Below are 44410 nucleotides of genomic sequence, written 5' to 3'. Positions count from 1 at the left end.
ACCGTTTCTGGCGCTCACCCGACGCACGGGCCCTGCCGGGATCGGGCCTCGGACTGTCCATCGTGGCCCGCACGGTCCAGCAGGCCGGCGGCGAGGTGTCGCTGCGCCCGGCGCAGGACGGCGGCACGATCGCGACCGTACGGCTGCCCGGCGCCCCGGCCGCTCCGCCCGAACTTCCCTGATCCGCGGGTCGGGTCAGTGCCCGACCCGCAGATCCGTGCCCGCCACCTGGACCCGGATCCCGTCGCGCTCGACGCGCACGTCCCGCAGGTTCACCGCCCCGTCGGCCGGGTGCGGCAGCTGGAAGCCCAGCGAGAGCTGGTCGGCGAGAACGGGCCGGGTCAGACGGGTGAGGCCCTGGAGCAGGGCCGGGTCGAAGCCGAGACGCTTCAGGAGCTCCGGGTGGGCCGCCGCCAGGTCGAGGAGGTTCAGCCGCATCGCCTGATGGACGAAGGCGGGCGCCCCGGTCAGGGAGGCGAGCTTCGTGTCGTCGCGCAGCGCCTCGCGCACCGCCGAGTCGGGCACCCCGAGCCGGTGGACGATCGCCGGGACGGCGAGCAGCGCCCGCGCCTTCGCGGCCTCCTCGCCCAGCCTGGCGGCCGTGTCCCGGGTGAGGTGGAGGCCTTCCGAGGCCCGCGCGCCGGGGCGGTAGGTCGCCAGGTCGCCGATGTCCAGGCGCATGCCGCCGATGTGGGTGGAGATACCGCGCGCGCCGTCCCGCTGGATGCGCGCGTCGGCACGCAGCTGCAGGTCGTGCCCGGCGACGGGCAGCGTGCCGCGTGCCCGCACCTGGTCGCCGCCGTGCCCGGTGAACGTGACCTGCGAGGCGCCCAGTTCACGGTTCAGGTCGTCGAAGGACAGCAGTACCTCGCCGTGCATCTCGGGGATGCGGGCGCCGCGCACGGAGGTGGGGCCGTCGCCGTCGAGCCGTACGTTCGTCGCCGTCGCCGACACCTTGGCCAGCGAGACCCGGTCGGCGGCCACGTCGGGCACGGTCACCTTCACGGAGTCCAGCCGCTGGTCGGCGAGCTGGGTGAGGAAGGGGAAGCCGCCGATCTCGACCTCGGGCGCGGCGGTCAGGTGCAGCTGGTCCTTGAGCTTGTCGGCCGCCCGGTGCTCGGCGTACAGCACCGCCCAGCGGTCGCCGAGGGCGAGGAACGCCGCGAGGCACAGGAGGGTGGCCGAGGCCTTCACCGCGAACGGGAGGCCGGCGAAACGCCTGCGGCGGCGCCGGCTGCCGCGCCGGTGGTTGGGCGGGGACCAGCCGTCGTCCGGTTCTTCCGGGGGCTCGTCCACGGGCTGATCCTCGTGGAGGAACTCCTCCAGCGGCCCGGTGCCGTCGAGGGCACCCAGTTCGTCGTAGGGGTTCGGACGGGGATGCGTGGCTATGCGGTGGGGGGTACGCATCGTCTCATCCGACCATGCGTACCGCCCCTGACCGCAACTGCTACCGCCCGTATGCGATCAACTTCACGATCCGCGACTACTTGACGATCGTGATCCGGTCCGCGGCCGGCACCGGGTACGGCGCCGTGGCGGAGGAGCCGGCCGTCAGGTAGGTCCCCAGCGCCGCGAGGTCGTCGCCGCCGACCCGGACGTTCCCGCCCTTGCCGAGTTCCGCGAAGCCGTCGCCGCCGCCCGCGAGGAAGGAGTTCATCGCGACGCGGTAGGTGGCGGCCGGGTCGATCGCCGCGCCGTTGAGCTCGACCGAGTCGGCGACGACGCGGGCCGCGCCGGTCTTCGTCAGGTCGAGGGTGTAGGTGAGGCCCTTGGAGATCTGGAGGATCTTCGGGGATGCCTCGTTGGCGCCGCTGACCTGCTGCTGGAGCGCGGTGACCACCTGGGCACCGGTCAGGTCGACCAGGTTCACCGTGTTGGCGAACGGCTGGACCGTGTACGCCTCGCCGTAGGTCACGACGCCGTCGCCCTCGCCGCCACTCGCCGCGTAGGTCAGCCCGGCGCGGATGCCGCCCGGGTTCATCACCGCGAGGTCGGCCTCGGGGTCGACGGACTTGGCGTACGCGAGCTGCGCGTCGGCGATCAGGTCACCGAGCGGGGACTCGGTGCCGGCGTTGCCGATGTCACCGGCGATGTAGCCGATGGGCCGCGAGGCGATCGGCGCGGAGAGCGCGTTCCACTTGGCGATCAGCGACGTCATGTCGGCCGCCTTGGCGACGTCACGCGTGACCACGTGGTTCGCGGACTTGACCGCCGTGCGCGCGATGTCGCCGGTCCGCCGGTCGTACGTCAGCGTGGTGTCCGTGTAGAGCCGGCCGAAGGACGAGGCCGAGGTGACCATGCGGGGCTTGCCCGACGGGTCGGGGATCGTGCACGCGTAGGCCTGGTGGGTGTGACCGGTGACCAGGGCGTCGACGGCCGGCGTCACGTTCTTGGCGATGTCGACGATCGGCCCGGAGATGCCGTCGCCGGCGCCGGGGCTGTCGCAGTCGTAGTTGTACGACTGCGAGGCGGGTGCCCCGCCCTCGTGGATCAGCGCGACGATGGACTTCACGCCCTGTCGCTGGAGTTCCTTGGCGTACTTGTTGATCGTCTCGACCTCGTCGCCGAACTTCAGGCCCTTGACGCCCTCGGCGGAGACGATGTTGGGCGTGCCCTCCAGCGTGACGCCGATGAAGCCGACCTTGACGCCGTTCTTCTTCCAGACCCAGTAGGGCTTGAGGATCGGCTTCTTGGTCTTCTCGTCGGTGACGTTCGCCGCGAGGTAGGGGAAGTCGGCGCCCTGGAACTTCGCCTTCTTGTCGTAGCAGCCGTCCGTCGGGTGGCAGCCGCCCTTCTGCAGGCGGGCCAGCTCCTTGGCGCCCTCGTCGAACTCGTGGTTGCCGACGCTCGTCACGTCCAGGTCGAGGTCGTTCAGCGCGTCGATCGTCGGCTCGTCGTGGAAGAGCCCGGAGATCAGCGGAGAGGCGCCGACCATGTCACCGGCGGCGGCCGTGATCGAGTACTTGTTGCCCTTGCGGGCGTCGCGCAGGTGCGTGGCCAGGTACTCGACGCCACCCGCGTCGATGGTCTTCGTCGTGCCGTCGGGCTGCAGCTCCGTGACGCGGCCCGAGGAGCCGGTCGGCGGCTCCAGGTTGCCGTGCAGGTCGTTGAAGGAGAGCAGCTGGACGTCCTGGTAGCGGCCGCTGCCGTGGTGGTGCGACGGCGTCGCGTCGTCCTGGTGCGCGCTCGCGGGCATCGCCGCGGCCAGCGCGCCCACGGTGGCGAGACCGGCGGCGGCCGCGAGGAGGCGATGAGTTCGTCTGTGCCGGAAGGTGGGCGGCATGGTTCCCCCCTGGAGAACGGTGAGAGGCGAAAGCGGTGTGTCGTGACCTGAGATGACGCGACGTGCGAGGGCCGAGCGGGTGGTGCGGGCCGTGCAGGTGGTGCGACCGCCGTGGAGCGGATGGTGCCGGTCGAGCGCGTGGTGCCGGTCGAGCGGGTGGTGCGAGCGCGGGCCGGGCGGACTGTGCGTTCGCTGTGACGGCCGTGGCTTTTGCACGCACTTTAGAATCAACGCGCGTAGCGCAACAGGGGGTTCGGGGTTACGGACTGGTTGCCATCGGCTCACCGGCTGCTGACACCCCGCTCCCCGCGGCCCCGTCCCGGCAGCTGACACCCCGCTCCCCGCGGCCCCGTCCCGGTAGCTGACGCCCCGCTCCACCGCGCCCCACTCGGGGGGCTGCCACCCCGGCTTCCGAGGCCACATCCCGTCGGCTGACACCCTGCCCCGCGAGGCTCCGCCCCACCCTCGCCGTGGCCGTCGTGCTCGCCGTGCCGGACCTCCGCCCCGCCACGCTCCACATCGACTCCGCCCAACCGCTTGTCCCCCAATCACCGCGCCGTACCCTCGTATCCATGACCAGCGACAACACGTCACCCCTCGCCAGCTCGCGCTCCATCGCGACCTTCTCCGAGCTCTCCCCGGACCAGGCCGAGGGCGTGCTCCGGCTGCTCTCGGAGTCCGCCCTGGAGGACGGGCAGCAGGCGGTGTCCGAGCAGGGGCGGCTGCAGCTGAAGGGCGGGGCCCGCGAGGGCGTCCGGCATCTGCTGCTGACCCTCGGCGACGAACTGGTCGGCTACGGCCAGCTGGAGGACACCGACCCGGTCGAGGCCCCGGCCGCCGAGCTGGTCGTCCACCCGGCACACCGGGGACACGGCCACGGGCGGGCGCTCGGCACGGCCATGCTCAACGAGTCCGGCAAGCGGCTGCGGGTGTGGGCGCACGGCGGCCATTCCGCCGCCCGGCATCTCGCCCAGGTCCTCGGTCTCACCCTCTTCCGTGAACTGCGCCAGATGCGGCGCCCGTTGGAGGGACTCGACCTGGCCGACAAGCTGCCGGACGGCGTGCGCGTCCGTGCCTTCGTGCCGGGGCAGGACGACACCGCCTGGCTCGCCGTGAACGCCGCCGCCTTCGCCCACCACCCCGAGCAGGGCTCCCTCACCCAGCGCGACCTGGACGACCGGATCGGCGAGACGTGGTTCGACCCGGCCGGCTTCTTCCTCGCCTTCCGCGGCGACGACCTCGTCGGCTTCCACTGGACGAAGGTGCACGCCGAGGAGGGCCTCGGTGAGGTGTACGTCCTCGGCGTGCGCCCGGGCTCCCAGGGCGGCGGCCTCGGCAAGGCGCTGACCACGATCGGGCTGCGCCATCTCGCCGCCCAGGGCCTGCCCACCGCGATGCTCTACGTGGACGCCGACAACAAGCCGGCGGTCGCCGTCTACGAGCGTCTCGGCTTCGTCACCCACGAGACCGACCTGATGTACCGGACGGAGTCCTGACCCGGTTGGGGACGGAGTCCTGACCCGGTCCGGGAAGGAGTAACGGTCCGCCCGTGCGCGGGCCGCGACTCCGGCGGCGCTGCGGCTGACGTCAGCGGCGGCCGGGGACGGTCGCTCTTCGTCGCCGCAGCGGCTCGGCCAGGCTGCACGCCCCCGCCAGCACCGCCACGACCAGGACGCCCGCCCATCTCCGGTGCGCGTCGTCCCAGTGGGGGTCGTCCGGCGCGACGAAGAGGGCCCAGCGCTCGGGGAGCAGCAGGGCCGCCGCGAAGACGGTGCCCACGAGTGAGGCGGACACCGCGAGGCCCGGTTCGGTGGCCTCCGAGTGCCGTACGGCCACGGTCGCGGCGGCCAGCGCGAGGGCGGCGAGGGCCGCCGCCTCCAGAGTGACGGCACCCACCGGCGGCCGGCCCTCGCCGGGTACGAGGAGAAGGGCCGTCGCCCACCACGCCGCCGTCAGCGGTGCGACGAGCGCCAGGCGCACCCCGGTCCGCACCGGTCGCCGCGTCGGCACCGCGGCGGTGGTGTGCCGGGCGGGGTCGTCCAGCAGGAACGCCAGTCCCAGACCGAAGGCGAGCGCGGCGGCCCGCAGCATGGTGAGGCAGAGCCACGGGTCGACCTGGCCGGAGAGCATCCGCGGAGTGCCGGCCAGCAGCAGGCCGAGGCCCGCGCCCGTGGCCAGGGCCGCGCGGGGCAGGGTGCGCCACACCGGCCGGACGAGGACGGCGGCGACCTCCCGGGTCCTGGGGCGCCCGGCACTTCCCGAGCGTCGTCCGGCGGCTTCCCCGAACCGCTCAGCGGCATCCGCGGGGCCCCGGGGGCCTTCCACGGACCGGCCCGCCACGTCTACATGTCGCACGATCCGCTCCCCGAGTCCGCCGCCGTCCCCTTGCCGCCGACCGGTACGCCGAGCAGTTCGGCCACCCGTGTCGTGGAGGTCTTCGGGGAGGTCAGCTCCGTCCAGTGGGCCTTGACCTTGGCGGCCACGCTGTAGTGCGGCTCGGCCAGCAACTCCCGCAGCACCGTGGTCTGCTGGGCGGTCATGGAAAGGCCTCCGGTGGGCGAGAGCACGCGGGCGGAGCCCGAAGTGCTGTCGTCGAGGCGCACGTCGCGGAGGGACTTCATCGGGTCCCGCTGTGTGCTCGTCGCCAGCCACATGATGGTCACCACGCGGGCGTCGCAGCGCTCGCCGGCGCTCTCCTCACTCCCCGCGACCAGCACGGAGGCGACGCCGACCGCGAACTCGGGAACGCGGTTCCCGCCCCAGCGCGTGCCGACGGTCACGGTGCCCGGCGTGCTGGACGGATTGATCGCGGCGTCGCCCTGCAGGCCGTACCGGGCGTCGATGCGCTGGCGCACGGTCACCCGCTCCCCGCCTGCCGATCCGCCCGCGCGGGACTGGATTCGGTCCACTACGCCGGCCCAGTCGGCGGTGCGGCCGGCCCACTCGGGGAACGCGCAGTATGTCGCCCGCCCGCGCTCGATGCAGACCTGCACCTTCTGCGGGGTGACGGACGCCTTCGCGCGGGCCGCGGCCAGCGAGGCGGAGTCGCCCGGGGACTGTCCGGCCACTCCGACACCGGTCGCGGCGGCGGCGACCACGGCGACGGCCGCGAGCAGGCGCGTCCGGCCACCGCTCAGCAGGACGGCGAGACAGAGCAGCAGGACGGCGAGGCCGATGAGGTAGAGGGCGTGCCAGGCGGCCGGGCGGCCCACCAGGTCGGACGGGAAGGGATCCGCGCCCGCGTCGGAGACGACCGGACCGAGCCAGGTCACCCAGTGCGCGCCCTGGGTGGACGCGGAGACCAGGATGGTGACGGCGTAGGCGCCGATCACGAAGGGCGGTGCGACGAACCCGACCGGGACCAGCCGGGCCAGCAGGACGCCGAGGACACCGGCCAGCAGGATCACCAGGGGTCCCACCACCAGCTCGGCGGGGGAACCGTGCCCGACCGCGCCCGGCTTCAGTGCCATCCAGGTGAACTCGAAGCCGACGACCAGCGCGGTGATCGCGACGAAGGGCAGCACGGACAGCGCGTGGGCCAGCGTCCGCCGCCACGGCTCCATGACCAGCACGTCGAAGTGCCGGTCGGTGGACTGCCGGCGTGCGCGCAGGACCGCGCGGTTCACCCCGACGAACAGGGCGATGGCGAGCAGCAGCGGGGCGGCCTGGGTGGACCGGTCGACGTCCTGGAGGGCGGGGAACGCGTCCATGCCCTCACGGCCGGAGAACAGGGTCCATCCGGTGTAGCCGACGTACACCGCGAGGAAGAGCAGGACCGGGATCTGGAGGAGCAGTTCGCGTGCCTCGAAGCGGGCGAGGGCGATGACGGCGGCCACCCTGGACCGCGGGCTCGGCACGGCCCGCCCACCGTCGGTGGGAACGGTCCGCGGGCGGGTGTGCGTGGTGGCGCTCATGCCGTCACCTCCGCGTGCTCGCCGTCGAGGGTGAGCAGGTAGCCGTCTTCCAGGGTTGGTTCGAGGAGGTCGGCGCCTTCGGGAGGGTCACCGACGTTGCGGAACGTGCCGGTGCCGGTGCGCCATCCGGCTCGGGCGGCCGGGTCGCGCTCGGTGCTGCTCCAGACGCGGCCGGCCGCGCGCTCGGTCAGCTCGGCCGGTGTGCCCTCGAAGCGGATGCGGCCGGCTGCCATGACGATCACGCGGTGGCAGAGCATCGCGACGTCCTCGGTCTGGTGGGTGGAGAGCAGGACGGTGCGGCCTTCTCCCGCCTGGGCGATCAGCTCGCGGAAGCGCATGCGCTGTTCGGGGTCGAGTCCGACGGTCGGCTCGTCGAGGACGAGGAATCCGGGGTCGCCGACGAGTGCGGCGGCCAGCGCGACCCGCTGCCGCATGCCGCCGGACAGCCGCTTGATGCGCTTGCCGCGCACGTCGGACAGGTCGACGGCCTCCAGCACGCGCCGCACCTCGCGGTGCCGGGCGGTGCGGTCGGTCAGCTCCTTGAGGATCGCCACGTAGTCGACGAACTCGAAGGCGGAGAAGTCCTGGTGGAATCCGGGGTTCTGCGGCAGGTAGCCCAGCGTCCGGCGGACGTCCAGGCGTCCCGCGGTGGTGCCCGGGTCGTGTCCGAGGACGGTGAAGGCGCCCCGGTCGGCGGGCACGGCGGTGGCGAGCACCCTCAACAGGGTGGTCTTTCCGGCGCCGTTGGGTCCGAGGAGGCCGGTGACGCCGTCACCGAGGCGGAGCGAGACGTCGTCGAGCGCGCGCGTCCCTCCGAAGCGGAGGCTCAGGCCGGAGGCGGAGACGGTGGGGATCATGCGGCGTTCCTGTCGGTGAGGTCGGTGAACGGGAGGCGCGAGCTGTCGAACCGGTCCCGTGCGAGATAGAGGAGTGCGGCGGCGAGGGCCGCGACGACTCCGGCGACGCCCTGTCCGGCCGCCGTGAAGGGGGCGAGGGTGGCGCCGGACGAAGTGGTCGCCTCGGCCACGGCCAGCACGGTGACCCAGCCGCCCGCGACCAGGGAGGGCGCGAGCACGGGGCCGAGCCGGGTGGCCAGGGCGAGGCCGCTGGCGGTGAGGGCGAGGGCGGGCAGCAGCCAGGCCAGGGCCCGCAGGCCGTAGGACGGGAGGGCGAGGGTCGCCATGCCGTTCAGCCCGAGGCCGACCGTGAGCACCGCGACCGTACGGATCATCAGGAGGCGGAAGCCGTGCAGCGGGGAGACGACCGCCATCTCGTACGTCGGGTCGAGCCTCGGTCCGTAGGAGAGGGCGACCCCGGCGAGGGGCAGCAGGGGGGCGAGGGCGAGGAAGAGGGTGGGGGTGGCGCCGACCCGTCCCGCGTTGACCGCGGCGACCGTCATCGCGAGGACGGCGGCGACCGCGCCCAGCCAGGACCGGCGCAGGACGGGGGCGGCGGCCAGCAGCCGCGCGGTGTGGTCGGCGACGCCGATCCGGACGAGCAGCGCCTCGACCGGGCCGGGCCGGGGCGCGTCGAGCTCGGCGTCGAGCCGCTCCCAGCCGGCGTCCAGGGCCACCGGGTCGCTGAACGCGGCCAGTTCGGCCCGGCACCGGTCGCACGCGGCGAGGTGGGTGTCGGCGGACCAGAGCCGGGGCGGATCCAACGCGCCCTGCGCATAGGCCCGGAGATCCTCCTCCGGCACGTGCCAGGGCGTACGCCCGGTGCTGCCAGCGGTCGCGCCCTCGTCCCCGCTCGTGCGGCTGCCGTCGGCCACGCCGTCGTCACCCTTCATGCCGCTGTCACCGCTTCCGCGACGGTCGTCGCTCATGCCAACGCCTCCCGCAACTGCTTGCGCGCACGCAGTGCCCGCGTCTTGACCGTGCCCGGCGGGATGCCGAGCAGGACGGCCGCTTCCCGGGTGCTGAGCCCGTCGATCACCGTGGCCTGGAGCACCGCCCGGAGTTCGGGCGAGAGTCTGGTCAACGCGCCCGCGAGGTCGCCGTGTTCGACGCCCGCCAGCACGCGCTCCTCCGCCGAGACCTCGTCACGGTGCCGGAGCCGGGCCAGCGCGCCGCGCAGCCTGCCGCGCGCGCCGTCCCCGCGCATCGCGTCGACGAGCCGCCGCGAGCCGATGCGCCACAGCCAGCCGGCCGGGTCGCCCTCCTCGCGGTAGCGGGCGGAGCCGTGCCACACCGCGAGGAAGGTCTCCTGGATGACGTCGTCGACGATCCCGGGGTCGGCGCACCGGCCGCGCAGCCGCGCGCTCAGCCACGGCGCATACCGCCGGTACAGCTCCTCGAAGGCGCGACGGTCCCTGTCCGCCGCGATGGCCCGCAGCAGCTCTCCGTCGCTTCTCGTTTCCCTCACACCCCCTCATCGGACGAGCCCCACCGATCGGTTCACGCCCCGGCAAAGTTTTTCTGATCACCGTTCCGTGCCTGGTCGGATCACCGTTCCGTGCCCGGTCGGGGCCCTGAACCCGGGATCGCCGACATCCTGTGGACCTGCGCGACTTGACGGCGACCACCCCCTTGCACCACCCTTTCACTACTCAATTAGTGAAAGGGTGGTTGTCCGAGTGGTCGCGTACCGCATCGACCGGCGCAGCGGCGTCGCCACCTACGTCCAGATCGTCCAGCAGACGAAGCAGGCGCTGCGCCTCGGCCTCCTCGAACCCGGCGACAAGCTCCCCACGGCCCGCGAGGTCGTCGAAGCCACCGCCATCAACCCCAACACCGTCCTGAAGGCCTACCGCGAGCTGGAGCGCGAAGGTCTGGTCGAGGCCCGGCGCGGCCTCGGCACCTTCGTCCGCAGAACGCTCGGCGCCGCCCCGGCCGACTCGCCCCTCGGCGAGGAGCTCGACGCCTGGGCGCGCGACGCCCGCGCGGCGGGCCTGGACCGCGAGGACGTGGCCGCGCTGTTCACCTCCGTACTGGACGCACACTTCCCGAAGGGGGACCAGTGAGTTCCACCCGCACCACCCGCCCCGGCGCCGACGTCGCCGTCGAGGCGCACGGCCTCACCGTGCGCTACGGCCGGCGCTCCGCCGCCGCCCTGGACGACTGCTCCTTCCGTCTCCCGGCCGGCCGGGTCAGCGCCCTCGTCGGCCCCAACGGCGCGGGCAAGTCGACGCTGTTGGCGGTGGCGGCCGGACTGGTGCGCCCCGCCGCCGGCACCCTCACCGTGCTCGGTGCCGGCCCTGCCGAGGCACGCGAGAGCATCGCCTACCTCTCCCAGAACAAGCCGCTGCACGCCCAGCTCACCATCGCCGAGACGCTGCGGCTGGGCGCCGAACTCAACCCGGCGCGCTGGGACGCCTCGTGCGCGGCCGCGATCGTGGAGCAGGGCTCGCTCGACCCGGGGACCAAGGTCAGGCGCCTGTCCGGAGGCCAGCGGACCCGCGTGGCACTCGCCCTCGCGCTGGGCAAACGGCCCGACCTGATGCTGCTGGACGAGCCGATGGCCGACCTGGACCCGCTGGCCCGCCACGAACTGCTGGGCACGCTGATGGCGGACGCCGCCGAGCGCGGGACCACCGTGCTGATGTCCTCGCACATCGTCTCCGAACTCGCCGACGCCTGCGATCACCTGCTGCTCCTGGGCGGCGGACGCATCCGGCTCGGCGGCGGACTGGACGACCTGCTGCTCGCCCACACCCTGGTGACCGGCCGCGGCACCCCCGCCGACCTCGCCCCGCACCTCGTCGTCGAGTCCCGCGCCACCGGCCGCGGCCTCACCGCGCTGATACGCAAGGACGGCCCTGTGGACGACCGCTGGCAGGCCGAACAGCCCTCCCTGGAGGAACTGCTCCTCGCCCACCTGCGGTCCCCCGCGGCTCCCGCGCTGCTCACCCCCGGCACGACCGCGACCCCCGTGGCGGTGACCCGATGAGCGCGACCTCCCTGACCTCTCCCGTGCGCCGCGCGCTGCCCCGCCCGCGTGGCCTGCTCTGGACGCTCCTGCGGCTGCACCGCACCGCCCTGTGGATCTGGACCGCCTTCGTGGTGCTCACCGCGGGCCTCCTGCTGTGGTTGTACGGCCCGGGCGCCACGCACACCCAGCACCTGCTCGACACGTTCGGCTACGCGGGCGTGCAGGACGACGCCTGGACCGCCGGTGTCATCGGCTCCCCCGTCTCCGGCGCCTACAACGACCTCTTCTACGCTCCGGCCTCCCTGCTCAACGCCGCTTCGTTCGCGGTCGCCGTCTTCGCGGGGACCTCGCTGGTCGCGCGCGAACTGGAGAACGGCACCGCGCGGCTCGCCTGGACCCAGTCCGTCAGCCCGGCCCGGTGGCTCGCCGCGAAACTCGCGGTACCCGCGCTGTTCGTCACGGCCGGCACCGGCCTGCTCGTCGCGCTCTACCGGATGCTGTGGTCCGCCCACAGCAACCTGCTGCTGGCCGGCTACGGCCCCCAACGCCTGTATTTCTCCATCGGCCCGGCCACCGTCGCCGCACCTCTGCTCGGTCTGGCCGTCGGCGTCCTGGCCGGGCTCACCCTGCGCCGCACGCTGCCCGCCCTCGCCGTCGCGGGCGCGGTCCAGTACGCCGTGATCGCCGTGCGTTCCAACTTCTGGCCGTTCCAGCGCAGTTACCAGCAGCCCGACCTGTCCGTCCGCAGCCGGGCCATCACCTCCACGGGTGTGGAGATCCGCGACCCCGGCTGCTACGCCGACCGTGCGTGCCTCGCCAAGCACGACGTCGTCGGCTTCACCCGTCAGTACCTCCCCTCCCCCGACTACTGGCCCCGACAGCTCCTGGAGACCGGTGTCCTGCTGGCGGCCACCGCGATCCTGGTCGCCGCGGCCTTCGCCGTCCTGAGGAGGACGTCCACCTCATGAGCGCCCCGACCCTGCGGCCCCCGTCCGGCCCGGCCGTGTCGTCCCGGACCGCCCCGGCCCTGCTCCGCCCCTCCGGCCTGACCTGGACCGTGCTGCGCCTGCACCGCGCCGCCCTGCTCATGTGGATTGCCGCCCTGCTCGTCGCCGCCGGGGTCCTGACCTGGATGTACGTCATCGGCCCGGACGCCGTCGCGGCCCTCGCCCCCTGCGGCTCGCCGCCGGCCGGCGCGCTGCCCGACTGCACCGTCCTCGACGCGATCAGCACGGACGAGACGTACAGCACCTGGATCCGCCTGGTCTCCACCGCCGTCTCGTACCTGATGTTCCCGGTGGCCGCCTGGGCCGGCGCCGCGCTCGTCGGCCGCGAGCTGGAGGACGGCACGGCGCAGCTCGCCTGGACCCAGTCCGTCAGCCCGGTGCGCTGGCTGGCCGCGAAGCTCGCCGTGCCGGCCGCCGTCCTCACGCTCGGCACCACCCTCGCGGTGCTGCTCGACGTGTGGGCTCGCCGTGACGGCAATCCGTCCCTGGTCGGCGACTGGTACGACCCCGAGGTCTACGCCTCCACCGGCCCCGTCGCCGTCGCGTACGTCCTCGCCGGACTCGCCTTCGGTGTCCTCGCGGCTCTGCTCCTGGGCAAGGCACTCCCCGCCGCCGGAGCGGCGTTCGCCGCGACACTCGTCCTGTCCTACGGGCTGCGGGCGGTGCGGCCGAGCCTGTGGCCCACGACGACGATCACCGGACGGGCGGCCCTCGACCTCCCGCGCAGCGCTCTCGAACTGGAGCACGGCGTCGTCACGAGCGACGGGCGCCGCATCGGGAACGACCTGGCCTGCGTCGGCTCCGGGACGTCGGCCCGGAGCCGGGCGTGCGGGAGGAGTTCCGGGCTGAGCGACTTCTGGGCGACCTACCACCCGAAGTCCCACTTCTGGCCGCTCCAGCTGGTGGAGAGCGGTCTGCTGCTGGCCGTCGCGGGGGCCGCGGCGGCCGCCGCCTTCACCCTGCTGCGCCGTCGCACGGCGTAACCGGCGGTATCCCGGGCGGCCCGCGGCTCGCGGAAGGGGCCAGGACCCGGTTTCCGGACACGTGGACGTCCGGGAGCCTCCCCCCGATAGCCCGCACGTCATGTCCTCGTAACCATCGATTCAGGTGACCTTGCGACCCTCGGGGAATGCAGCCCGCCGTGCCCGAGCCTTCTCCTCCGCCGGAGAACGAGCCCTCGCCGACCACGCGGAGTGAGCGTACGCCAGTGATACGGAACGGCAACTTCCGTATCGCCGCGCTGGCGCCCGCTCTCTCCGACGCGCCGGTCTCGCCTTCGGCGCGGAAGAATGGGTCCATGAACCAGCCAAGCGCCCAGGCACCCGTGCAGCACCCGCAGCCGTCCGTCGGATCCATCGCCGCGCACCGGCCGCACACCGTCGCGGCCAATGTCTCCGACCTGGAGCCCGACCTCGACGCCGACCTCGACGAGTACGAGGACACGGTGCAGGACGGCATCACCCTGCCGCAGGGCCGGTTCCTGGACCGTGAGCGCAGCTGGCTGGCGTTCAACGAACGCGTGCTCGAACTCGCGGAGGACCCGAACACCCCGCTCCTGGAGCGCGCGAACTTCCTGGCGATCTTCGCCAGCAACCTGGACGAGTTCTTCATGGTCCGGGTGGCCGGCCTGAAGCGCCGTATCGCCACCGGCGTCGCCACCAAGTCCGCGTCGGGCCTCCAGCCCCGCGAGGTCCTGGAGATGATCTGGGCGCGCTCCCGCGAGCTCATGGCCCGGCACGCCGCCTGCTACCAGGAGGACGTCGCCCCCGCGCTCGCGGAGGAGGGCGTCCACCTGGTCCGCTGGAGCGAGCTGACCGAGAAGGAACAGGCCCGCCTGTTCACGCTCTTCCGGCATCAGATCTTCCCGGTCCTGACCCCGCTGGCGGTCGACCCCGCGCACCCCTTCCCGTACATCTCCGGCCTGTCGCTGAACCTGGCCGTCATCGTGCGCAACCCGGTCAGCGGCCACCGCCACTTCGCGCGTGTCAAGGTCCCGCCGCTGCTCTCCCGCTTCCTGGAGGCATCCCCGAACCGCTACGTCCCCATCGAGGACGTCATCGCGGCGCACCTGGAGGAGCTCTTCCCGGGCATGGAGGTCCTGGAGCACCACACGTTCCGGCTCACCCGGAACGAGGACCTGGAAGTCGAGGAGGACGACGCCGAGAACCTGCTCCAGGCCCTGGAGAAGGAGCTCATGCGGCGCCGCTTCGGCCCGCCGGTGCGCCTGGAGGTCGAGGAGTCCATCGACCGGTACGTCCTCGACCTGCTCGTACGGGAGCTGAAGATCTCCGAGGCCGAGGTGTACCCGCTGCCCGGCCCCCTGGACCTCACGGGCCTCTTCGGCATCGGCTCGCTCGACCGGCCCGAGCTGAAGTACCCCAAGTTCATCGCCGGCACCCACCGCGATCTCGCAGAGGTCGAGTCCGCGTCCCCGCCGGACATCTTCGCCGCGCTGCGCGAGCGCGACGTCCTGCTGCACCACCCCTACGACTCCTTCTCCACCTCCGTGCAGGCGTTCCTGGAGCAGGCCGCGGCCGACCCGGACGTCCTCGCGATCAAGCAGACGCTGTACCGGACCTCCGGCGACTCGCCGATCGTCGACGCGCTGATAGACGCCGCCGAGTCCGGCAAGCAGGTCCTCGTACTGGTCGAGATCAAGGCGCGCTTCGACGAGCAGGCCAACATCAAGTGGGCCAGGAAGCTGGAGGAGTCCGGCTGCCACGTCGTGTACGGCCTGGTCGGTCTGAAGACCCACTGCAAGCTGTCGCTCGTGGTCCGCCAGGAGGGCGACACCCTGCGCCGCTACTCCCACGTCGGCACCGGCAACTACCACCCGAAGACGGCCCGGCTCTACGAGGACCTCGGTCTGCTCACCGCCGACCCCCAGGTCGGCGCGGACCTCTCCGACCTCTTCAACCGGCTCTCCGGCTACTCGCGCCGCGAGACCTACCGCCGGCTGCTGGTCGCTCCCAAGTCGCTGCGCGACGGTCTGATCGCGCGGATCAACAAGGAGGTCCAGCACCACAACGCCGGACGTCCCGCGTTCGTCCGCATCAAGGTCAACTCGATGGTGGACGAGGCCCTCATCGACTCGCTGTACCGCGCCTCCCAGGCCGGTGTGCCGGTCGACGTGTGGGTGCGCGGGATCTGCGCCGTCCGGCCCGGTGTCCCGGGCCTGTCCGAGAACATACGGGTGCGTTCCGTCCTCGGCCGCTTCCTCGAGCACTCCCGGGTCTTCTCCTTCGGCAACGGCGGCGAACCCGAGGTGTGGATCGGCAGCGCCGACATGATGCACCGCAACCTCGACCGGCGGATCGAAGCGCTGGTCAGGGTCACCGACCCGGCTCACCGGGCAGCCCTCGGCAGGCTGCTGGAGACCGGCATGTCCGACACCACCGCCTCCTGGCACCTCGGCCCCGACGGCGAGTGGACCCGACACGCGACCGACGCGGACGGCCAGCCCCTGCGGAACGTCCAGGAGATGCTCATAGACGCCCGGAGGCGCCGGCGTGGCACAGCAGCACCTTGATCCCCCCACCGGTCCGTCGGCCGGGACAGCCCCCACGGTCCCGGCCCCTCCCGCCCAGGAAGGTGCCCCCATCGGTGATGCCCTGGCGGGCTACCTCCGGGCCCAGGCCACGGAGTTCCTGCGCTCACTGCGCCAGCACCGGGAGACCGGCAACGCGGCGGGCGGCGCCGGGGAGTCGGGCGACGCGGCACGTTCGCTGCGCCGCTCCGCCCGCCGCATCAGCGGCAGCCTGCACACCTTCCGGCCGCTTCTCGACGCGGACTGGTCGGAGGCGATGCGCCCCGAGCTGGCCTGGCTGTCGGGCACCCTGGCCCGCGAGCACGCGTACGCCGCACGGCTGGATCGCCTGCTCCTCGCGCTGAACCGGCTGTCGGGGACCGTCGCGCTGCCGGCGCAGACCGGACCGGGCCCGGCCGCAGCGCCCAAGGGCGGTCTGACCGTCGGCGCCGCCAAGGCCGGCGCCCTCCTCGACCGGCAGCTGACCCTCGCGCGCACCCGCGCCCACTCGGCGGCCCTCCAGGCGCTCGGCTCCTCCCGTTTCCACGCGGTCGCCGACAGCGTCGCCGTCCTCGCCAGCGAGGTCCCGCTGACCCCGGCCGCAGACCTCACCGACCTGCGGCCACTGGCCGGATCGGCACAGGACCGGCTGGCCGACGCGGTCTCCTCGCTGCCGCTGGTCACCGCGGGCCACCCCTACAACGCGGAGGCCCTCGTGCACGGCCTCTCCGCGGACACCGCACCCCAGCCGCAGGACGCGCCCTGGCACCAGGTCCGGCTGCTGCTGCGGCTGCACCGCTACGCGCGCGAGGTGCTGCACGGCGGGGAGTTCCCCGTCGACGGACGGCTGTTCGGCGCGGGACAGGCGCTCAACCGGCACCGGGACGCGGCGGAGGCGGCGGCCGCCGCCGCGTCGGCGGCGCGCACCCCGCGGATCGCGCCGGCGACGGCGTACGCGCTGGGAGTGCTCCACGCCGACCAGCGGCACGAAGTGGAGGCGGCCCGGTTCGCCTTCCAGCAGGCATGGCAGAAGGAAGCCGTACGCACCCCGTGAGGGAGGCCCCATGGCCGACGACACCATCCACGCCGCGGGCTGTGTCCTGTGGCGCCGCTCCCCGGTCGACTCCGGGCTGGAGATCTGCCTCGTGCACCGGCCCAAGTACGACGACTGGTCGCATCCGAAGGGCAAGCTGAAGCGCGGCGAGGACTCCCTCGCCGGCGCCCTGCGCGAGGTCGGCGAGGAGACGGGCTACGGGGCCGCCCCGGGCGCCGTCCTCCCCACGCTCCGCTATCTCGTCGGTGACCGCCCCAAGGAGGTCCGCTACTGGGCGGCGGAGGCGGCCGACGGTCATTTCACGCCGAACGACGAGGTCGACCGCGTCCTGTGGCTCTCCCCCGTCGCGGCCCGTCACCGTCTCACCCAGCCCCGCGACCGCGATCTGGTGGACGCCCTGCTGGACGCGCTGCACCTGACCTGAGTCCTTTCCGGGCCGGCGATCACCGTCCGTACCGGTGCGAACGGGGAATCCGTGCCGGTACGCACCGGGGACGGATACCGGTCGTGTACCGGTACACGCGGGAAAAGTGCGGCGAATGAGGGATGGCGGGGGCGTGCGTACGCTGAAACAGGAGCCGCCCCTGTTGGCTACTTAGAGTTTCCCCGCAGGCCCCCTGGGCCGGAATCCGGCCGTGTCCTCGACGTAAGCCTTCCGTGACCTCACCGCACCGCCCTCAGGGGTTCACCCCCCGTTCACTTATGGCCATCGGCGCCTTCACCTGATCTGCCTAATTTCGGCCTTACACGGTGCGAAGGAAGTCCTCGGACGTTCTCGGCGCATCGCTACAGACCGTATTACTCAGACTTCGCACGCCGCCACCAGACGGCGGCTCCTGGAAGGAACTCCCGAAAGTGAAGCTTCAGCGCATGAACCGGCGGGCCCTCACCCTCGGTGCTCTCGCCGTCTCCGGCGCCCTGGCCCTCACGGCGTGCGGCTCTGACGACACGGGCAAGAGCGACGCGAGCGGCAGCTCGGCGCCGACCGCGGCCGCGGGCTCCATCAAGTGCGACGACGCCAAGGGCCAGCTGCAGGCGTCCGGCTCCTCCGCGCAGAAGAACGCGATCGACGCCTGGGTCAAGGCCTACACGGCCGCCTGCAAGGGCGTTCAGATCAACTACAACCCGACGGGTTCGGGCGCCGGTGTCACGGCGTTCACCCAGGGCCAGACTGCGTTCGCCGGTTCGGACTCGCCGCTCAAGCCGGAAGAGGCCACCGCGGCCAAGAAGTCCTGTGACGGCAACAACGCGGTCGACCTGCCCATGGTCGGTGGCCCCATCGCCATCGGTTACAACCTCCCGGGTGTCGACAACCTCGTGCTGGACGCCTCGACGATCGCCAAGATCTTCGACGGCAAGATCAAGACGTGGGACGACGACGCGATCGCCAAGCTGAACACCGGCGCGAAGCTCCCCAGCACCAAGATCCAGGCGTTCCACCGCTCGGACGAGTCCGGCACCACGGACAACTTCACCAAGTACCTCAAGGCCGTCTCCCCGTCGGACTGGAAGTACTCGGGCGGCAAGGCCTGGCAGGCGCAGGGCGGCCAGTCCGCTCAGGGTTCCTCCGGCCTCGCCCAGCAGGTGAAGCAGACCGCCGGCGCGATCTCGTACTTCGAGCTCTCCTACGCCGCCGACGGCATCAGCACCGTCGACCTCAAGACGGACGCCGCCACCCCGGTGAAGGCCTCCGTCGAGAACGCCACCAAGGCGATCTCCTCCGCCAAGGTCGCCGGCGTCGGCAACGACCTGGCCCTTGAGCTGAACTACAAGCCGACCGAGGAGGGCGCCTACCCGCTCACCCTGGTCACCTACGAGATCGTCTGCGAGAAGGGCAACAAGGCCGACACCCTGGCCGCCACGAAGTCCTTCCTCACCTACATCGCGAGCGAGGACGGCCAGAAGCAGCTCACCGCCGCCCAGTACGCGCCGATCCCCGACGAGATCATCACCAAGGTCCGCTCGACCGTCGCGAACCTGAGCTGACCCGAGTGTGCGGCCCGCCTCGCCGAGGCGGGCCGCACCGTCCGGTGCACCGCCGCCTGGAGCCGCCACTCGACTCGGCTCCGCAGACCGGAGACTCCTGATGGACATATCGACACACAACACCGAAGCACCTCCCCCCACCCCACCGCCTTCCACGATCGAGCAGAAGCGCGCGGCCCGTGGCGCCACCCGCCCCGGCGACCGTGTCTTCCTCGGCCTCTCCCGCGGGTCCGGCATCCTCCTCCTGGTGATCATGGCCGCCATCGCGGTCTTCCTCACCTACCGTGCCGCGATCGCGATCAGCAAGGACCACGCGAACTTCCTCACGACGTTCGAGTGGAACACCAACATCGACCCGCCGGTATTCGGCATCGCGGTGCTGGCCTTCGGCACGGTGGTCTCCGCGATCATCGCCATGGCCCTCGCGGTCCCGGTCGCCGTCGGCATCGCGCTGTTCATCACGCACTACGCGCCCCGCAGGTTCGGCGGACCCGTCGCGTACGTGATCGACCTGCTCGCCGCCGTCCCGTCCATCGTCTACGGCCTCTGGGGCGCCCTCGTCCTGGTGCCGCACATGGGCGGCCTGTTCGGCTGGCTCGACCACTACTTCGGCTGGACCGGCATCTTCGAGTGGCAGGGCGGAGCGCCCCGCTCGATGCTCACCGTCGGCGTCCTGCTCGCCATCATGATCCTTCCGATCATCACCAACGTCAGCCGTGAGGTCTTCCGGCAGGCGCCGATGATGATCCAGGAGGCGGCGCTCGCGCTCGGCGCCACCCGCTGGGAGGTCATCCGCATGGCGGTGCTGCCCTTCGGCCGCTCCGGCGTGATCTCCGCCTCGATGCTCGGCCTCGGCCGCGCGCTGGGCGAGACGATGGCCGTCGCCACCGTCCTCTCCCCGACCTTCGACATCAACGCCAGCCTGCTCGACCCGGGCGGCGGCACGTTCGCCCAGAACATCGCGAGCAAGTTCAGCGAGGCCACCCCGTTCGGCCAGGACGCCCTGATCGCCTCCGGTCTGGTCCTGTTCGTCATCACCCTGGTGGTCAACGGCGCGGCGCGCGTGATCATCAACCGCCGCAAGGAGTACTCGGGGGCCAACGCATGAGCAACGCACCCGTCACCGCACGACACGCGAGCACGCTGCGCGGCGGAACCCTTCCGAAGTGGTCCCCGTGGGCCATCGCGGCCGGCGCCGTGATCGTCTCCGTCGGGATCGGCCTCGGCGCAGGTCTCGACAGCAAGGTCCAGTGGGGCCTGATCGCCGCGATCCTGTTCGTCCTCGGCACGTACGGCATCGCCGCCCGCGTCGAAGGCCGCCGTCAGGCCAAGGACCGCGTCGCCACCAGCCTGGTCTGGGTCTGCTTCATCGTCGCCGTCATCCCGCTGGCCTCCCTGATCTGGGAGACGGTCAAGCGCGGTGTGAAGGTCTTCGACGTCTACTTCCTCACGCACTCGATGGGCGTGGTCGCCGACACCGAGACCGGTGGCGGCATCTACCACGCGATCATCGGCACCCTGGAGCAGGTCGCCATCGCGAGCCTGATCGCGGTGCCCGTGGGCGTGCTGACCGCGATCTACCTCGTCGAGTACGGACGCGGCAAGCTCGCCAAGGCCGTCACCTTCTTCGTCGACGTCATGACGGGCGTCCCGTCGATCGTCGCCGGTCTGTTCATCCTCAGCTTCTGGATCCTGATCCTGGACATGGGCTACTCCGGCTTCGCCGGTTCGCTGGCCCTCGCGATCCTGATGATGCCCGTGGTGGTCCGCTCCACCGAGGAGATGCTGAAGCTCGTCCCGAACGAGCTGCGCGAGGCCTCCCTCGCCCTCGGCATCCCGAAGTGGCGCACCATCATCAAGGTGGTCCTGCCGACCTCCATCGGCGGTATCACGACGGGTGTGATGCTCGCCGTCGCGCGCATCACCGGTGAGACGGCCCCCGTGCTGCTCCTGGTGTGGGGTACGAACTTCATCAACACCGACCCGTTCTCGGGCCCGCAGGCCTCGCTTCCGCTGTACATCTACCAGCAGTACGCGAACAGCGCCGGCTCCGGCGCGGCCTACGACCGGGCCTGGGCGGCGGCACTCGCCCTCATCGCCTTCGTCATGATCCTCAACATGGGGGCGCGAGCCATCGCGCGGTGGAAAGCCCCCAAGGCGGGCCGCTGACGCGGCCATCAGCGACCCGAATCCTTTGCGAAAGAAGCAGTGAACTGACATGGCCAAGCGAATCGACGTAAGCGGTCTGACCGCCTACTACAGCGCCCACAAGGCGATCGAAGACATCTCCATGACGGTCGAGCCCCGCTCGGTGACGGCCTTCATCGGCCCCTCCGGCTGCGGCAAGTCGACCTTCCTGCGCACCCTGAACCGCATGCACGAGGTCACCCCCGGTGGCCGCGTCGAGGGCAAGGTGCTGCTCGACGACGAGGACCTGTACGGCAGCTCGATCGACCCGGTCGCCGTGCGCCGCACCATCGGCATGGTCTTCCAGCGCCCCAACCCCTTCCCCACGATGTCGATCTTCGACAACGTGGCGGCGGGCCTGAAGCTCAACGGCTCCTACAAGAAGTCCGAGCTGAGCGACGTCGTCGAGAAGTCCCTCAAGGGCGCGAACCTCTGGAACGAGGTCAAGGACCGGCTGAACAAGCCCGGCTCGGGTCTGTCCGGCGGTCAGCAGCAGCGCCTGTGCATCGCGCGGGCGATCGCGGTGGAGCCGCAGGTCCTCCTCATGGACGAGCCCTGCTCGGCCCTGGACCCGATCTCCACCCTCGCCATCGAGGACCTGATCGGTGAGCTGAAGGAGCGCTTCACGATCGTCATCGTGACGCACAACATGCAGCAGGCCGCCCGCGTCTCCGACCGCACGGCGTTCTTCAACCTGTCCGCGGTCGGCCAGCCCGGCCGCCTCATCGAGATAGACGACACGGAGCGGATCTTCTCCAACCCGTCCGTCCAGGCCACGGAGGACTACATCTCCGGTCGCTTCGGCTAGACCGGACCTCCTCCCCGAACCCCTCGCGGTGCTGCATGGCGGTGCCACCGCGAGGACGAAAAGGGCCCGCCCCTGGCTCCCGGGGGCGGGCCCACTCGTCTATATCCAGCCCGCCCGGCACTCGATGACGAGACCGTTCAGGCCCTATATCCAGCCCGTCCGGCGCTTGAGGACAAGGCCGTTCAGGCCGGAGCGGGGGTCCGGGGGCGCAGCCCCCGGGGACGGGAAGGGAAGGGGCGGAGGGGGCGAAACCAAAGGGCCCGGCCCCCGGAGGAAACCCCCCGGACGACCGGACCCTTGAAGAGAGCGGGAACGAGCGGCCCGCTAGAGAACCGCGACGTTCACGATCCAGAAGCTCAGAGCGGCCACGAGCGCAGCCGCCGGCATGGTGATGAACCAGCCGAGGACGATGTTCTTGGCGACACCCCACCGCACGGCCTTCACCCGCTTCGTCGCCCCCACACCCATGATCGCGGACGTGATGACGTGCGTCGTGGAGATCGGCGCCTTGAAGATGTACGCCGTGGCGAACATGATCGACGCACCGGTCGTCTCCGCGGCGAACCCCTGCGGCGGATCGAGCTCGATGATCTTCCGCCCGAGCGTCCGCATGATGCGCCAGCCACCGGCGTACGTCCCCAGCGACAGCATCATGGCGCAGACGAGCTTCACCCAGACCGGGATCGGGTCGCCAGGACCCTGCACATCGGCGATGACCAGCGCCATCACGACGATGCCCATCGTCTTCTGGGCGTCCTGAAGACCGTGCCCGAGCGCCATGCCGGCCGCGGAGACGGTCTGCGCGATACGGAAGCCGCGCTTGGCCTTGTGCGGGTTCGAGCGCCGGAACAGCCACATGATCGCGGCCATCACCAGATAACCGACGAGCAGACCGACCACCGGCGACAGGAACATCGGGATGATGATCTTGTCGAGCACGCCGTTCCAGTAGACCGTCGTGCCACCGGCCAGCGCCGCGCCGACCATGCCGCCGAACAGGGCGTGCGAGGAGGACGAGGGCAGACCGAAGTACCAGGTGACCAGGTTCCAGGTGATCGCGCCGATGAGCGCGGCGAAGAGGATGCCCATCCCCTTCGACCCCTCGGGCGTCTGGATCAGCCCTTCACTGACGGTCTTGGCGACCCCGCTGCCGAGGAAGGCGCCGGCGAGGTTCATCACCGCGGCCATGGCGAGCGCGGCCCGCGGCGTCAGGGCACGCGTGGACACGGACGTGGCGATGGCGTTCGCCGAGTCGTGAAAACCGTTCGTGTACGTGAATCCGAGCGCGACCCCGATGGTCACGATCAAAGCAAAGGTGTCCATGAACGGGTCAGGACTCCTTGACGGCGATGGTCTCCACCGTGTTCGCCACGTGCTCGAACGCGTCGGCCGCTTCCTCCAGCACGTCCACGATCTGCTTGAGCTTCAGCACCTCTATGGCGTCGTACTTGCCGTTGAAGAGGTGGGCCAGCAGCTTGCGGTGGATCTGGTCGGCCTGGTTCTCCAGACGGTTGACCTCGATCCAGTACTCGGTGAGGTTGTCCATGGTCCGCAGGTTCGGCATGGCCTCCGCGGTCAGTTCCGCGGCCCGCGCCAGCACCTCGATCTGCTGCTCGACACCCTTGGGCAGCTCCTCGACCTGGTACAGGACGACCAGGTCGACGGCCTCCTCCATGAAGTCCATGATGTCGTCGAGGCACGAGGCCAGGTTGTAGATGTCCTCGCGGTCGAACGGCGTGATGAACGAGGAGTTCAGCTGGTGGAAGATCGCGTGTGTCGCATCGTCACCGGCGTGTTCGGCGGCCCGCATACGCTCTGCGATCTCGGCCCGGGCGGAGGTGTCCGCTCCGAGCAGTTCCATCAGGAGTTTCGAGCCCGTGACGATGTTGTCCGCGGATGCGGAGAACATGTCGTAGAAGCTCGTCTCCCTGGGGGTCAGACGAAAGCGCACGTTGGGGTCCTCGGGGTGCTTCGGTTCGGTCAGGCTGATGCTAGGCGCATCATCCGGCCACGGCTAATGGGCCGTCCCCCAGTGTCGCCCATCGGGCACAGTGATCAGCACAGGGTCCGGTACCGGCTTCTGGCAAGGGCCCTATACCCGGCAAAGTTCGATACCATATACCCACCAGGGGTATACGTACAGGGCGTAGCAGACGAGATTCGGCCAGATTTCCCGGCCGGATCACGACCGGCATCCGGGACAGTCCCCGGGCAGGCCCCTGACAAAACCGCCGAGCGGATCAACAGGAGGACGCGATGACGACCACCGAGGCCGGCGCGACCGCGCCCTCCGGCGACGGACACGAGGTCGTGACCGATCACGACCGCAGAGTCCACGGCTACCACCAGCAGAAAGACGAACACCTGAAGCGGCTGCGCCGGATCGAGGGACAGATCCGCGGGCTCCAGCGGATGGTCGACGAGGACGTCTACTGCATCGACATACTCACCCAGGTCTCCGCCTCCACGAAGGCCCTGCAGTCCTTCGCCCTCCAGCTCCTGGAGGAGCACCTGCGGCACTGCGTCGCGGACGCGGCCCTCAAGGGCGGCGACGAGATCGACGCCAAGGTCGAGGAAGCGACGAAGGCGATCGGCCGCCTGCTCCGCACCTGAGAGATGTGACGCACCTGACGCCGGGGACGTATGTGACATCCCCGACTCCTGTGACGTTCCGGACTCGGACCGGAGCACAGCGGGCGACGGGGGCGGAACCGGACCCCCGCTCCCCGGCACCTCGCCCCGGAACCGGGCGCTAGTCCCCCGCGCCGTGCGGACGAGCGCGTTCTTCGGCCACTTTCAGCACCTCGTCGATGCTCTCCAGGCTGAGCCGGTCCTCGTCGGCGGCCGAGGCCGCGATGATCAGGTCACCGCACAACTCGATCTCGGCGAGGGCCACGTGGTCCTGAACTGCCGTACCGCCGACCGGAGCCACGTGCGTCACCTCTTCCTGCCGTCACCGACTTCCTAGAGTAGGGAGCGGCCTACACACAGCGCATGGCACGGAAGGGCCATTTCCGGCCCTCCCGTGAAGCTACGGCTCCGGATGCTCTTGCCCATTCCGCCGGAACCCACTACTCCGCGATCTTCCCGGCGTAGATGTCCGCGGAGTCCGGCAGCCGTACGTCCGCGGCGGCGCCGAAGTCGTACAGCAGGGTCGTCGAGGCGACGTCGACGGTGCCCTTCTTCCGGTCGTTGACGAAGCTGAACCGGTGCCGGACCTTGCGCAGCCGCCCCTGGTCGTCGAGGTAGGCGTCGAACGGCACCGCGGTGGTGGCGAACCCTTTCGCCGCCGCGTTCAGCGCGGGCCGCTGCCCGGTCGAGGCGCCCCGCGCGGCCACCAGGAGATCGGCCGTCCCGCGGTAGTGCCGCACCGAGGTGCCGGCCACCTCGGTCCGGCCCACGTACGTCGCCGTCCGCGCGCCGCGCAGCAGCTCGGCCGCCGCGTACGGGTCGGTGACCCCGCCGGTGACCAGGTTCCCGTCCGACAGACCGGCGGTCTCCACCCGGACCCACTTGTCGGCGGGCACACCGGCGCCCCGGTTCTTCATGAACAGCGCCCCCGGGGCGAGCAACTCGGTGATCGGCCGGTGCTCGTCGGCCCCGGCCGGGTCCTGCGGCAGCAGCACCTTCAGCTCACCGGTCTGCCTGCGGAAGTCGTAGACGCCCTGTCCGCGGATGGTGACCCGGGTCCCGCCCGTGGCCATCTCCATGGACGTGGTGGCCTTGGCGCTGCCCGCGCGCTCCAGCTCACCGGCCGCCCGGCGCAGCGTCCCCACGGTGTCGGAGCCGGTGCCGACGTCCTCGGCGGCGGCCCCGCCGCCCGAGCACCCGGTGCCACAGACCACGAGTCCCGCCATGACCAGCGCCATCGCGGTCGCCCGCCCCTCCTGCCGCGCCACCATCGTCAGCCGACCCCCAGCCGGTCCGTCCCGGGCCTCCCTGTCGCCCCGCTTAACGACGGGTGGGGGCGGTCGTCACGCGGCAGGAGTCCGTTCACTTGCCTTGGGTAACGTTGTCGGTGTGGAGCAGCAGGACATCACCGACCCGGTATCAGAGCACCGTGCGACCACCGTCGAGCAAGGCCCCTTCTGTCTGGCCCGCTGCACCTGCGGCTGGCGGGGCCCGGCCCGCCGCGCGAGAAGCCAGGCCCGCGCGGACGGCACGGCCCACGCGACGGGCGACACCCTCTGAGGGACGCCCGGCCCCCCTTCCCTTCCTGTCGCCTTCCTCCCCTTTCGTGCCTTCCCCTGACCGTTTGCGGTCACCCCGCCGTTCCCCTCGCGGTGCGCGCGTGCTGGGATGCCGGGAGCTGTAGCGGTTTCGCGACCTTCGCGCGTGGAACCTGCGAGCCCGCAGGCCCGTCTCGTTCCACGGAACCCAGGGGAGGCGCACATGCAACGGCGTACGTTCATCGGCGGCACCACCGCCGTCCTCGCGGCGGCGGCGACGTCCGCCTGCAACGGCGGCGGGGGTGACGCGGCTTCCGGCGCCTCCGGCACAGAAGCGAGCGCCGCCGCGGACGCCACCGGCATACGCTCGGCGACCGCGAGCAGCCGCGCGGCCGCCAACTGGACAGCCCTCTCCCATGCCCTGGACGGCGCCCTCGTGCGCCCGGGCGACCGCAGCTGGTCGGCCGCGCACCAGCTGTACAACACGCGCTTCGACGGCCTGAAGCCCGCCGCCGTCGCCTATGTCGCGCACGCCGACGACATACGCACCACGATGGACTACGCCCGCGCACACGGCGTCAAGGTGTCGATACGCAACGGCGGCCACTCGTACGCCGGTTGGTCCTCCGGAGACGGCCGCCTGGTCATCGACGTCTCCAAACTGAACAAGATCCGCGCCTCGGCGAACGAGGCCGTCGTCGGCGCCGGCTCGAAGCTGATCGACGTCTACCGGACGCTGGCCGCGAAGGGCGTCACCATCCCCGCGGGTTCCTGCCCCACCGTGGGCATCTCCGGTCTGACCCTGGGCGGCGGCCACGGCGTGGTGTCACGGGCGTACGGACTGACCTGCGACAGCCTCACGCAGGCGACGCTGATCACCGCCGACGGCAAACAGCTGACCGCCGACTCCTCCACGAACAAGGACCTGTTCTGGGCGCTGCGCGGCGCCGGCAACGGCAACTTCGGCGTCGTCACCGAGCTGCGCTTCAAGACCCACCCGGCGCCACAGGGCGTCTCGGCGTACATGACCTGGCCGTGGGCGAAGGCGGCCGCCGTGGTGAAGGCCTGGCAGGAGTGGGGCCCCGGCCAGCCGGACGAGATCTGGTCGTCGTGCCATCTCGCGAGCGCGCCCGGCGGCAGCCCGACCGTCTCGGTCGCCGCCTTCTCCCTCGGCACCTACGGCGAGCTCCAGAACGCCGTGGACCGGCTGGCCGACCGCATCGGCTCCCCCGCGCGCAGCGTCTCCCTCAAGCGGCGCTCGTACGAGGAGTCGATGGAGGTGTACGCGGGCTGCTCGTCCTTCTCGGCGGACGCCCAGTGCCATCTGCCGGGCTCGACGCCGGGCCGCAACGCGCAGGGCGCCCTCGGTCGCGAGACGTACGCGGCCCGTTCGGACTTCTTCGACCGGTCGGTCTCCGCGGCCGGCATCCAGACGCTGCTGAGCCAGATCTCCGCGGTCCGCGGCGGTGCGGGCAGCATCGCGCTCACGGCGCTCGGCGGCGAGGTCAACCGGGTGTCGCCCACGGCGACGGCGTTCGTGCACCGCCGCTCCCGGATGCTCGCGCAGTACATCGTGTCCTGGCAGGCGGGCACCTCCGGCACCACCGCGCAGTCCTGGCTGACCGGCGCCCACCACGCGATGGCCCGGCACGCCTCGGGCGCGGCCTACCAGAACTACACGGACGCGACGCTGACGGACTGGCGCAAGGCCTACTACGGGGACGCGGCGGCCCGGCTCAAGACGCTGAAGCAGCGGTACGACCCGGACCGCTTCTTCTCGTTCCCGCAGGCGCTGTAGCCGGCCGCCGTGACGGGCGCGCCGGCCGCGGGCGTCCGCCCGTCACCGGTGCGGGCGCCCGATCGGGCGGTCAGGCCGCGAGGTCGCGCTCCTCGGCGTGCTCGGTGCGCGCTCCGGGAATGAGCGTCTCCTGTCCGGCGGGAACCGCGTTCCGCGCGCGGATCAGCCGTCCCGCGCGCGGGGACCGCTCCACGGCCTTCATGACCGGGGTCAGCAGGGCCATGGCGAGCGGCGACAGCAGCAGGGCGACCGCGGTGCCGAGGGCGAAGCCGCCGATGACGTCCGTCGGGTAGTGCACGCCCATGTAGACGCGGCAGAACCCTTCGAGGAGGGCGAGCCCTATCCCGGCGAGGCCGAACTTCCGGTGGGCGACGAAGAGGCCGACGCCCATCGCCATGGTGAGCGTGGCGTGGTCGCTGACGAAGGAGAAGTCGGTCTTGCCGCCGATCAGGACGTCGAGGCCCTGATGGTCGACGAAGGGGCGCGGCCGCTCGACGAAGCCCCGTATCGGAACGTTCACGAGGACGGCGATGCCGGCCGCGAGCGGGGCCCAGACGAGGGCGGCCACGGAGGACGCGGCGTCGGTGCCGCCCCGCCGCCGGACGGTCCACCAGCACCCGACGACCAGAAGGACCATCGCGAGCAGCAGACCCCACTCGCCGACGAACTCCATGGTGCGGTCGAACCAGTGCGGCGCGTCCTTGGCCAGGCCATTGATGTCGTACAGCAGGTCGACGTCGGGGTTCGAACCGGATTCGGCGAGTCCAGCCATGGTGCTGCGGCCCCTTCGTCGTCTTTCCCACGGTCGCGCCTGTTCGCGCGCCGCTCGATCCACCCCCGTGGTCGTAGAACAGGTTCTCTACGTGGAATAGGAACGCACAGTTCCCTGCGGTGGGTTCCGTACTCCACGGAACGATCACGCAGACGTTATCGAAGAGAGACACATCGCCGCAGCTCAGGGGGTGGGTTCAGATCGAAGTGGGCAATGCTTTCGCGCCATCTTCCGTCACCCGGGTGGCCCCGAAGTAGTCGGGGGTGTCGATGGGGTCGAAGCGGATGACGGCACCCGTGCGGGGTGCGTCGATCATGTATCCGCCGCCCACGTAGATCCCGACGTGCCGGATGGCGCGGGAGTTGGTGAGGTCGTCCGAGAAGAACACCAGGTCCCCCGGCAGGAGTTCGGACCTCTTGGGGTGCGCTCCCGCGTTGTACTGGTCGTTGGCGACCCGCGGCAGGGTGATCCCGGTGCTCTCGTAGGCGGCCTTGGTGAGACCCGAGCAGTCGAAGCGTCCGCCCTGGTCAGCGGTGCCGGTGCCACCCCACAGGTAGGGCGTGCCGAGCTTCTTCTGCGCATACGTGATGGCGGTCGCGGCCTGCTTCGAGGGGTCCACGCGGGTCACCGGAGCGGCGAAGCTCCTCGACAGCGTGGTGATCGTCTTCACGTAGTTCTGGGTCTCTTTGTACGGCGGGACACCCTTGTACTTGATGACCGCGTACGCGCCCGCGTTGTAGGCGGCGAGCATGTTCTCGGTGACGTTTCCGGGCGCGTTCTTCACATAGGAGGCGAGCTGGCAGTCGTACGAGGCCGCCGACGGAATCGCGTCATTCGGGTCCCACACGTCGCGGTCGCCGTCGCCGTCGCCGTCCACTCCGTGCGTGGCCCAGGTCCCCGGGATGAATTGCGCTATCCCTTCCGCTTTCGCGGGGCTCTTCGCGTTCGGATTGAATCCGCTCTCCTGGTAGAGCTGCGCGGCCAGCAGCGCGGGATTGATCGCTCCGCAGAGATTGCCCCACTTCTGCACGAGGGGCTGGTACGCGGCGGGGACCGCGCCCTTGGCGAGTCCGACGGCGCCGCCGCCGATGCCGTTGGCGAGGTTCCCGGCGACCATGTAGACGCCGACGACGAGCAGCATCACGAAGCTGATCCCCGTGCCGATGGCAACGGTCGCCACGATCCACGCCTTACGCACCGTCAACCGCCCCTCACCGCACAGGAGTCCGCCGACGTCAGTGTAGAGGCGGGGTCCGCGCAGGGGGGAGATCGCGCACAGGCGGCAGGCGAGGTTCCGCCGGACAGTCCCTAACCGGCCAGTCCGGCCTCGCGGTAGAGGTCGGCGGCCTCGGTGCCGAACACGGCGCTGTACGAGATGTCGTCGGTCTTCCCGCCCTGCTCGTGACCGCCGATCACGCCGACGACGGCGCCGTCCCCGTTCACCCAGGGGCTGCCGCTGGTCCCGCCGGCGAAGTCGGGGCACGCGATGCGCTGCTGCGTGCGGCTCTGCGCGGTGGGCTTGTCGGTGCAGGTGATGGCGGTGTCCGCGGAGCTGGGGTATCCGGTGACGGTCACGGCGGTGGCCCCGGTGGCGCGGTGCGCGGCGAAGGCGTAGGCGCCGCCGACGGCGTCCTCGGCCTTCTTGCCGTCGCGCTCGCCGAGCACGGCGAAGGCGATGTCGCTGTCCTCCCTGTCCTCGGCCCGCCCGTCCTTCCAGCCGTCGGGCAGGAACACGCGCCGGACGTCCCAGAACCCGTACGGCGCCTTGCCGTCGCGGTAGCCCGGCGCGAAGGACATCGCCCTGCCGCCGTCGAGACAGTGGGCGGCGGTGAGGAGGAGGTCACGCCCCGCGCTGTGCACGACGGAGGCGGTGCAGAAGTGCCCGCCGCCGCCCTTGGCCGCCGCGTCCCCGTGGAACAGGGCGCCGACGCGGGCCGTCCGCGCGTTCACGGCGGCCTGGACGGTCACGCCGAACGGTCCCGGCCCGTCGTCCGCCGCCGCCACGGACGAGGACGTCACGGCCAGCAGCACGACCGCCGCGCCGAGCAGCGCGGGCCGCCGCCGGGCTCCGGGGAAAGGGGTGACGCGGGTGCGCTTCATCGCCTCTCACCTTGCCCCGAGCGGGTGAGCAAAACCTTGGACGAGTCCGAGTATCGCCCGAGACCCCGCGCGCCGCCCGTCCGGACCCCGACAGCCCCGCGGCCACGGGCCCGGCCGGGCGTCCAGCCGGGTGACAGCCCCTTCCGGACAGGCCGGGGCGAGCCTCGGTCCACGCGCCACGGAGGCGGCGGCCCGGGGATACGGTGGCCGCGGAAGTCTCCGATCACGGACCCGGGGTCCGGACACGGCGCGGCAGAGGCCTGCTTCCACCCGGCCGGAGAGGAACACCACCGTTGACCGACATCCCCCCGGGCCTCGACTGGGTGCGGGCCGCGCCGGAGGGCGTGACCGGGCCGGGCCCCTGGATCGAGCTCGCCTTCGGCACGGACGGCCTCGTCCACCTCCGGGAGACCGGTGACCCGGAGAACGTCGTCACCACCACCCGCAGGAAGTGGGACGCGTTCGTCCTGGGTGTCCGCGCGGGCGAGTTCGACCACTTCGCCGCGGGGGCCGACGACGAGCGGCCCCCGGCTCCCGCCGCGGACCGCTCATGAGGCGAGGTCCCTCATGAAGTGAGGGCCGCTCATGAAGTGAGGCGCCGGGCTCCTACGCGGGTTCGGCTCCCGTGTAGGCGGCCGTGGTCCGGTCCGCCGCACCCCGGGCGCCGTCCTGCGGCTCACCGCCGGCGACGTTCGCCTCGTACCAGCTCTCGCTGCTGCGCGTGATGAAGTCACGGCCCTCGTCGGAGGTCAGCCAGGCCATGCTGTCCTTCGGGTCCAGGACACCGCCCGGGGACCCGAGGTGCCCGGCCAGGCCCATCACGCCGAGGTCCCAGCCGACACCGACCGCGCCCGGCCCGAACTGCGCCCAGCGTTCGTCGTCGACGTGCGCGATGTGTTCGAGCTGGAAGCGGGTGCGCTCGCCCTCCGGAATCAGCCGCACCTCGATCCAGCTCACGTCACCGCCGTACTCCCAGGTCGCCGCGAAGCTCTCGGGCGGCTCGCACCGCTCGACGGTGCCGCCCGCGTTGCCCTCCAGCTGGTACGTGCCGCCGAGGCGCAGGTCGCCGGAGACGGGCAGGAACCAGCGGGGGATGCGCTCGGCACTGGTCACGGCGTCCCAGACGTCCTCGACCGGGGCGTCGTAGGTCTGACTCAGCGTCACCACGCGGGCCTCGCCCGCCTTGTACTCGCGCGTGCCGACCGTGCGCCGCACGGCGTTGATCTGATGGGTCACGTCGATCACGATTGCTCCTCCGCAGTTCTGTTGCCGCCGTCGCCGGACGCGCGCAGGCGACGCTCCCGCTTCCCGCGGGCCAGTTCCGTCGCCAGGGCGTCCAGGTGGGGCGTCCAGAAGCGACGGAAGGGGTCCAGCCACGCGTCGACGTCCCGCAGCGGGGCCGGGTCGACCGCGTACAGCCGCCGGGCCCCCTCGGGCCGTACCGTCGCGAAACCGTTCTCCCGCAGCACCTTCAGATGCTGGGAGACACCGGGCTGCGATATCCCGAACTCCTCCCCGATGGCCTCGCTCACCGCTCCGGAGCTCATCTCGCCGTCGGCGAGCAGCTCCAGGATCCTGCGGCGCACGGGGTCACCGAGTACGTCGAATGCGTGCACCCCCCGAACGTATCAGCCAGCACTTATATAAGCCATCACCGATGATCACACGGATACGGCCCGCGCGCGTGCCCCCGCGACCGCACGGGGGGTTAGCCTGGAGGCGACGGACCGTCACGAGCGGTACGGGGACGCCGTGTCGGCCATCAGCGGTCCGCGCGAGCGCCGTAGAAGGGGACAACGACGGAACCACACGACAGGTTTCGCTCCCACTTCATTGCCCGGCGTGACCGACCGTGATACACAGAGTGACCATACGACTCTTCGTATAGCGCCGTACGCCTCCCGAAAGGGTCCCCGCGTACGCCGGTGACAAGGGATTCGTACGAAACCCGCCAACCAATGACGTCAAGTCGACATACGAAGGCGTCTTTGTCGGCGAGAATGGGCCCGACCTCTGCGCAGTGGCAGGGGGTGCAGAACTACCCACTAGGGGCGGTGACTTACATGCTTTTCGCAGCCGACAAGGGCGACATCAACACGATCATCGGCGGGATCGCCCCGGACTGGGGCCCCTTCGGCAGCCTGGGCAACGAAGCCAAGGTGATGGTCGAGGTGGTGATGGCGGTCGCCATCCTGCTGTGTCTCGGCATCGCGATCTGGGGTGCGGCCAAGCAGCGCATCGGCGCGACCGCCCTCCGCGACACCTTCAGCGCCGAACAGGGCAAGGGCCTCATCATCGCCGGGCTCACGGGAGTCTTCATCATCGGTTCCCTCGGCACGCTCTTCACCATCGTGTACGGCATGGCCGTGTAGACCGGCCGGTCCGCGCCGCACCGGGCGCGCGGCCGGTCCCCGGCCGGGCGTGCCCGGACAGAGCGTTCCTCCCCGACCCACCCGTCCGTCGTGCCCACCGGCTGAGGTTGCGTTTCCCTGATGTCGAGTCACCACACCGCGCCCGCGCGGGAACCAGCACGGCTACCGTCGTACTACGTGGTTCAGCGAGAGGTTGAGGGGGCGTACGCGGCATGAGTCTCGGAGACGAACCCGGGTACGGCGACGCCTCGCGCGGCGAGGACGGGGGGTACGGCGGCTCCGGCCAGACCCGCACCCGCCTCCCCGACCGCCAGGGCGACGTCTACGGCGGCGCCCGCCGTGGCCGCGGATCCTCCTCCCGGAGCCTGATCACGGTAGTCGGCGTCGTCGTCCTCCTCATCGCCGCGATCGCCTTCGCGAACCGCGGCGACGACTCGCCCTCGTCGGGCGACACGGGCGGCGACAAGGCGAAGACGTCCCCGACGGCCGCCTCCGGCGACCACCCCGTGGACACGAAGTCCGCCGGCATCCCCTCGGGCTTCCCCCACACGGGCGAGGGCGCCCAGAGCGCGGCCACCAACTACGGGATCGCGCTGGGCTCGACGGGGATGTTCGACACCGGGCAGCGGCACGCGATCGTCGACGCCGTGTACGCGCCCGACGTGGCTGCCGCGCGGCAGCCGGACCTGGACGCCGCGTACTCCAGTGAGAAGTTCCTGACCAACATCGGCCTGGACAAGAACGGGGCCGCGCCGGCCGGTCAGACGTTCGTCTCGCGGATCATCCCCGTGGGCACCAAGCTCACCGCCTCCGGCGGAGACACGGCCACCGTCGAACTCTGGTACACGTCGCTGTTCGGGCTGTCCGGAGAGGGATCCACCAACCCGGTGTCGGAGAGCTGGTACACGACGACCTACCAGCTCAAGTGGGTCGGCGAGGACTGGAAGGTCGCCGACTTCACGCAGAAGGACGGGCCGGTCCCGGTCGGTCGGGACCAGAAGGCCTCCACCGCCGACGACATGACCAAGGCTGTCGAGGAGTACGGAGGGTTCACGTATGCCCGCTAACAAGCCGCGTCGTGCCCTCTCGCTCGCTGCCGCGGTGGCGGCGGTGCAGTCGGCCGCCGTCCTGCTGGCCACCAACGCCCTGGCGGCCCCCACCCCGACTCCCAGCGGCAACGCGTGCGATCTCGTGCGCGGCCCCGCCAAAAAGTACTGCGAGGGCGACAAGAGCGGCGGCGGCAAGACCGGCCTCACCGGGGGCGGGCTCGGGTCGACCCTCGACCCGCTCTCCTCCCTGGCGAAGGGCTGCGCCGACGCCGCCTCCTGGACCGTCGACAAACTCTCCGCCGCCGTGAACGACACCGCCAACGTCGACTTCACGAACCCCAAGTTCCTCCAGCAGTACGCCGTCGTCTTCGCGGCGTCCACGATCCTGACCCTGCTGCTGTGGCTGCTGGCCGTGGCGAAGCGGGCCGTACGGGGCGTCCCCCTCGGCACGGCCCTCTCCGAGGCGATCGGGTTCCTCTGGCTCACCGTGCTGGCGTCGGCGTTCACCCCGCTGATCCTCTACACGGTCGTCTCGGCGACGGACGGCGTCACGGAGGTGCTCGCCAAGACCACCGGCAACCAGACGGACGCGTTCTTCGGGACGTTCTCCGGCGCCCTCGGCAAGGGCGAGAACATCGGCGGCGGCCCGATCATGCTGATCGTCGTCTCGCTGGTCTCGATCCTGGCCGCCGGTGTCCTCTGGCTGGAGCTGGTGATCCGGGCCGCCCTGCTGTACGTCGGCGCCCTGCTGGGCACCGTCGTCTACGCGGGCCTCGTCGACAAGAACCTGTGGGGCCACGTCCGCCGCTGGGCGGGCATCATGATCGCGGTGATCCTGGTGAAGCCGGTCATCGTGATCGTGCTCGGCCTCGCCGGCGCCCTCAGCTCCGACAGCGGCCCCGACGCGTTCTCCGCCGTCGTCTCCGGCCTCGCCATCATCCTGCTCGCCATCTTCGCCAGCGCGATGATCTACCGCTTCGTACCGGGCTTCGGCGACGAGATCGCCGGCTCCCGCAACAACCGCATCATGCAGGGCGCCGAGGGCAAGGCCGCAGCGGTCATGACCTCCCCGGCGACCATGGTCGCGCAGGGCATCAAGACCCACAGCACCCGCGCCGACAACGGCGGCGGGGGTGGAGGCGGAGGCAGCCAGCCCCGCCCCGCCAACCCCGTGTCCGGTGGTGTGGCCGCGCACAGCAGTCGTACGCCGAACGGAGGCGGCGGATCTGTCCCCTCCGCCGCACCCCCACCGCGTAGCAGCCCGGTCAACACCCCGCACGCGAGCAATACCCGCAACAGCAGCACCAACAGCACGGGAGGTGAAGGGCGTTGACGACCGAGTCCCACGTGTCCCACCTGGTCACGCCCCGCCGTACATATCTGATCGGCCGCGCCCGGCCGAACGCGATCGTCGGCCGCAACCGCGAGTCCGGCGAGATCGCGCTCATCATCGCGGGCGCGTTCCTCGGCATGATGTGCGGCCTGCTCGTCCCGGTCCTGTCCCTGCGGATCGTGCTGCTCATGGGCTTCCCGCTGGTCGCGCTGGCCGCGGTGTACATCCCGTACAAGCGCCGCACGTTCTACAAGTGGTTCGAGATCAACCGCAGCTACAAGCGGAGCCTGCGCAAGGGCACCGCCTACCGCAGCCAGGTGATGGAGGCCGGACTCCGCATCGACGGCAAGGAGGTCGAGATCGGCCCGCCGCCCGGCATCGGCCGGATCTCCTGGCTCGCCGCCCCCTTCGGCCCCGACGAGATCGCCGTGCTGCTGCACGCCGACCGCCGCACCGTCACCGCCGCGATCGAGATCGAGGGACCCGGCGTCGGCCTGCGCGACAGCGAGGACCAGGAGGCCCTCGTCGACCGCTTCGGGACCCTGCTCAAGCACGTGGCGAACGGCGACGGCTTCGTCACCCGCCTCCAGATGCTCGCCCGCACCCTCCCCGCCGACCCGGACGCCCACGCCAAGGACGTCTCCGTCCGCGGTGACGAACGGGCCCCCGGCTGGCTCCAGCAGTCCTACGACCAGCTCCAGTCGATGGTGTCCACCAGCAGCGAGCAGCACCGCGCCTACCTCGTCGCGTGCATGCACTACTCGCGCGAACTGGCCGCCGAGGCGCAGGCCATGGCACGCGCGGCCCGGCCGCAGGGCGGGCGCAAGCTCGACCGCGACGCCGGACTCGCCGTCGTCATGGCACGCGAGCTGACCGACATCTGCTCCCGGCTCCAGGAAGCCGACATCCGCGTACGGCAGCCGCTCGGTCAGGGGCGGCTCGCCTCCCTCGTGCACTCGATGTACGACCCGGACCACCCGATCGACCACATCCAGGCCATGACCAAGCGCAACGCCTGGCCGGCCGAGCTGGACGCCATGGAGCCGACGTACCTCCAGGCGAAGACGCGCGAGTCCTCCACCCGCGCGCCCTGGTGCCACTCCACGGCCTGGGTGAAGGAGTGGCCGATGACCCCGGTGGGCGTCAACTTCCTCGCCCCGCTGCTCGTCCACACCCCGGACGTCATCCGCACGGTCTCCGTGACGATGGACCTCGAACCCACCGAGATCGCCATCGAACGCATGCTGACCGAGAAGACGAACGACGACGCCGAGGCCAGCCGCGCCGCCAAGATGAACCGCACCGTCGACCCCCGCGACATCGCCTCGCACAACCGCCTCGACCAGCGCGGCGAGGACCTCGCGAGCGGTGCCGCCGGCGTCAACCTCGTCGGCTACATCACCGTGTCCTCGCGCAACCCCGAGGCGCTCGCGCGCGACAAGCGCACCATCCGTGCCTCGGCGGGCAAGTCGTACCTGAAGCTGGAGTGGTGCGACCGCGAGCACCACCGGGCCTTCGTCAACACACTGCCGTTCGCCACCGGAATCCGCAGGTAGGGGCTGATGCACTGATGCGGGATCCGCTGTCCATCGCTACCGATGCCTTCACGTCCTTCCTCTTCGGCAAGGTCGAGACGACCCGGCTCCCGGTCCGCACCTCCACCGGGCAGGCCCAGGCCGTCTACCTCCCGACCGCCGCGCCCGGCCTCGGTGACTCGGGCGTCATCATCGGCCGCGAGGTGTACTCCGGGAAGGGCTACATCTACGACCCCTTCCAGCTGTACGGGCAGCAGTTGCCCGCCCCGCACTGGCTGGTCCTCGGCGAGTCCGGCAACGGCAAGTCGGCCCTGGAGAAGACGTACGTCCTGCGCCAGCTGCGCTTCCGCGACCGCCAGGTCGTCGTCCTCGACGCCCAGGGCGAGGACGGCGTCGGCGAATGGAACCTCATCGCGGAGGAGCTGGGGATAACCCCCATCCGGCTCGACCCCACCGCGGCCCTCGACCTCGGCATCCGCCTCAACCCGCTCGACCCGGCGATCACCACGACCGGCCAGCTCGCGCTGCTCCGGACGATCATCGAGGTCGCGCTGGGGCACGGCCTCGACGAGCGGTCGGGCTTCGCGCTGAAGGTCGCGCACGCCTACGTCAACGAGACGATCGTCGAGCGCCAGCCCGTCCTCACCGACATCGTGGAGCAACTGCGGCACCCCGAACCGGAGTCGGCCGAAGCGATGAACGTCGCCATAGACGACGTACGGGCCTGGGGCCTGGACGTCGCACTGGTCCTGGACCGGCTCGTCGACGGTGACCTCCGGGGCATGTTCGACGGTCCGACGACGGTGGGCATCGACCTGGACGCCCCCCTCATCGTCTTCGACCTGTCGCACATCGACCGGAACTCCATCGCCATGCCGATCCTGATGGCGATCGTCGGCGTGTGGCTGGAGCACACCTGGATCCGGCCCGACCGCAAGAAGCGCATCTTCCTGGTGGAGGAGGCGTGGCACATCATCAACAGCCCCTTCGTGGCGCAGCTCTTCCAGCGGCTGCTGAAGTTCGGGCGGCGTCTCGGCCTGTCCTTCGTGGCGGTGGTCCACCACCTGTCGGACGTCGTGGACGGCGCGGCGGCGAAGGAGGCCGCCGCGATCCTGAAGATGGCGTCGACCAGAACCATCTACGCGCAGAAGGCGGACGAGGCACGGGCGACGGGCCGGGTGCTCGGGCTGCCCCGATGGGCGGTCGAGATCATCCCGACGCTCACCCCGGGCATCGCGGTCTGGGACGTCAACGGCAACGTCCAGGTGGTGAAGCACCTGATCACCGAGACCGAGCGCCCCCTCGTCTTCACCGACCGGGCGATGACCGAGTCCTCCGCGGACTTCCTCTCCGACAACGCCATGCGCGCCGCCGAACTGGAGGCCGAGGAGAGAGCGGCGGCCTTCATGGAGCAGCATCTGAGTGATCTCGACGGCTCCTCCGAGTCCACGGTGGCGTGAGGGGCCGGCTGAGATGAGAGCGGACGACCGGCACGACCTCCGCCGCGAGCGCGAGGGCGGCATCCCCGACGGCCTGCTGATCGGGGTGCTCGGCTTCCTCCTCGGCATGACCCTGATGGTGTGGACGGCCACGGGCCTCGCGGGTCTGTTCTCCCGCGGTGCCTGGCCGGACGCCGTCACCTTCGCGCGTACGCCGCTGGCCATGCGGTACCTGATCGGCGCCCCGCACGATCTGCCGGGCGCCTGGCCCGACACCCCCGCCGCCCAGCTGTCCGGCTACGGGCTCTTCTGGGGGCTGTTCATCGGCCAGTTGATGATCCTGCTGGTCCTCACCGTGTTCGTGATGGGCACGGTGGCCCGGTGGCGCGCGGGCCGGGCCCGACGACGCGCGGAAGCCGTGGCGTCCGCGGGCGCGATCGGCCCGGTGGTCCCTTCGGCCAGGACCGAACAGCAGGCGTGGGCGGAACAGCAGCCCCCGGCCGCCGCGCGGTATCCCGGCCCGGCGCAGCCGACGGCCGCGGCGCCGCCCGCGACGGCCCACACGCCTTCCCCCGCCACCGAGGACGTCCGGACGGCGGACCGGTCCGGAGAGCGGACGGGCGCCGCCCAGACAGGCGCACAGCCGGCCGGGCGGACCGCCGGCCGGGCCGCCCCGGGTGCGGACGCGGGGGCGGTGGCCGCCACGATGTGGGCGGGCGGCCGGGAAGCGGCTCCCACCGACGGCACGGCCCCCCTCACCACCACTCCGGCCCAGCCGAAGCAGGCCTGGGAGAACACCCACGCGGTCGTCCTCGCCGCGGCCGAGGCCCGCCGGCCCACCGCCGCCCAGGCCGTGCGCGACGCCGAGGGTCCCGCCCTCGTCGTCACCTCCGACCCGCGCATCTGGTCGGAGACCAAGGACGCCCGCGCCAAGCTGGGCCCCGTCCTCCTCTACGACCCCACCCACCTGTGCGACACCCCGGCCCGCCTCCACTGGTCCCCCGCGGCCGGCTGCCAGGACAGGGAGACAGCCGCGGCCCGCGCGAACGCCCTCCTCGCCGCCGTACGCCCCACCGCCAAGGTCGACCAGGCGATGGCCGACGTCGCCGAAACGCTCCTGCGCAGCTACCTGCACGCCGCCGCCGTCGAGGGCAAGGCCTTCCGCCACGTGCACCGCTGGGCCCAAGGCGCACAGGTCCAGGACGCCGTACGGGCCCTGCGGACGAACCCCAAGGCCGCGTCCGGCGCCGCCGGCGAACTTGAGGCCGCGCTCACCTCGCACCCCGAACGCCGCGACATCGCACAGGAGTTGACGGCCCGGGCGCTGTCATCGCTCGGCACGGTCAACATCCGCGAATCCTGCACCCCGAACCGAACTGACAGCCTCACCCTGGATTCTTTCGTCGACGAAGGGGGCACGCTCTATGTGGTCGGCGAACCCATCGAGGATCCCAAGGCGAACCCCGGCGCGATGCCGCTCCTGACGGCCCTCGCCTCAAGCGTGGTCGAGCGTGGCCGGCGCATGGCCGAACGGTCATCCTCCGGTCGGCTCGACCCACCACTCACCCTCGTCCTCGACGACGTGGCGGCCGTCGCCCCGCTCCCCCAGCTCCCGGACCTCCTCACCACGGGCCCGGCCCGTGGCCTCCCGACCCTGGCGCTCCTCCGCTCCCGTGAGCAACTCCGGTCGCGGTGGCCCGGATACGAGCTTCCGGACTGACCGGCGGCCGGCCCGCGGACGTCACGTGAGCGTCAGGCGCACCGCCCGGACCCGGCCGTCGACACCGTGCACCGGATCGACGCCCACGTCGACCGAGCCGTCCCGCAGCGCGGCCCGTACACCGGCCACCATGCCCTCGGGGACGGTCAGTTCACGGACGCGGTGCTGCGAGAGGTAGGCGGTCAGGGCAGCGGCGGACACTCCTGCCCTGACGTCCATGCTCTGCGGCACCCGGCCGAGGCGCAGGAGGTGGCCGAGCTGTTCGTCGGTGCGGACGGTGTGGATGAGGCCCTCCGGATCCAGCCGCGCGATGACCTCGTCGGCGTACCGCGCACTGTCGAAGCGCGACCAGGCCCACATGAGCTGGGCGCGGACCCGCACGAAGGGGTGGCCGGTGAAGCGGGCGAGGAAGGCGACGGAGGCGTCCGAGGCGATGTGCGAGGCCGCGATGACCGTGCGGTAGGCGGCCATGTCGTCGTCGAGTTCCCCGGGTCCGGGCAGCAGGTGCAGGATCAGCGGCCCGACGTCGGCCAGCGCCCGCGCCTCCTCCTCGCTCCCCGGAGGGACGAGGGCGGCCGCCGACCGCTCCACGGCCTCCCGCACGGACGGGCCGAGCGCCGTGGCGTGCTCCAGGCAGGCCGCCGCGAGGAGGTGGATCCGCGTCCGCACCCGCTGGTCCGGCGCACGCTCCCCCCGCGCCAGCAGCTCCCGGAAGATCGTCTCGCGCTCCCGGGGGCGGGTGAGCGCCACGGCCATGCGGATCACGTCCTCCCACTGGTCGTCGTCCGCGTGCTCGACCAGCAACCCGAGGTCGCCCTCCGCCACGGCGGCCCGGGCGCCCAGGAAGTCCTGGAAGGTGCGGTGGACGAAGTCCACGGTGCCGGGCGCGGGTTCGCGCACCAGGCCGCTGCGCTGGACGAAGTGGTCGAGGACGGCCGGCGCGCCGCCCAGCCCGCCGACCTCCGGCACCGCCGGAAGCACCCGGGCGACGATCGCCTCCGCCCGTGAACGGTCCATCTCCGTACGGCCGTTCCTGATCAGCCAGTAGGCGAGGAGCTGGAGCACCTCCAGCTGCGGCTCCTCTCGGAGTGCGGGGACCGCCATGTCCCGCTCCCGGTCACGGCGGCTGAGCAGCATCGACAGTGCGGCCTCGTACAGCTCCTTGCGCCCCTGGGGCAGCCGGCCGCGCCGGTCGTGGTGCAGGGCGCAGATCAGCCCGCACATCAGGGGGTTGGTCGCCAGCCGCCCGAGGTCCGGCTGCGTCCGCACGGCCGTGCGCAGCTGCGCCGCGTACCGGGCCCGCTCGCCGCCGTCGTCCGTACCCGCCCCGGCGGCCGCGTGCCACCGGTCGATGAAGGCCGCGACGTCGGACGGCCCCATGGCGGAGAGCGCCAGCTCGCAGAACCCGTCCTCGACCAGCCAGTCATGCCCCACCGCCGAAGGCCGGGAGGTGACCAGCCAGCGGTTCTCCCCGTCGTACGTCTCCATCAGGTCCCGCAGCCATCCGCGGGTCCGTTCCCGCTCGGGCTCGGGCACCTCGTCGATCCCGTCGACGAGGATCAGCCCGCGTCCGGCCAGGAGCACCCGGTCCTCCCAGCCGTCGGGCTGCCCGCCGGCCAGCGGGCAGCCCGACGCGGCGAGCAGGTCACGGGGGCCGGGCAGCCGCTCGCCGTGGCGCGTGAGGGTACGGAGCGGGAGGACGAACGGCACCCGGTCGTCGAGATACTCCAGACGGCCGGGCAACTCCCCCCGGGCGGCGGTGACGGCCAGCCACTGCACGAGCGTGCTCTTCCCGGAACCGGCCTCACCACGCAGCAGTACCCGCCGGTCGGCGGCGAGTGCCTGGTCGGCGGGTTCGGTCCCGTCGGCGAGCGCCCACTGATACGCCCGTACGCGCTCCAGGTCGGCCGCGCGGTCAGGATCACCTCCGGAGGCCGGGTCACCGCCCCGAACACCGGGTCCGCCACCGGGCGGCGGGCCCGGCACCCGACGGGTCGTCTCCAGGTTCAGGTACGCCACGTCCAGCGGCCACCGCGTGGGCGAGCTGCTCAGATCGATCCCGTGGATGGTGAGCTTGCCGTGCTTCTTGCGCAGGTGCTCCAGATACCGCTGCTCGAAGGCGGCGTCCTCGCCGCCCGGCAGGGGACTGCGACGCACCAACTCGTCCACCTTGGCGATGAGTTCGTCGAGACCCCGGGCCTGCTCCACCAGCGCGTGCGCGACGAAGGTCGATCGCTGGGTGAAGAACTGCAGGATGTGCAGGCAGGCGGTGTCGACCAGACGCTCGTAGAAGTACGTGGCCCGGGAGCTCAGATGGCGCTCGGGACGGTCACCGGCCCGTCGCAGCTCCCGCGCGAACTCCTGGTGCCCCAGCCGCACTGCGTCGAGGTCGGTGAGGGTGAGGTCGCCGAGCGCGTGGAGCGTGGCGCCCAGTGCGTCGGCGACGGCCTGTTCCTCGTCGGCGGCGATGGGCCGTTCGCCGCTCCGCAGCCCCTGTCGGACCAGCTTCGCGGCGAGTTCACGGACGTCCCCCTCGGTGAGGGAGCGCTTCTCTCCTGTGAAGGAGACGTATCCGGAGATGCGGATCGGCCGGTCGACGAGACCGGCGCCGGGTCCCTCGGAGACGAACAGCTTCTTCACGAGGGGGCCCACGGCGGCCGAGGCCAGCCTCGTTGCGACAGCGGCGAGTTCCACGTGTGCTCCCCCGGGACGGCTGCGATCCTCCCAGGGATCCTAGGCCGCGGCGCCGGGCGCCGGAGATCGTTCCGTCACGCGCTCCGGGTGATCACGAACTCCAGCTCCAGTTCCCCGTTGTCCCCGGGCATCGGCACGGAGTTCCCGGTGGGACGGAAACCGGCCTTGCGGTAGAACGCCTCGGCGCGGCTGTTCTTCTCGTGGACGAAGAGCCGTACGCGCTCCAGTCCGATCCCCCACGACCACACGAGAGCGGCGTCGAAGAGCGCCTGGGTCACCCCGGCCGCGCTCCCCCGGTGCTCGGGCCGCACGAAGACCCCCACCAGATGGGCCTGGTTATGCTCGGTGACCGTCCCGAAGGGGTCCACCGAACCGGCCTCCTCGACCAGCACGGTCACGGAACCGTCCCACGCGCCGTCCTCGCCGACCGCCACGAACTGCTGTCGCCCCTCGACCCCCACGGCAGCCCCGGCCGCCCGCTCCTTCCAGAAACCGTCGGCCTTGGCGGAGGCGTCCTCATAGGTCTCCAGGAACGCGAGATGAGCGACGGGGTCCCGGAGTGCGTCGAGCCTGAGCTCCTTCACCTGACGCCACTCGTCGGGCCATATCGAACGGATCACGTGGTTCATGAGGGTCACGGTAGTACGGGCCCGCACCCTCGCTCACCCGGATATCCACCCTGCCGAACGCCGCCGGCCCGCCCCCCGTCATGCTCTTCCCTTGTACGACAGTTCCAGCCAACAACCGCTACAGCACCGGCTCGTCAGGGAGAAGCACCGCATGGCCAAGGTCCAACTCGAGGAACTCCGCACCGTCATTCATCCCGAGGGCAAGCTGGACAGCAGGGCCGAACACTGGGCCGGCCGCCTCTACATGAGGTCGCTGTCCCTCCGCGTCACCCTCCGGCTCGTCGACGCTCGTATCTCGCCCAACCAGATCACGGTGATCATGGTGGCCGCGGGGGTCCTCTCCGGAGTCGCCCTGATCCTGCCGGGACTCGGCGGGGCGGTCCTGTCCGTCCTGTTCATGCAGCTGTATCTGCTGCTCGACTGCGTGGACGGTGAAGTGGCCCGCTGGCGGCGCCAGTTCAGCCCGCTCGGCGTCTACCTGGACCGGCTCGGCGCCTACCTGGCCGACGCGGCCGTCATGGTCGGCATGGGCATCCGCGCCGCTCAGCTCGGTCTCGACCCCTACCTGGTGGCGGGGCTCGCGGCGGCCGTCGGTGTCCTGCTGCTGAAGTCGTCCTCGGACCTCGTGCACGTGGCCCGCTCCGACAGCGGCATGCAGAAGGCGACCGACCAGTCCGTCGTCCCGCGTTCCAGCGGCCTCGCCAGCGTGCGCCGGCTCGCCTCGGCCGTCGGCCTCCACCGCCTGGTCAACGGCATCGAGTGCACCATTCTGCTGCTCGTCACCGCGGTCATCGACCTCGCTCTCGGCGACCTGACCGCCACCCGCATCACCACGATCGCCGTCACGGCGATCGTCTGGCTCCTGGTGCCGGCCCACATCGTCTCGATCGTGGCGTCGTCCCGCCTGAAGTAACCGGAAGCAGCCGGAAAACGAGAAAGGGGGCGGTCTCCGTAAGGAGACCGCCCCCTTTCTTCTTCAATTCCCGGACGACCAGGCCACCGGACGACCACGCGAAAACGATCCGGAACGCAGAAAACCCCCGTACCGGTATCCCCGGTACGGGGGTTTTCTCTAATATTAGTTCGGCGGCGTCCTACTCTCCCACAGGGTCCCCCCTGCAGTACCATCGGCGCTGTGAGGCTTAGCTTCCGGGTTCGGAATGTA

Annotated in this window: 42 protein-coding genes and 1 rRNA gene; 24 read left to right on the top strand and 19 right to left on the bottom strand. The window is 71.4% G+C overall.

Annotated features, from left to right (window positions below; all coding sequences use genetic code 11):
• Positions 1 to 182 (top strand): ATP-binding protein (locus tag ABZT74_RS33395; RefSeq protein ID WP_356441044.1); only part of this gene is annotated, 182 nt, incomplete at its 5' end.
• A gap of 13 nt (positions 183 to 195) precedes the next feature.
• On the opposite strand, the gene ABZT74_RS33390 is transcribed toward ABZT74_RS33395, so the two are convergent.
• Positions 196 to 1407, bottom strand: coding sequence for a DUF2993 domain-containing protein (locus ABZT74_RS33390; protein WP_356167440.1), 1212 nt, complete (start codon positions 1405 to 1407; stop codon positions 196 to 198).
• Between the two features lie 76 nt (positions 1408 to 1483).
• On the bottom strand, positions 1484 to 3283 hold the full coding sequence (locus ABZT74_RS33385) for a bifunctional metallophosphatase/5'-nucleotidase (RefSeq protein WP_356441041.1): 1800 nt from the start codon (positions 3281 to 3283) through the stop codon (positions 1484 to 1486).
• Positions 3284 to 3855: 572 nt separating this feature from the next.
• Here ABZT74_RS33385 and mshD point away from each other — a divergent pair.
• Entirely contained in the window at positions 3856 to 4779 is a 924-nt protein-coding gene (gene mshD / locus ABZT74_RS33380) for a mycothiol synthase (RefSeq protein ID WP_356441038.1), read from the top strand.
• Between the two features lie 91 nt (positions 4780 to 4870).
• Here mshD and ABZT74_RS33375 read toward each other — a convergent pair whose 3' ends face one another.
• Genes ABZT74_RS33375 through ABZT74_RS33355 form a run of 5 tightly spaced genes read right to left on the bottom strand, consistent with a single transcriptional unit; the run spans position 4871 to position 9561 of the window.
• Positions 4871 to 5638, bottom strand: coding sequence for an ABC transporter (locus ABZT74_RS33375; protein ID WP_356441035.1), 768 nt, complete (start codon positions 5636 to 5638; stop codon positions 4871 to 4873).
• On the bottom strand, positions 5626 to 7197 hold the full coding sequence (locus tag ABZT74_RS33370; protein ID WP_356441032.1) for an ABC transporter permease: 1572 nt from the start codon (positions 7195 to 7197) through the stop codon (positions 5626 to 5628). The genes ABZT74_RS33375 and ABZT74_RS33370 overlap by 13 nt, the downstream gene beginning before the upstream one ends.
• The gene (locus ABZT74_RS33365; protein ID WP_356441029.1) at positions 7194 to 8054 is read right to left on the bottom strand and encodes an ABC transporter ATP-binding protein; all 861 of its coding nucleotides are present in this window, start codon (positions 8052 to 8054) and stop codon (positions 7194 to 7196) included. The genes ABZT74_RS33370 and ABZT74_RS33365 overlap by 4 nt, the downstream gene beginning before the upstream one ends.
• Positions 8051 to 9022: a zf-HC2 domain-containing protein gene (locus tag ABZT74_RS33360; RefSeq protein ID WP_356441026.1), complete on the bottom strand. Its 972-nt coding sequence runs from the start codon at positions 9020 to 9022 to the stop codon at positions 8051 to 8053. Before ABZT74_RS33360 ends, ABZT74_RS33365 begins: the two co-directional genes overlap by 4 nt.
• The gene (locus ABZT74_RS33355; protein WP_355878996.1) at positions 9019 to 9561 is read right to left on the bottom strand and encodes an RNA polymerase sigma factor; all 543 of its coding nucleotides are present in this window, start codon (positions 9559 to 9561) and stop codon (positions 9019 to 9021) included. The genes ABZT74_RS33360 and ABZT74_RS33355 overlap by 4 nt, the downstream gene beginning before the upstream one ends.
• A 211-nt stretch (positions 9562 to 9772) precedes the next feature.
• Between ABZT74_RS33355 and ABZT74_RS33350 the strand changes: the two genes are divergently transcribed.
• The 11 genes from ABZT74_RS33350 to pstB all read left to right on the top strand — a co-directional run bounded on the left by ABZT74_RS33350 (position 9773) and on the right by pstB (position 21635).
• On the top strand, positions 9773 to 10159 hold the full coding sequence (locus ABZT74_RS33350) for a GntR family transcriptional regulator (RefSeq protein WP_081218143.1): 387 nt from the start codon (positions 9773 to 9775) through the stop codon (positions 10157 to 10159).
• On the top strand, positions 10156 to 11085 hold the full coding sequence (locus ABZT74_RS33345; RefSeq protein WP_356167464.1) for an ABC transporter ATP-binding protein: 930 nt from the start codon (positions 10156 to 10158) through the stop codon (positions 11083 to 11085). Before ABZT74_RS33350 ends, ABZT74_RS33345 begins: the two co-directional genes overlap by 4 nt.
• Positions 11082 to 12035, top strand: coding sequence for a hypothetical protein (locus tag ABZT74_RS33340; protein ID WP_356167466.1), 954 nt, complete (start codon positions 11082 to 11084; stop codon positions 12033 to 12035). Before ABZT74_RS33345 ends, ABZT74_RS33340 begins: the two co-directional genes overlap by 4 nt.
• A complete protein-coding gene (locus ABZT74_RS33335; protein WP_356441022.1) occupies positions 12032 to 13057 on the top strand; it encodes a hypothetical protein in 1026 nt (341 codons plus the stop codon). The genes ABZT74_RS33340 and ABZT74_RS33335 overlap by 4 nt, the downstream gene beginning before the upstream one ends.
• 314 nt (positions 13058 to 13371) lie before the next feature.
• Positions 13372 to 15603, top strand: a complete 2232-nt coding sequence (locus tag ABZT74_RS33330; protein ID WP_355878984.1) for an RNA degradosome polyphosphate kinase — start codon at positions 13372 to 13374, stop codon at positions 15601 to 15603.
• Entirely contained in the window at positions 15584 to 16654 is a 1071-nt protein-coding gene (locus ABZT74_RS33325; protein ID WP_356167472.1) for a CHAD domain-containing protein, read from the top strand. The genes ABZT74_RS33330 and ABZT74_RS33325 overlap by 20 nt, the downstream gene beginning before the upstream one ends.
• Before the next feature lie 10 nt (positions 16655 to 16664).
• Complete coding sequence (locus ABZT74_RS33320) at positions 16665 to 17078, top strand: NUDIX hydrolase (RefSeq protein WP_355878978.1); 414 nt, start codon at positions 16665 to 16667, stop codon at positions 17076 to 17078.
• 431 nt (positions 17079 to 17509) lie between these two features.
• Positions 17510 to 18640, top strand: coding sequence for a phosphate ABC transporter substrate-binding protein PstS (gene pstS / locus ABZT74_RS33315; RefSeq protein ID WP_356167475.1), 1131 nt, complete (start codon positions 17510 to 17512; stop codon positions 18638 to 18640).
• Between the two features lie 100 nt (positions 18641 to 18740).
• Positions 18741 to 19748, top strand: coding sequence for a phosphate ABC transporter permease subunit PstC (pstC, locus tag ABZT74_RS33310; RefSeq protein ID WP_355878973.1), 1008 nt, complete (start codon positions 18741 to 18743; stop codon positions 19746 to 19748).
• A complete protein-coding gene (pstA, locus tag ABZT74_RS33305) occupies positions 19745 to 20809 on the top strand; it encodes a phosphate ABC transporter permease PstA (protein WP_356167478.1) in 1065 nt (354 codons plus the stop codon). The genes pstC and pstA overlap by 4 nt, the downstream gene beginning before the upstream one ends.
• Before the next feature lie 49 nt (positions 20810 to 20858).
• Positions 20859 to 21635 carry a phosphate ABC transporter ATP-binding protein PstB gene (gene pstB, locus ABZT74_RS33300; protein WP_164374170.1) on the top strand — a complete coding sequence of 259 codons (777 nt, stop codon included), beginning with the start codon at positions 20859 to 20861 and terminating at the stop codon, positions 21633 to 21635.
• Positions 21636 to 21959: 324 nt separating this feature from the next.
• Here the strand turns inward: pstB and ABZT74_RS33295 are convergent, their stop codons facing one another.
• Together ABZT74_RS33295 and ABZT74_RS33290 are read right to left on the bottom strand one after the other, a co-directional pair.
• A complete protein-coding gene (locus tag ABZT74_RS33295) occupies positions 21960 to 22958 on the bottom strand; it encodes an inorganic phosphate transporter (RefSeq protein ID WP_355878965.1) in 999 nt (332 codons plus the stop codon).
• A gap of 7 nt (positions 22959 to 22965) precedes the next feature.
• Positions 22966 to 23586, bottom strand: a complete 621-nt coding sequence (locus ABZT74_RS33290) for a DUF47 family protein (RefSeq protein WP_081218155.1) — start codon at positions 23584 to 23586, stop codon at positions 22966 to 22968.
• A 305-nt stretch (positions 23587 to 23891) separates the two neighbouring features.
• On the opposite strand from ABZT74_RS33290, the gene ABZT74_RS33285 reads away from it, so the two are divergent.
• Positions 23892 to 24248 (top strand): metal-sensitive transcriptional regulator, encoded by a 357-nt coding sequence (locus ABZT74_RS33285; protein ID WP_356441017.1) that lies wholly within the window; start codon positions 23892 to 23894, stop codon positions 24246 to 24248.
• Between the two features lie 139 nt (positions 24249 to 24387).
• Here ABZT74_RS33285 and ABZT74_RS33280 read toward each other — a convergent pair whose 3' ends face one another.
• Both ABZT74_RS33280 and ABZT74_RS33275 read right to left on the bottom strand, forming a co-directional pair.
• Positions 24388 to 24576 (bottom strand): hypothetical protein, encoded by a 189-nt coding sequence (locus ABZT74_RS33280; protein WP_356441014.1) that lies wholly within the window; start codon positions 24574 to 24576, stop codon positions 24388 to 24390.
• A 130-nt stretch (positions 24577 to 24706) separates the two neighbouring features.
• A complete protein-coding gene (locus tag ABZT74_RS33275; RefSeq protein WP_356441011.1) occupies positions 24707 to 25537 on the bottom strand; it encodes a hypothetical protein in 831 nt (276 codons plus the stop codon).
• Between the two features lie 118 nt (positions 25538 to 25655).
• Between ABZT74_RS33275 and ABZT74_RS33270 the strand changes: the two genes are divergently transcribed.
• Complete coding sequence (locus ABZT74_RS33270) at positions 25656 to 25826, top strand: hypothetical protein (protein ID WP_356167486.1); 171 nt, start codon at positions 25656 to 25658, stop codon at positions 25824 to 25826.
• Positions 25827 to 26027: 201 nt separating this feature from the next.
• Positions 26028 to 27602: an FAD-binding oxidoreductase gene (locus ABZT74_RS33265; protein WP_356441008.1), complete on the top strand. Its 1575-nt coding sequence runs from the start codon at positions 26028 to 26030 to the stop codon at positions 27600 to 27602.
• Between the two features lie 70 nt (positions 27603 to 27672).
• On the opposite strand, the gene ABZT74_RS33260 is transcribed toward ABZT74_RS33265, so the two are convergent.
• The 3 genes from ABZT74_RS33260 to ABZT74_RS33250 form a co-directional block, all read right to left on the bottom strand.
• Positions 27673 to 28374 carry a phosphatase PAP2 family protein gene (locus tag ABZT74_RS33260; RefSeq protein WP_356167491.1) on the bottom strand — a complete coding sequence of 234 codons (702 nt, stop codon included), beginning with the start codon at positions 28372 to 28374 and terminating at the stop codon, positions 27673 to 27675.
• Between the two features lie 196 nt (positions 28375 to 28570).
• Positions 28571 to 29578 (bottom strand): bifunctional lytic transglycosylase/C40 family peptidase, encoded by a 1008-nt coding sequence (locus ABZT74_RS33255; protein WP_356441005.1) that lies wholly within the window; start codon positions 29576 to 29578, stop codon positions 28571 to 28573.
• Positions 29579 to 29682: 104 nt separating this feature from the next.
• Positions 29683 to 30474 (bottom strand): trypsin-like peptidase domain-containing protein, encoded by a 792-nt coding sequence (locus ABZT74_RS33250; protein ID WP_356441002.1) that lies wholly within the window; start codon positions 30472 to 30474, stop codon positions 29683 to 29685.
• A 293-nt stretch (positions 30475 to 30767) separates the two neighbouring features.
• On the opposite strand from ABZT74_RS33250, the gene ABZT74_RS33245 reads away from it, so the two are divergent.
• A complete protein-coding gene (locus ABZT74_RS33245; RefSeq protein ID WP_356440999.1) occupies positions 30768 to 31028 on the top strand; it encodes a DUF397 domain-containing protein in 261 nt (86 codons plus the stop codon).
• Positions 31029 to 31080: 52 nt separating this feature from the next.
• Here the strand turns inward: ABZT74_RS33245 and ABZT74_RS33240 are convergent, their stop codons facing one another.
• Both ABZT74_RS33240 and ABZT74_RS33235 read right to left on the bottom strand, forming a co-directional pair.
• Positions 31081 to 31719 carry an SRPBCC family protein gene (locus ABZT74_RS33240; RefSeq protein WP_355878936.1) on the bottom strand — a complete coding sequence of 213 codons (639 nt, stop codon included), beginning with the start codon at positions 31717 to 31719 and terminating at the stop codon, positions 31081 to 31083.
• Complete coding sequence (locus ABZT74_RS33235) at positions 31716 to 32090, bottom strand: metalloregulator ArsR/SmtB family transcription factor (protein ID WP_355878933.1); 375 nt, start codon at positions 32088 to 32090, stop codon at positions 31716 to 31718. The genes ABZT74_RS33240 and ABZT74_RS33235 overlap by 4 nt, the downstream gene beginning before the upstream one ends.
• Before the next feature lie 447 nt (positions 32091 to 32537).
• Between ABZT74_RS33235 and ABZT74_RS33230 the strand changes: the two genes are divergently transcribed.
• The 6 genes from ABZT74_RS33230 to ABZT74_RS33205 all read left to right on the top strand — a co-directional run bounded on the left by ABZT74_RS33230 (position 32538) and on the right by ABZT74_RS33205 (position 39922).
• The gene (locus tag ABZT74_RS33230; protein WP_037622434.1) at positions 32538 to 32846 is read left to right on the top strand and encodes a hypothetical protein; all 309 of its coding nucleotides are present in this window, start codon (positions 32538 to 32540) and stop codon (positions 32844 to 32846) included.
• Positions 32847 to 33058: 212 nt separating this feature from the next.
• Complete coding sequence (locus tag ABZT74_RS33225; RefSeq protein WP_356440996.1) at positions 33059 to 33913, top strand: hypothetical protein; 855 nt, start codon at positions 33059 to 33061, stop codon at positions 33911 to 33913.
• Positions 33903 to 35228 carry a hypothetical protein gene (locus tag ABZT74_RS33220; RefSeq protein ID WP_356440993.1) on the top strand — a complete coding sequence of 442 codons (1326 nt, stop codon included), beginning with the start codon at positions 33903 to 33905 and terminating at the stop codon, positions 35226 to 35228. The genes ABZT74_RS33225 and ABZT74_RS33220 overlap by 11 nt, the downstream gene beginning before the upstream one ends.
• A complete protein-coding gene (locus ABZT74_RS33215; protein ID WP_356167502.1) occupies positions 35225 to 36784 on the top strand; it encodes an SCO6880 family protein in 1560 nt (519 codons plus the stop codon). Before ABZT74_RS33220 ends, ABZT74_RS33215 begins: the two co-directional genes overlap by 4 nt.
• 14 nt (positions 36785 to 36798) lie before the next feature.
• On the top strand, positions 36799 to 38223 hold the full coding sequence (locus ABZT74_RS33210) for an ATP-binding protein (protein WP_355878919.1): 1425 nt from the start codon (positions 36799 to 36801) through the stop codon (positions 38221 to 38223).
• Between the two features lie 13 nt (positions 38224 to 38236).
• Entirely contained in the window at positions 38237 to 39922 is a 1686-nt protein-coding gene (locus tag ABZT74_RS33205) for a type VI secretion protein (RefSeq protein WP_356440990.1), read from the top strand.
• A 21-nt stretch (positions 39923 to 39943) separates the two neighbouring features.
• On the opposite strand, the gene ABZT74_RS33200 is transcribed toward ABZT74_RS33205, so the two are convergent.
• Both ABZT74_RS33200 and ABZT74_RS33195 read right to left on the bottom strand, forming a co-directional pair.
• The gene (locus tag ABZT74_RS33200) at positions 39944 to 42616 is read right to left on the bottom strand and encodes an NACHT domain-containing protein (RefSeq protein ID WP_356440987.1); all 2673 of its coding nucleotides are present in this window, start codon (positions 42614 to 42616) and stop codon (positions 39944 to 39946) included.
• Between the two features lie 74 nt (positions 42617 to 42690).
• Positions 42691 to 43245, bottom strand: coding sequence for a GNAT family N-acetyltransferase (locus tag ABZT74_RS33195; RefSeq protein WP_356440984.1), 555 nt, complete (start codon positions 43243 to 43245; stop codon positions 42691 to 42693).
• A 151-nt stretch (positions 43246 to 43396) separates the two neighbouring features.
• Between ABZT74_RS33195 and ABZT74_RS33190 the strand changes: the two genes are divergently transcribed.
• Complete coding sequence (locus ABZT74_RS33190; RefSeq protein ID WP_356440981.1) at positions 43397 to 44158, top strand: CDP-alcohol phosphatidyltransferase family protein; 762 nt, start codon at positions 43397 to 43399, stop codon at positions 44156 to 44158.
• Between the two features lie 168 nt (positions 44159 to 44326).
• Here the strand turns inward: ABZT74_RS33190 and rrf are convergent.
• Positions 44327 to 44410: ribosomal RNA gene (gene rrf, locus ABZT74_RS33185) — 5S ribosomal RNA — on the bottom strand; the annotation flags it as partial.

It is taken from the genome of Streptomyces sp. NPDC005302, from assembly GCF_040607345.1.
Classification (GTDB): domain Bacteria; phylum Actinomycetota; class Actinomycetes; order Streptomycetales; family Streptomycetaceae; genus Streptomyces.
Note: the sequence above shows the minus strand (reverse complement) of the source record. Positions and strands in the feature narration are given on the sequence as shown.

What these genes read in the sequence shown, in the direction of transcription:
- ABZT74_RS33390 (WP_356167440.1), bottom strand. Translation starts at nt 1,407, where the DNA reads ATGCGTACCCCCCACCGCATAGCCACGCATCCCCGTCCGAACCCCTAC.
- ABZT74_RS33385 (WP_356441041.1), bottom strand. Translation starts at nt 3,283, where the DNA reads ATGCCGCCCACCTTCCGGCACAGACGAACTCATCGCCTCCTCGCGGCC.
- mshD (WP_356441038.1), top strand. Translation starts at nt 3,856, where the DNA reads ATGACCAGCGACAACACGTCACCCCTCGCCAGCTCGCGCTCCATCGCG.
- ABZT74_RS33370 (WP_356441032.1), bottom strand. Translation starts at nt 7,197, where the DNA reads ATGAGCGCCACCACGCACACCCGCCCGCGGACCGTTCCCACCGACGGT.
- ABZT74_RS33365 (WP_356441029.1), bottom strand. Translation starts at nt 8,054, where the DNA reads ATGATCCCCACCGTCTCCGCCTCCGGCCTGAGCCTCCGCTTCGGAGGG.
- ABZT74_RS33360 (WP_356441026.1), bottom strand. Translation starts at nt 9,022, where the DNA reads ATGAGCGACGACCGTCGCGGAAGCGGTGACAGCGGCATGAAGGGTGAC.
- ABZT74_RS33340 (WP_356167466.1), top strand. Translation starts at nt 11,082, where the DNA reads ATGAGCGCGACCTCCCTGACCTCTCCCGTGCGCCGCGCGCTGCCCCGC.
- ABZT74_RS33335 (WP_356441022.1), top strand. Translation starts at nt 12,032, where the DNA reads ATGAGCGCCCCGACCCTGCGGCCCCCGTCCGGCCCGGCCGTGTCGTCC.
- ABZT74_RS33330 (WP_355878984.1), top strand. Translation starts at nt 13,372, where the DNA reads ATGAACCAGCCAAGCGCCCAGGCACCCGTGCAGCACCCGCAGCCGTCC.
- ABZT74_RS33320 (WP_355878978.1), top strand. Translation starts at nt 16,665, where the DNA reads ATGGCCGACGACACCATCCACGCCGCGGGCTGTGTCCTGTGGCGCCGC.
- pstC (WP_355878973.1), top strand. Translation starts at nt 18,741, where the DNA reads ATGGACATATCGACACACAACACCGAAGCACCTCCCCCCACCCCACCG.
- pstA (WP_356167478.1), top strand. Translation starts at nt 19,745, where the DNA reads ATGAGCAACGCACCCGTCACCGCACGACACGCGAGCACGCTGCGCGGC.
- pstB (WP_164374170.1), top strand. Translation starts at nt 20,859, where the DNA reads ATGGCCAAGCGAATCGACGTAAGCGGTCTGACCGCCTACTACAGCGCC.
- ABZT74_RS33295 (WP_355878965.1), bottom strand. Translation starts at nt 22,958, where the DNA reads ATGGACACCTTTGCTTTGATCGTGACCATCGGGGTCGCGCTCGGATTC.
- ABZT74_RS33285 (WP_356441017.1), top strand. Translation starts at nt 23,892, where the DNA reads ATGACGACCACCGAGGCCGGCGCGACCGCGCCCTCCGGCGACGGACAC.
- ABZT74_RS33275 (WP_356441011.1), bottom strand. Translation starts at nt 25,537, where the DNA reads ATGGTGGCGCGGCAGGAGGGGCGGGCGACCGCGATGGCGCTGGTCATG.
- ABZT74_RS33265 (WP_356441008.1), top strand. Translation starts at nt 26,028, where the DNA reads ATGCAACGGCGTACGTTCATCGGCGGCACCACCGCCGTCCTCGCGGCG.
- ABZT74_RS33260 (WP_356167491.1), bottom strand. Translation starts at nt 28,374, where the DNA reads ATGGCTGGACTCGCCGAATCCGGTTCGAACCCCGACGTCGACCTGCTG.
- ABZT74_RS33250 (WP_356441002.1), bottom strand. Translation starts at nt 30,474, where the DNA reads ATGAAGCGCACCCGCGTCACCCCTTTCCCCGGAGCCCGGCGGCGGCCC.
- ABZT74_RS33230 (WP_037622434.1), top strand. Translation starts at nt 32,538, where the DNA reads ATGCTTTTCGCAGCCGACAAGGGCGACATCAACACGATCATCGGCGGG.
- ABZT74_RS33225 (WP_356440996.1), top strand. Translation starts at nt 33,059, where the DNA reads ATGAGTCTCGGAGACGAACCCGGGTACGGCGACGCCTCGCGCGGCGAG.
- ABZT74_RS33220 (WP_356440993.1), top strand. Translation starts at nt 33,903, where the DNA reads ATGCCCGCTAACAAGCCGCGTCGTGCCCTCTCGCTCGCTGCCGCGGTG.
- ABZT74_RS33210 (WP_355878919.1), top strand. Translation starts at nt 36,799, where the DNA reads ATGCGGGATCCGCTGTCCATCGCTACCGATGCCTTCACGTCCTTCCTC.
- ABZT74_RS33205 (WP_356440990.1), top strand. Translation starts at nt 38,237, where the DNA reads ATGAGAGCGGACGACCGGCACGACCTCCGCCGCGAGCGCGAGGGCGGC.
- ABZT74_RS33195 (WP_356440984.1), bottom strand. Translation starts at nt 43,245, where the DNA reads ATGAACCACGTGATCCGTTCGATATGGCCCGACGAGTGGCGTCAGGTG.
- ABZT74_RS33190 (WP_356440981.1), top strand. Translation starts at nt 43,397, where the DNA reads ATGGCCAAGGTCCAACTCGAGGAACTCCGCACCGTCATTCATCCCGAG.